The sequence below is a fragment of the Pseudomonas sp. MWU13-3659 genome, from assembly GCF_023757525.1.
GTDB lineage: Bacteria > Pseudomonadota > Gammaproteobacteria > Pseudomonadales > Pseudomonadaceae > Aquipseudomonas > Aquipseudomonas entomophila_E.
In genome coordinates this window covers 1-54,137 of the sequence record NZ_JAMSHW010000031.1, presented here as the reverse complement: position 1 = coordinate 54,137, position 54,137 = coordinate 1, and the positions used below count along the sequence as shown (strand labels likewise).

Annotated in this window: 42 protein-coding genes and 1 pseudogene; 19 read left to right on the top strand and 24 right to left on the bottom strand. The window is 64.2% G+C overall.

Annotated elements, in window-relative coordinates; all coding sequences use genetic code 11:
- Window positions 1-586 (top strand): annotated as a pseudogene (locus tag NGM28_RS24625) (IS5 family transposase); the annotation flags it as partial.
- A gap of 132 nt (window positions 587-718) precedes the next feature.
- Here the strand turns inward: NGM28_RS24625 and NGM28_RS29075 are convergent.
- A complete protein-coding gene (locus tag NGM28_RS29075) occupies window positions 719-970 on the bottom strand; it encodes a DUF8617 domain-containing protein (RefSeq protein ID WP_502943896.1) in 252 nt (83 codons plus the stop codon).
- Between the two features lie 340 nt (window positions 971-1,310).
- On the opposite strand from NGM28_RS29075, the gene NGM28_RS24620 reads away from it, so the two are divergent.
- Window positions 1,311-1,712 (top strand): helix-turn-helix domain-containing protein, encoded by a 402-nt coding sequence (locus NGM28_RS24620; RefSeq protein WP_353620539.1) that lies wholly within the window; start codon window positions 1,311-1,313, stop codon window positions 1,710-1,712.
- 17 nt (window positions 1,713-1,729) lie between these two features.
- Here NGM28_RS24620 and NGM28_RS24615 read toward each other — a convergent pair whose 3' ends face one another.
- On the bottom strand, window positions 1,730-2,077 hold the full coding sequence (locus NGM28_RS24615) for an immunity 8 family protein (RefSeq protein ID WP_252091904.1): 348 nt from the start codon (window positions 2,075-2,077) through the stop codon (window positions 1,730-1,732).
- A gap of 234 nt (window positions 2,078-2,311) precedes the next feature.
- A complete protein-coding gene (locus NGM28_RS24610) occupies window positions 2,312-2,482 on the bottom strand; it encodes a hypothetical protein (protein ID WP_252091902.1) in 171 nt (56 codons plus the stop codon).
- Between NGM28_RS24610 and NGM28_RS28850 the strand changes: the two genes are divergently transcribed.
- The gene (locus NGM28_RS28850; protein WP_353620538.1) at window positions 2,402-2,794 is read left to right on the top strand and encodes a helix-turn-helix transcriptional regulator; all 393 of its coding nucleotides are present in this window, start codon (window positions 2,402-2,404) and stop codon (window positions 2,792-2,794) included. The two genes, NGM28_RS24610 and NGM28_RS28850, sit on opposite strands and share 81 nt — an antisense overlap.
- Before the next feature lie 13 nt (window positions 2,795-2,807).
- Here the strand turns inward: NGM28_RS28850 and NGM28_RS24605 are convergent, their stop codons facing one another.
- From NGM28_RS24605 to NGM28_RS24595, 3 genes are read right to left on the bottom strand one after another with little or no spacing between them, the layout of a single operon-like run.
- The gene (locus NGM28_RS24605; RefSeq protein ID WP_252091900.1) at window positions 2,808-3,269 is read right to left on the bottom strand and encodes an SMI1/KNR4 family protein; all 462 of its coding nucleotides are present in this window, start codon (window positions 3,267-3,269) and stop codon (window positions 2,808-2,810) included.
- Between the two features lie 2 nt (window positions 3,270-3,271).
- Window positions 3,272-15,478, bottom strand: coding sequence for a two-partner secretion domain-containing protein (locus NGM28_RS24600; protein WP_252091898.1), 12,207 nt, complete (start codon window positions 15,476-15,478; stop codon window positions 3,272-3,274).
- 23 nt (window positions 15,479-15,501) lie between these two features.
- A complete protein-coding gene (locus NGM28_RS24595; RefSeq protein WP_286089083.1) occupies window positions 15,502-17,211 on the bottom strand; it encodes a ShlB/FhaC/HecB family hemolysin secretion/activation protein in 1,710 nt (569 codons plus the stop codon).
- A gap of 189 nt (window positions 17,212-17,400) precedes the next feature.
- Between NGM28_RS24595 and NGM28_RS24590 the strand changes: the two genes are divergently transcribed.
- Window positions 17,401-17,670 (top strand): hypothetical protein, encoded by a 270-nt coding sequence (locus tag NGM28_RS24590; RefSeq protein ID WP_252091896.1) that lies wholly within the window; start codon window positions 17,401-17,403, stop codon window positions 17,668-17,670.
- Between the two features lie 2 nt (window positions 17,671-17,672).
- Here NGM28_RS24590 and NGM28_RS24585 read toward each other — a convergent pair whose 3' ends face one another.
- The 3 genes from NGM28_RS24585 to NGM28_RS24575 all read right to left on the bottom strand — a co-directional run bounded on the left by NGM28_RS24585 (window position 17,673) and on the right by NGM28_RS24575 (window position 19,671).
- A complete protein-coding gene (locus NGM28_RS24585; RefSeq protein WP_213657822.1) occupies window positions 17,673-17,903 on the bottom strand; it encodes a BrnA antitoxin family protein in 231 nt (76 codons plus the stop codon).
- Window positions 17,878-18,159, bottom strand: coding sequence for a BrnT family toxin (locus tag NGM28_RS24580; protein WP_252091894.1), 282 nt, complete (start codon window positions 18,157-18,159; stop codon window positions 17,878-17,880). The genes NGM28_RS24585 and NGM28_RS24580 overlap by 26 nt, the downstream gene beginning before the upstream one ends.
- A gap of 186 nt (window positions 18,160-18,345) precedes the next feature.
- Entirely contained in the window at window positions 18,346-19,671 is a 1,326-nt protein-coding gene (locus NGM28_RS24575) for a DEAD/DEAH box helicase (RefSeq protein ID WP_430624186.1), read from the bottom strand.
- A 142-nt stretch (window positions 19,672-19,813) separates the two neighbouring features.
- On the opposite strand from NGM28_RS24575, the gene NGM28_RS24570 reads away from it, so the two are divergent.
- From NGM28_RS24570 to aepX, 5 genes are all read left to right on the top strand, one after another.
- Window positions 19,814-21,106 (top strand): mechanosensitive ion channel family protein, encoded by a 1,293-nt coding sequence (locus tag NGM28_RS24570; RefSeq protein WP_252091892.1) that lies wholly within the window; start codon window positions 19,814-19,816, stop codon window positions 21,104-21,106.
- 342 nt (window positions 21,107-21,448) lie between these two features.
- The gene (locus tag NGM28_RS24565) at window positions 21,449-22,666 is read left to right on the top strand and encodes an MFS transporter (protein WP_252091891.1); all 1,218 of its coding nucleotides are present in this window, start codon (window positions 21,449-21,451) and stop codon (window positions 22,664-22,666) included.
- Window positions 22,667-22,705: 39 nt separating this feature from the next.
- Window positions 22,706-23,908: a pyridoxal phosphate-dependent aminotransferase gene (locus tag NGM28_RS24560; RefSeq protein ID WP_252091889.1), complete on the top strand. Its 1,203-nt coding sequence runs from the start codon at window positions 22,706-22,708 to the stop codon at window positions 23,906-23,908.
- Window positions 23,909-23,960: 52 nt separating this feature from the next.
- Window positions 23,961-24,770: a hypothetical protein gene (locus tag NGM28_RS24555; protein ID WP_252091887.1), complete on the top strand. Its 810-nt coding sequence runs from the start codon at window positions 23,961-23,963 to the stop codon at window positions 24,768-24,770.
- Window positions 24,771-24,797: 27 nt separating this feature from the next.
- Window positions 24,798-25,688 (top strand): phosphoenolpyruvate mutase, encoded by an 891-nt coding sequence (gene aepX / locus NGM28_RS24550; protein WP_240063630.1) that lies wholly within the window; start codon window positions 24,798-24,800, stop codon window positions 25,686-25,688.
- A gap of 49 nt (window positions 25,689-25,737) precedes the next feature.
- Here aepX and NGM28_RS24545 read toward each other — a convergent pair whose 3' ends face one another.
- From NGM28_RS24545 to NGM28_RS24530, 4 genes are all read right to left on the bottom strand, one after another.
- Window positions 25,738-26,622: a LysR family transcriptional regulator gene (locus NGM28_RS24545; protein WP_240063631.1), complete on the bottom strand. Its 885-nt coding sequence runs from the start codon at window positions 26,620-26,622 to the stop codon at window positions 25,738-25,740.
- A 158-nt stretch (window positions 26,623-26,780) separates the two neighbouring features.
- Window positions 26,781-27,662 (bottom strand): carboxylate/amino acid/amine transporter, encoded by an 882-nt coding sequence (locus NGM28_RS24540; protein WP_252091886.1) that lies wholly within the window; start codon window positions 27,660-27,662, stop codon window positions 26,781-26,783.
- Between the two features lie 336 nt (window positions 27,663-27,998).
- Window positions 27,999-28,598 carry an FMN-dependent NADH-azoreductase gene (locus NGM28_RS24535; RefSeq protein WP_252091885.1) on the bottom strand — a complete coding sequence of 200 codons (600 nt, stop codon included), beginning with the start codon at window positions 28,596-28,598 and terminating at the stop codon, window positions 27,999-28,001.
- 111 nt (window positions 28,599-28,709) lie between these two features.
- Complete coding sequence (locus NGM28_RS24530) at window positions 28,710-29,024, bottom strand: 3-phosphoglycerate kinase (protein WP_011535039.1); 315 nt, start codon at window positions 29,022-29,024, stop codon at window positions 28,710-28,712.
- Between the two features lie 50 nt (window positions 29,025-29,074).
- Here NGM28_RS24530 and NGM28_RS24525 point away from each other — a divergent pair, with 50 nt between their 5' ends.
- Genes NGM28_RS24525 through NGM28_RS24510 form a run of 4 tightly spaced genes read left to right on the top strand, consistent with a single transcriptional unit; the run spans window position 29,075 to window position 33,259 of the window.
- Window positions 29,075-29,998, top strand: a complete 924-nt coding sequence (locus NGM28_RS24525; RefSeq protein ID WP_213657833.1) for a LysR family transcriptional regulator — start codon at window positions 29,075-29,077, stop codon at window positions 29,996-29,998.
- Between the two features lie 13 nt (window positions 29,999-30,011).
- A complete protein-coding gene (locus NGM28_RS24520; RefSeq protein WP_252091883.1) occupies window positions 30,012-30,824 on the top strand; it encodes an alpha/beta fold hydrolase in 813 nt (270 codons plus the stop codon).
- Window positions 30,818-31,375, top strand: coding sequence for a peptidylprolyl isomerase (locus NGM28_RS24515; protein WP_240063635.1), 558 nt, complete (start codon window positions 30,818-30,820; stop codon window positions 31,373-31,375). Before NGM28_RS24520 ends, NGM28_RS24515 begins: the two co-directional genes overlap by 7 nt.
- Before the next feature lie 51 nt (window positions 31,376-31,426).
- The gene (locus tag NGM28_RS24510; RefSeq protein WP_252091882.1) at window positions 31,427-33,259 is read left to right on the top strand and encodes an ABC transporter ATP-binding protein; all 1,833 of its coding nucleotides are present in this window, start codon (window positions 31,427-31,429) and stop codon (window positions 33,257-33,259) included.
- Between the two features lie 66 nt (window positions 33,260-33,325).
- On the opposite strand, the gene NGM28_RS24505 is transcribed toward NGM28_RS24510, so the two are convergent.
- Window positions 33,326-34,453: a GNAT family N-acetyltransferase gene (locus NGM28_RS24505; RefSeq protein WP_252091880.1), complete on the bottom strand. Its 1,128-nt coding sequence runs from the start codon at window positions 34,451-34,453 to the stop codon at window positions 33,326-33,328.
- 239 nt (window positions 34,454-34,692) lie between these two features.
- Here NGM28_RS24505 and NGM28_RS24500 point away from each other — a divergent pair, with 239 nt between their 5' ends.
- A complete protein-coding gene (locus NGM28_RS24500) occupies window positions 34,693-35,937 on the top strand; it encodes a putative porin (protein WP_213657838.1) in 1,245 nt (414 codons plus the stop codon).
- Window positions 35,938-36,134: 197 nt separating this feature from the next.
- Here the strand turns inward: NGM28_RS24500 and NGM28_RS24495 are convergent, their stop codons facing one another.
- Together NGM28_RS24495 and hrpA are read right to left on the bottom strand one after the other, a co-directional pair.
- Window positions 36,135-37,256, bottom strand: a complete 1,122-nt coding sequence (locus tag NGM28_RS24495; RefSeq protein ID WP_252091879.1) for a beta-ketoacyl-ACP synthase III — start codon at window positions 37,254-37,256, stop codon at window positions 36,135-36,137.
- 257 nt (window positions 37,257-37,513) lie between these two features.
- Window positions 37,514-41,419 (bottom strand): ATP-dependent RNA helicase HrpA, encoded by a 3,906-nt coding sequence (hrpA, locus tag NGM28_RS24490; RefSeq protein ID WP_252091878.1) that lies wholly within the window; start codon window positions 41,417-41,419, stop codon window positions 37,514-37,516.
- Between the two features lie 235 nt (window positions 41,420-41,654).
- Between hrpA and NGM28_RS24485 the strand changes: the two genes are divergently transcribed.
- The 3 genes from NGM28_RS24485 (at window position 41,655) to NGM28_RS24475 (ending at window position 44,620) form a co-directional block, all read left to right on the top strand.
- Window positions 41,655-41,834: a hypothetical protein gene (locus NGM28_RS24485; RefSeq protein ID WP_240063866.1), complete on the top strand. Its 180-nt coding sequence runs from the start codon at window positions 41,655-41,657 to the stop codon at window positions 41,832-41,834.
- Window positions 41,835-41,918: 84 nt separating this feature from the next.
- Window positions 41,919-43,283 (top strand): glutamine synthetase family protein, encoded by a 1,365-nt coding sequence (locus tag NGM28_RS24480; RefSeq protein ID WP_252091906.1) that lies wholly within the window; start codon window positions 41,919-41,921, stop codon window positions 43,281-43,283.
- Window positions 43,284-43,312: 29 nt separating this feature from the next.
- Entirely contained in the window at window positions 43,313-44,620 is a 1,308-nt protein-coding gene (locus NGM28_RS24475) for an NAD(P)/FAD-dependent oxidoreductase (protein WP_240063641.1), read from the top strand.
- A 150-nt stretch (window positions 44,621-44,770) separates the two neighbouring features.
- Here the strand turns inward: NGM28_RS24475 and fadD1 are convergent, their stop codons facing one another.
- The gene (gene fadD1, locus NGM28_RS24470) at window positions 44,771-46,468 is read right to left on the bottom strand and encodes a long-chain-fatty-acid--CoA ligase FadD1 (protein WP_248921020.1); all 1,698 of its coding nucleotides are present in this window, start codon (window positions 46,466-46,468) and stop codon (window positions 44,771-44,773) included.
- 414 nt (window positions 46,469-46,882) lie between these two features.
- Complete coding sequence (fadD2, locus tag NGM28_RS24465; RefSeq protein WP_252091876.1) at window positions 46,883-48,571, bottom strand: long-chain-fatty-acid--CoA ligase FadD2; 1,689 nt, start codon at window positions 48,569-48,571, stop codon at window positions 46,883-46,885.
- Window positions 48,572-48,774: 203 nt separating this feature from the next.
- Here fadD2 and NGM28_RS24460 point away from each other — a divergent pair, with 203 nt between their 5' ends.
- Both NGM28_RS24460 and NGM28_RS24455 read left to right on the top strand, forming a co-directional pair.
- Entirely contained in the window at window positions 48,775-49,719 is a 945-nt protein-coding gene (locus NGM28_RS24460) for an alpha/beta hydrolase (RefSeq protein WP_252091874.1), read from the top strand.
- A gap of 34 nt (window positions 49,720-49,753) precedes the next feature.
- Complete coding sequence (locus tag NGM28_RS24455) at window positions 49,754-50,224, top strand: MaoC family dehydratase (RefSeq protein WP_213657844.1); 471 nt, start codon at window positions 49,754-49,756, stop codon at window positions 50,222-50,224.
- A 104-nt stretch (window positions 50,225-50,328) separates the two neighbouring features.
- Here the strand turns inward: NGM28_RS24455 and NGM28_RS24450 are convergent, their stop codons facing one another.
- The 6 genes from NGM28_RS24450 to NGM28_RS24425 all read right to left on the bottom strand — a co-directional run bounded on the left by NGM28_RS24450 (window position 50,329) and on the right by NGM28_RS24425 (window position 53,914).
- Window positions 50,329-51,567: an RNA polymerase sigma factor gene (locus NGM28_RS24450; protein WP_240063645.1), complete on the bottom strand. Its 1,239-nt coding sequence runs from the start codon at window positions 51,565-51,567 to the stop codon at window positions 50,329-50,331.
- Window positions 51,567-52,052, bottom strand: coding sequence for an SRPBCC family protein (locus tag NGM28_RS24445; protein ID WP_240063646.1), 486 nt, complete (start codon window positions 52,050-52,052; stop codon window positions 51,567-51,569). Before NGM28_RS24445 ends, NGM28_RS24450 begins: the two co-directional genes overlap by 1 nt.
- A 21-nt stretch (window positions 52,053-52,073) precedes the next feature.
- Window positions 52,074-52,418 (bottom strand): YciI family protein, encoded by a 345-nt coding sequence (locus tag NGM28_RS24440; RefSeq protein WP_252091872.1) that lies wholly within the window; start codon window positions 52,416-52,418, stop codon window positions 52,074-52,076.
- A gap of 42 nt (window positions 52,419-52,460) precedes the next feature.
- The gene (locus NGM28_RS24435; protein WP_252091870.1) at window positions 52,461-52,886 is read right to left on the bottom strand and encodes a YybH family protein; all 426 of its coding nucleotides are present in this window, start codon (window positions 52,884-52,886) and stop codon (window positions 52,461-52,463) included.
- Between the two features lie 105 nt (window positions 52,887-52,991).
- Window positions 52,992-53,444 carry an aminoglycoside 6'-N-acetyltransferase gene (gene aac(6'), locus NGM28_RS24430; RefSeq protein ID WP_252091868.1) on the bottom strand — a complete coding sequence of 151 codons (453 nt, stop codon included), beginning with the start codon at window positions 53,442-53,444 and terminating at the stop codon, window positions 52,992-52,994.
- Window positions 53,441-53,914 carry a GyrI-like domain-containing protein gene (locus NGM28_RS24425; protein WP_252091866.1) on the bottom strand — a complete coding sequence of 158 codons (474 nt, stop codon included), beginning with the start codon at window positions 53,912-53,914 and terminating at the stop codon, window positions 53,441-53,443. The genes aac(6') and NGM28_RS24425 overlap by 4 nt, the downstream gene beginning before the upstream one ends.
- Between the last annotated feature and the right edge of the window lie 223 nt (window positions 53,915-54,137).

Below are 54,137 nucleotides of genomic sequence, written 5' to 3'. Positions count from 1 at the left end.
CGATCGATCTGCAAACCTGGATGATCGACTCAACCGCAGTACGCGCAACCCGAGCCTCATCTGGCGCCGGGAAAAAAGGGGGCCTGACGAGCCTGCCGATCATGCTCTAGGTCGCAGTCGCGGCGGCCTGACTACCAAAATCCACATGCTTTGCGACGCCAACGGAACACCGCTGCGCTTTCTCCTCTCTGGCGGTCAAGCCTGTGACATCAGCTACGCACAACCATTGTTGGACGAGGTCAGCATTCCATCGACCCAACGTGGCCGCCCGCGCAAGCGCTGCAAATGGCTGCTCGCCGACAAGGGTTACGACGCCGAAGCACTACGCCGCTACTGCGATCAATATCGAATGCAACCCGTCATCCCGTTGCGCTCGATGAAGCGCAAGCCCAAGCCTGGCTTACCAAGACTGTTTGACCGGCCCAAATACCGACAGCGCAACATCATCGAGCGCATGTTTGGCTGGCTGAAAGAGAACCGCCGGATAGTGACCCGCTTCGACAAGCTCGCGAAAAGTTATGCCGCGATGGTCTCACTGGCTTGCTCCATGCGGTGTTTGCGACATCTCTTTTCGTACAGAGCCTAGACTCTGATTTCGATGCCTCCGGTTCAGCGCTCTACATTCTCTCTAATAGGGGCCTGATTTCGCTGCCATCCTGACCAGGCACCAGCAGAAATCAGATTAAAAAAATATCGTACAACCTCTTCGATATTTTCATTACTCAACTACATAAACTGTAAATTGATTTTCACCTTCTTCCAGATGGAGTCGCTTGCACTGGGGACAACGATAAACCGTAACAGCCCTAGAATCAATTGCCTCATAAAACTTATCCGAGGACATTGACTCGACATCCAAACGTTCTCCAACCGCCTCGATAACAGACTCAGGAATCAGTGTCATCTCGTGGTCTGACCACCCATGTGACAAATTCATTACATACCCACACCTGCACAAATATTTCGGCATTTTCATTTCTCGCTGACTGGCCTATCGAAGCGCGTGATTGTACCATCACTACACTGGAACAACAGTGTCTTGATTTCTTTCCCTTCCGACTTACTCCACATGCGTACGGCCAGGAAAAATGGGAGGAAAAATGGGCACAGATTTACTTCATCTACTCTAATTTTCGACCCACCCGGCTTCCTCCGCTCAATACGTCTGCCGTTGACCCTCGAAAATTCGTATACGACCCAGCACAATCACTCGCTTTTTTTAGCTACAAGAGCAAAAATTAGAGTAGGAAAATAAATTCGTCCCCTTTACCCCCTACGTCTCCTTTACCCCTCAAGAACGTGATTTTTTCATTGCCCTGGGCGAACGCATTGCCCGCCTGCGCAAAGAACACAGCATCACCCAAACTCAACTGGCCGAACGCTTGGGCGTGTCCCAGCAGACCATCCAAGCCTATGAGTCCGGTAGGCGGCGGATTCAGGTAGCGGCGTTGCCAGAGCTGGCCCGGCTGCTTTCGACCACACTTGAAGAGCTGTTTGGTCAGCAGCAGGAAACCACTGTGCGTAAGCGTGGCCCGGCTCCGAAATGGCAGCAACAATTGGAAGCCATCGACCAACTGCCCAAGAGCCAGCAGAAATTTGTTGCGCAGATGCTCGATGCCCTAATCGCTCAGGCCACGACCAAAGCGAGCAGCGAAGGAAGGGAGATTTTGCAGCAAGCAGATAAAACAACACCGGCACGAGGCCGGCGTTAGATAAATAATCCTATTGATTAGGATTGGTAATCATCAAACTCCCAGGAAAACACCTTCCCCAGCTTTATCACGATAGCTTCCCAGCTATCCCCCTCGCAGCGATTAACATACTCATGAATCAATCCATTAATAGTCGAAAAATCATATTCCCGAACAATTAATAGGCCTCCCCCCCAACGAGGCTCCCACATTGTCTCTTCCAACCACTTTGGATTGCAGATGAAAAGCTCAAAATCATCTGCCCCTTGCGTACAATCAAGCCCAATTCGAATACGAAGACTTAAAGAAAAGCTGTCTAGATTCTTGGGAACGTAGGTCTCGACATCAAAAATATCATTAGAAATACCTTTTACAACAGCACGCATCATTCCTCCTAGCCAGCCACATTCAGATAGCCGTTACTTACTTTTACGCGCCGGCCTGTTGCCGGATTGATTTTGTATGTTTCAAAACTCGAAAAACGGGGACAGATTTATTTATATACTCTAATTTCGACCCGCCCCGCTTCCTCCGCTCAATACGTCTGCCGTTGACCCACAAAAAACTCGTATACGACCCAGCACAATCACTCATTCTTCCCTAAGCCACAAGAGCAAAAATTAGAGTAGTAAAATAAATCCGCCCCCTTTACCCCCTACGTCTCCTTTACCCCTCAAGAACGTGATTTTTTCATTGCCCTGGGCGAACGCATTGCCCGCCTGCGCAAAGAACACAGCATCACCCAAACTCAACTGGCCGAACGGCTGGGCGTGTCCCAGCAGACCATCCAAGCCTATGAGTCCGGTAGGTGGCGGATTCAGGTAGCGGCGTTGCCAGAGCTGGCCCGGCTGCTTTCGACCACACTTGAAGAGCTGTTTGGTCAGCAGCAGGAAACCACTGTGCGTAAACGGGGCCCGGCTCCGAAATGGCAGCAACAATTGAAAGCCATCGACCAACTGCCCAAGAGCCCAAGAGCCAGCAGAAATTTGTTGCGCAGATGCTCGATGCCCCGCTCGCTCAGGCCACGACTAAAGCGAACCGTGAAGGAAGGGGGATTTTGCAGCAAGCAGATAAAACAACACCGGCACGAAGCCGGTGCTTAATGAGGGTATCATATCAAATATGAGCTAAAATTCGCTTATATAAAAACTCATAAAAATCTGAAGCGTAATTAACCCTCTCACCAGACGGAAGACGAAGACTCACTGGGCACTCGCCATCTTTAAATCTTGAGTAATCAAAGAAAAAGACCTCCCCCACATCAGTCTCACTAATCACAAGACTTTTGCAATCCACCAAATTATCTTTCATGCCCACGATATGTTGATAGACAATATCTCCTCCATTGACACCCTCAAAGTCCACACCATAGATACTGTAAACTTCCTCAGTACCAATCTCTCCACCCGCATACGTCTTTAAAAACCACTTATACGACCTTGGCAGCTCAAGCCCTAGCCTCTGCTCCGCCTTCTTAATCCAGTCGTCACCCACCTGATCGGCCTCATTACCGAAGCATACGACACCAGGATGCGATGACACTAAATCTCTAACTTTTTGCGCCGTAACTTTGCTCATACTCAATTCCTGAAGTCCGTGGATCGTTGCCGCCAGTACTGCACCTTCCACTTATCAAAAGCAGCCCGATCAATACCAGATGGAATTGTATTAGGGTTAATGTGAATAGTTGCACTATTGGACTGGTGAAAGGTCTGGGTCATTTCTGCAATAGGTCCTGACTGTGTTTGTGTCATGTGGTGTAGGTTCACTGACTTTCCATCCACACCGATGGGTGCTCGACCAGAGGCCATACGTTCAGCGTTAGTACCTGTTATGACCTTGCCACCCTCACGCCAGCGAGTTTTCAAGTTTGGATCAAATAAGTCATTCCGCTGATAGACCTTATTCCCACTAAACTGAATGGGATCTTTTGACCAAAAATCACGCTGCTGAGTAAAAACGGAATCCGCTTCCGTAGCACTGCCTGCGCCTTTTGCACCATTGGCACTATTCCCTGTGATATCACATGGCCCACCAGTATTGTGCACCCACGTGCGCAATTCACCCACATAGAATGTATGCCCCACATCCACCGTCAGGTTATACGTCTTCCCAACCGATTTGTAGAGCCGTGCCGAAACCACGCGGATCGACGTGCCTTCACCCTCGCCATCCGCCAGCGACTGCAGCAGGTCCCCAGGCCTGAGCTCCCCCATCGGCACGAAGTCATGCTTGGCCGGTACATAGAAGGGGTGGCTCGGCGTCACCAGTAGAGTCTCGGACCTGACTTCGCCGTCGGAATGGATGTTTTCCAGGGTCAGACGGTAGATCGGCTGGTCATCGCGCACGTGGGTCGCTGTGATCGCCGCGGCAAAAGGCTTGCCGCCATGCTCTGGCTTGCTCCACACCACGTCGCCAACCTTGAGCGTTTCGATCGCACGGTCGCCATCAGGGGTCGCCACCTGCGTACCGGCTGCGAAACAGCGCGGACATGGCGGCACCTTCGCCCCCTCGCCCGGGCCGACCTTGCCACCTCCAGCCTTGCCATTGCCGGCCCCGCTCGCGGCAACCCCACCACGGCCACCGGCCATGATGGCCAGTGCCCCGGTCGTGCCAAGTTCGGTGATCAACGTGGCCTTTTCCTGGATCGTCAACTGCCGGCCGACCGCACGATCAAGCCAGGAGGTCTCCGTGGACCACTGCCCAAGCTTCGACTGCTCAGCCGGTGTCAGCCAGCCCTCCTTGACGAACTTGGCAAAGAGCAGCTGCTTGTCAGACACGAACAGCCCACCGGTGCCAGCCGGGTTCATCGACGGCACCATGTGTTGCCCTGGGTTGCCGTTGAGCAAACCGACCGTGTCGTAGCCCGTATTCTTGAAGAAGGCGATCAGTTCCTTGGCGACCGGGCTGTCGATCGCGACCGCACTGTCGGCCACGGCCTGAGAGCACTCGCGAGTGCCGCAAGCGTTCATCGCCTTCGCTCGGGCAATGGAGAGGCCTTCGTAGCGATCCAGGATGTCCTGGATCTTGGCGCCGGTGCACTGGTGGGTGGCGCGGCATTCCTTCAATTCACCCAGCATGCGCTCAGCGGTGGGGTGATCGAGGTTGTTGTACTGGGTAGCGTTCTGCGCCACCCAACCTGCCACCTGCTGACCTTTCTCATCTGCCCCCAGGCCTGCCGCTACCGTCAAGCCCAGCAACTGTGAGGTCATGCTCAGCAACTGCGCATGCGTATCCCCAGGGAAAATTCGCTCTCCAACCGTGGCGACAAAGGCTTCGTTCGCCCCCGCCGCGATGGCGCCTGAGCGGAAATCACCGCCTGCGGCCTCGGCTAGCAACCCGCCGACAAGGGCATGCGCCGCGGTCTTGGTTGGCAGGCCTGCGAAGTTCAGCTGATCGCCCAGTTGCTTGTAGATCGCGGCCGCCAGCGCATTGCCGACAAAGTTCTTGCCTGCATCGCTGAGGTTGCGCCCCAGGTGGCCACCCTCCAGCGCGGACTTGGCCACTGCACCTACCACTGCCTGGGAGCCTGTATAACCGGCAAATTTGCCGAGGCCGGAGAGCGTGCCCAGGTTAAAGCCAAAGGTGGGTTTACTCAGGTTCTCGGCTGAAATGCCGAATGCGTCATTGAGGTAGCCTGAGGTGATTCCCGCAGTAATCGCGCCGACGGCATACCCTTTGAGGTTGTCGGACGAAGTGACCTCCTTCAACACCGCGCCCAAGTCGCCACGGTTGTTGATGGCGCTGACTGCACTGGTACTGGCCATGGAGGTCAGGCCCGCCGTCACCATCGCATTGCCCCAGCCAGCAGCAACAAAGGTTCCGGTTGACGCGCCAACGGTGGAGATGCCGCCTGCCGCCATGACCGTGCCACTGCCTGCGGAGCCCGCGCCAGCGAAGGCGGTACCGACTGCGCTACTTGCCGCACCGGCGGTAAGCACCGTGACGATGATGATGATCGCCAGCATGGCCCCCTGGCCAAGCCCAGAGTGGCTGTACTTGTAGCTGTCGTGAACCTCCTGGACGCGGCGCCAATCCACATCGCCGCGCTTCTCGGCTTCCTTGAGCCATGCCAGCTGAGGGTCAGCCTGGACCATCGCGTCGATGGTCTGAGCCACGGACTGTTGATCGATATGCTTGAGGTCGACCTTCACGCCATCAGCGGCCTTGAGCACCATCTCGCCATTGGCCAGTAATTGGCTCTGGCGTAGTGTCTCATCGGTACTGCCCTTGCCTTTTGCACTGTTCCAGGCCAGGCTGCTGCTGCTCTTGGCGTGGCTCTCCTGATGCAGGTCCTTCACCCCTTCGAAGGCGATCTCCCCGCCACTCTCCAAGGTCAGGTCCTTGCCACTCTCCAGCTTGGCCGCCTGGTAGCGCTGGTCACCGCCGCTCTCCAGCGTCAGGTCGCCTCCCGTAGTGATCTCGCTGCCGACGTGGCGCACGTCGGTCACTTCGTCGCGCTGGGTCTTCTTCTTGCCCCAGCTACCCTTGCTCTTCTTGTCGTACAGCGAATAGTCGCTGTCGGTCTCGGCCAGCAATTCGATATCGCCGCCGGCATAGAGATAGGCTGCATCACCGGCAGTGACGCTGCTGGACACCAGCTTCATGTCCTCACCGGTCCTCAGCGACACATCGCCACCCGCGATCAGTTGGGTGCCCACCTGGCGGACATGATCCTCCTGGATCGTCAGTTTCTTGCTCTTGGAGTAGAAGTGGTCCTCGTCGGCGGCGGAAGCCAGGGTCATGTCGCCCGCCGCGTCGATGGCGATATCGCGCTTGGCCTCGATTTCACCGGCAATCGCGGCGAAGTCCCGGCCAGCCTTCAGGGTGACGTCACGGCCCGCGCCCAGTTGCGAAACGGACTGGCGCACGGTGCCATTGAGCTGCCGGCCATTCTTCTCCAGGTGGTCGGCGCGCTCGGTCGCGCTGATCACGATATCGCGGCCGGCACTGACATTAACGTCGCGCCCGGCCTGCAGGACCGACCCGCCGTTGAGCAGGTCGCGGCCGACATTCACCAGCAGGTCGTTACCGGCCTCGATACGCGCGGCGCTGTCGAGGTAGTCGCTCTGCTGCTGATAGACACCGTAGTCGTGCGTGATGCGCGTACGGTCGCGCTGGTTGATGAGATCGCCACTGAGGGTCGTCACGCTGACGTCGCGCCCGGTGATGATGCCACCCGCGTGGTTGACCATATTGTTGCCTGCCAGCAGGTCGAGACGACCGCCCGACTCGATCAGGCCGGCGTTTTCCAGGTCGTTGCCCACCACGGCGGACAGGCCCCGCGTGGCGTGCAGGGTGCCGACGTTGTCGAGGTTGCGGCCGGCGAGCAGTTGCATGTCCTGGCCGGCGATCAGCGCGCCGTCCGGGCCCAGGCGGTTGTTGGCGTGGGCCAGGTACAGCACCGGCGCCAGGACTTTCTCGCCGCCGAACTCGCGCTCTTCGAGCCAGACGATGTCATGGGTCAGCGCCGCGACCTGGGCCGAGGTCAGGCCGACACCCAGGCTCAGGTTGAGCTCGGTCTTGCTGCGCACGGCATTGTCCATCAGCTGCTTGTACAGCTGCTCGCCCGAGGTCTGGCCATCGATAAACTGCTGGCCGGTGCGCGCCACCACCGCCTGCTGGATCAGGCGCTGCTCGTAGAAGCCGTCACCGAGGCGCTTCCAGCTCTTGTCCGGGTCGTACCCCAGGTTGCCGAGCAGGTAGTCGGAGCTCATGAACTGCTTGAGTTCGGTCAGCACCGGGTTGGTCTCGATCAGGTACTTGTGCGGCTGGCTGGTGTACTGGGTGTCCGGCATGCGCGTGATGCCAGGGACCTGCGGCGGCGTGCCGACCAGCGGCTCGCTGCCACGCCCCTGCGTGGCGTCCACGGCTGTGCCGACGGGGGCATAGACGCCAATGGCGCTGGCCTTGCCCACAGGCGCCGAGCCTAGGTGGGCAACGCGGTCGATCTGCTGCTCGCTCAGCGTGGAAGTGGTGGCGTCCAGCGCCTGCAGCGAGCCCGTATGGCTGCCGGCCAGCGCCTGGCGCTGGGTAACAGCCAGGCTGGCGTTGCCCAGCGTCCATTGCGGCGCCAGGCCATTAGCCGTGTTGTTGCCTTGCCCACTCAGGCGAAACAGGCCGTTCTGGCCGACCGGCAGGCTGAAGCCCGGCAGCGCGGTCGGATCGACCTGCTTGTGCGCCAGGTCGGGTGGTAACTGGGCATTGAGCCGGACCACCGTCGGCGGCGTGGCACTGGAAACCTGGGTATTGAACGCTTTGTTGCTGAGGCTCGAGGATGCGTGCTGCACCACTACGTTGTTGATGTCATAGGTGGCGTTGAGCTTCGCCATCCCGCCCGCCTGGATGATCGCGGGGGCGATGAACTGGCCATCGTTCTGGAGGGTGGACTCCTTGTCCCGGTCGTAGAAATACGCCACGTCGAACTTTGCGAGCAACGCCTTGAAGGCCGCCTCGTCGAAGGGGCCGGATTGCGGGTGGGCCTGATTGTAGGCATCCACCTCGGCAATCAGTTGATTGAAGTATCTGCTCGGGATCTTCGAACCGGCGCCGATCTCTCTCTTGGACGTGCCCGAACTGGATCGAGTCCCTTCGTTGGTGATGGTGCCGGCCGTCAGGGTGAGATCGTTACCCGCAGAAACGACACTGCGCGAGTTGCTGAAGGTGCCACCGTTGAAGTCCAGGTCATGGCCAGCCACCAGCGTGGCCATGGGCGAGTTTTCGTGGATAACGGTCGACTCCGTCTTGTAGACGAATACCGGCCCTCTCACCCATCCCGAGCTGCCACAGTGCTGGACGCACCAGATGGTCATGTAGCCGCCGGTGATGGACTCGGTCGCACGGAACTTGTTGCGCTCGTTGACGAAACTGGACGCTTGCAGGTCGATGTCGACACCCGCCTCGATGGTACCCGAGCTGTTCAGCACCTTGGCCGCGGCGCTACCTGGGGCGACGCCGGCCACCAGCAGGTTGCCCAGGCTGTAGACATCCGCGTAGCGGTTGGTGAAATCACCGGCACGGATGGCCATGTCGCGGCCACTGAACAGGAAGCCGCGGCTGCCATCGGCGGCCTGCTCGTTGAGCACCGTGTCGGCCGTCAACGCCAGGTCACGGGACGCCGCGATGGCACCATGGTTGGTGATGCCTGCCGCGCGCAGCGTCAGGTCGGAGGCCGCCGACAGACGCCCCTCATTGAGCAGTTGGTCGGCGATATCGATCCCGACATTGCCGCCGCCAGCGATGCTGCCGGCACTGCCCAGGTTCATCTGTGCCGCGGACAGGGTCATGCCGGCCAGGCTGGCCAGGCGGCCGTCGCCAGCGTAGCGCCCACTCAGCGTCAGGTTGAAGCTGCCATCGCTGGCAATCAGCCCATCGTTGTGCCAGTTGCCGCCAGTGCCGATCAGCGCATTCGTCGCCAGCAGTTGCCCACTGGCGGTCTGGTTGAAAGTGCCGACATTGAGCTTGAGCGTGCCGGCCTGCAGCACACTGCTGTTGGTCCAGCTGTCGGCGTTGAGGGTCAACGTGCCGCGGGTCGACAGCCTGCCACCCGCCGCCATCACCTGCTGGCTGCTGATGCCAAAGTCGCCGAGGCCTACATGCAGGATCGTGCCATTGGCGTTGAGCAGGTCACCGGCTGCCAACGCAAGATTGCGGTTGGCGGTTTCCAGCTTGCCGTCACGGTTGTCCAGCACCCCGCCGATCTGGAAACGGCTGGTGTCGGCACCGCCCAGGGCACGTAGCTGGCCCTGCCGGTTGTCCAGGCTCGCCGCAGTGATGTCGAGGGTGCTGGCGCTTTCGATGATGCCGCCGCGGTTGTCCAGGGCGCCGCTCAGCACCATCTCGATGCGTTGGCCGAGCATCTCGCCACGCGCGTCCCCACCGTTTCGCAGGCTGGCGCCATCAAGCTTGAGCAGGCCGCCGGCAGAGAGAGCACCGTCGCGGTTGTCCAGCTCCCCGGTGCGGATCAGCGCATCACCGCTGGTCGCGGCCATCCGCCCACCGTGGTTGTCCAGCATGGCGCTCTGCAGGTCGAGGCTCAAGGCCTGGAGGGTGCCGCGCTGGCCATTGGCATCACTGCCGTTGCGCAACACGCCAGTGGTGCGCACGCCGAGCGACTGCTTGAGGCTGGCCAGGATGCCGCCACGGTTGTCGATGCTGGCGGCCGCCACATCGAGCGCACCGTCCTGGGCGATCAGCTTGCCGCCCTGGTTATCGACGTCGGCCGAGGCCTGGACGTTGATCGCGCCCTTGGCCTGGACGGTACCCTTGCTGTTGCCAAGGCTCGCCGCTTGCAGGCTCACGTCGCCCTGCTGGCTGTAGATCAGGCCGTCGCCCGCATTGCTCAACACCCCTGTGCTGTTGACCACAAGCTGGCCATTGGCGGCCAGGGTGCCGCGCAGGCTGTTGTCGACGCGGGTGGCGATCAGCTTGAGCAGGCCCTGGCTGGCGACCTGGCCACCCTGGTTGTCGACCAGGCTGGCGCGCTGGACCAGCAGCGCCTTGCCGCTGTACAGCTTGCCCCGCCGATTGAGCAGGTCGCCCAGCAGGTCGAGGGTGAGGGCATCCTCGGTGGCCAGGCTGCCGTCGCTGTTGTCCAGGCTCGCACCGGTCAGGCTCAGCGCCTGGCGGGACGCCACGCGCCCACCGCGGTTGTCGAGGGCCTGGGTGTCGATGTCGAGGCGCTCGCCCGCGTCGATCAAGCCACCGTCGCGGTTGTCCAGAGTACCGCCGACCGTCAAATGCTGAGCCCCCGCACTGGACAACACGCCCTTGGCGCTGTTGTCCAGGCTGGCCGCAGTCACGTCCAGGCGTTGCTGGGCGACCAGGGCACCGCCAGCACTGTTGCGCAAGGCGCCGGTGACGTCAGCCTGCACGGCGCCGAAACGGCTCGACAGGGTGCCCTGCTGGCGGTTGTCGAGGCTCTGGCCGATCACCTTCAGCCCCTGCCAGCCGGATATCAAGCCACCTTGGTTATCGATGACGCCACTGTTCAGGATCAGCTTCTGTTCACTGATCAGCTTGCCGCCACGGTTGTCCACCCCAGTCGCGTCGAACCGCAACCCCTGGGCGGTGGAGAGTTCGCCCGCCTGGTTGTCGAGCATCCCCAGGTGGTCGAGGGTCAACTGGCCGGCGGTACTGATCAAGCCCTTGCCGTTATCGAGGCCAGCGCCCCCCAGGTCCAGGGCGATGGCACTGCCGAGCAGCTTGCCGCCCTGGTTGTCGAGGCCCAGGCTGGCCAGGGTCAACGCGTCCCTGGCCTCGACCAGGCCACGGTTGCGCAGCAGGCCATCGACGGTCAGGGTCATGCCGCTCTGGCTGTTCAGGGTACCGCCGCTGTTGTCCAGCACGCCGGCGTGGACCTCCAGCGAATGGGCGCCGATCAGGCCCTTGAGGTTGTCCAGGCGCTGGCTCACGCGCAGCAGCAGGCCCTGGTTGCCGAGCAGGCGGCCATCATTGTTGTCCAATTGCTCGGCAGTCAGGGTGAAGGCCTGGTCGCTGGAGATCTCACCCGCCTGGTTGGCCACCGTCTTGAGGTTGTCCAGCACCAGCAACGGGGCATTGATCAAGCCGCCGCGGTTGTCCAGGTGGCCGTGGCCCAGGTCAAGGTGGACCGATCGGTCGCTGAACAGCTTGCCGCCTTGCTGGTCGAGGCCGGTGACCGTGGCCGTGAATGCCTCATGGCTGCCTACACGGCCGCCGTCGCGGTTATCCAGCTGCCCGGCCTGGAGCACCAGCGTGCTGTCGCCACCGATGCTGCCCTGGCGACTGTTGTCCAGGTGCCCGGTGGTCAGGCGCAGCGCGCCCTTGCCGGACAGTACGCCCTTGTCGGTGTTGTCGAAGCTGGCACTGGTGAGGGTGATGCCGCTGTCGCTCAGCAGCTTGCCGCCTTTGTTGCTCAGGTCATCCTCGGTAGTCAGCCGCAAGCTCCCGGCGCTGGACAGATTGCCCGTGTCGTTGTCCAACCGCAGTGCCTTCAACGTCAGCTGGCCCTCGGCGCTGATCAGGCCCAGGCGGTTGAGTGCCGCGCCGGTCAGGGTCAGTGCCAGGTCCTGCTGGCTGGCCAGGTGGCCACCGTCGTTGTCCAGCGTCTGGCCGGTCAGGGTCAGGCCGGTCTGGGCCTCGATACGCCCATCGCGGCGATTGAGCAGTTGCTGCAGGGCCAGGGTCAGCCCGGTGCCGGCAACCAGTTGCCCGCCGTCGCTGTTTTCCAGCTGCGTGCCGGTCACGCTGACGGCAGCCTTGCCAGAAATTTCGCCACCACGGTTATCGACCTGGTCGACGTCCAGGGTCATCGCCCCGTTGCTACCGAGCAGGCCCGCCTCGCGATTGTCCAGCTGGGTGCCCTTGATCCGTAGTTGCTCCAGGCCGACCAGCGAGCCTGCGGCATTCACCAGGGTGTCCGCCTCGATCTGCAAAAAACCCTTGCCGGAAATCTTGCCCTTGGCATTGTCCAGGGTCTTGGCGCTCAGGTGGCCCGAAGTATCGCCAACCAGTGTGCCCTGGCGGTTGTCCAGGCGCTGGTCGATGGTCAGAACCAGGCTGGCACGGCTGCTGGCGATACCCTCGTGGTTGTCCAGGCTGGCGGCCTGCAGGTCGAGGCCCTTGGCCGAAATCAGGCCCTTGGTGTTGGCCACTGCCTGGGCGATACGCACGATCAGTGCTTGTTCGCTGAGCAGCCGGCCTTGTTGGTTGTCCAACGACGTGGCCGCCAGCGTGAAGCCTTGCGGGCTGGTTATTTCACCGTGCTGGTTATCCACCTTGCCGAGGTTGTTCAGCACCAGGGTCGGCGCCTTGACCAGGCCATGATTGGTCAACGTGCCCTGGCCGAGGTCAAGGGTGATCGAGGTCTTGCTCAGCAGGCGCCCTGCCTGCTGGTCGAGGCCGCTGGCGGTGAGAACCATTGCGCCATCGCTGTCGATACGGCTGTCGCGGCCGGCATTGCTGACCTGGCCGGCCTTGATGGTCAGGCGGTCGTTGCCAACGACATGCCCGTTGTCACGGTTGTCCAGTGCGCCGGTGACGATGTCGATCACGCCCTGGCTGCCGATCTCGCCAGCGCGGTTGTCCAGGCTCGCGCTGCGCAGGTCGAGGGTGCCATCAGCGGTGACCGAACCTCGCAGGTTACCGACCTCGCCCGTGGTGGCCAGGGTCAGCGTCCCGGCGCTGGTCAGCTCGCCGTCGGTGTTGTCGAGACTGGCGGCGCCAATATCCAGGTCACCCTCGCTGGTCAGCAGGCCCTTGCCGTTGCTCAGCGCCTGGCCCAGGCGCAGGCGAGCCCCCTGCTCGCCGGAAAGACGCCCGTCACGGTTATCCAGGGTCTGGCCGTCGAGGGTCAGTTGCCCTTTGCCACGCAGCAGGCCCTGGGCCCGGTTGATGACCTCAGCCACCGTGAGCGTCAGCGCCGTGTCGGCCAGTACCTGCCCAGCGCTGTTGTCCAGATGCTCACCGGTGAGGCTGAGCGCCTTGGCCGTGGACAGTTCCCCACCGCGGTTGTCGACGTTGCCCACGGTCAGGCGCATGCCCTGCCCGGCGCCCACCACGGCCCCCTGGCGGTTGACCAGCGAGCTGCCGCGCAGGGTCAGCTCGCCGTCGGCGGATAGCTTGCCGCCAAGCTGCTCCACGCGCGCGACCCGGCCATCGAGATCACCACCACTGGTCAGGCTGCCACCGCTGTTGTTCAGGTGTGCGGCCACAAGCGTCAGGTTGCCCCGCGCGCCGAATATACCGAGCTGGTTGAGCAGTTCGTTGCCGTTGTAGCGCACCCAGGCCTGGCCACTGACCAGGCCCTGATCGCGGTTGTCGAGGTTGTCGACCGTCAGTGTCAGCGCACCGGTCGCCTCGATCTTGCCGCCGCGGTTGTCCCAGTGCTGGCCCTCAAGGGTCAGCAGGTCCTTGCCCACCAGCCGGCCACCACGATTGTCCACCCGCCCCGCCTCGATGCGGGTGGCGCCCTGGCCGCTTGCCAGGCCCTGGCCCTGGTTATCCAGCAGCCCGGTGATCCCGGTGGTCAACGTGCCATCGCTGAGCAGCTTTCCTTGTTCGCGGTTGTCAAGGCTGGCGGCCTTGAGCGTCAGCACCTTGCCCGCAGCCAGGGTACCCTGGCGATTGTCCACGGCCTGCGTGATGGCCAGATCCAGCGTCTGGCCACGGGCAAGGCCACCCTGGCTGTTGTCCAGCGCCTGGGCGGTCAGCTCGAGCGTGCCCTGGCTGTCGATCCGGCCGGCCCGGTTGTCGACCAGCCCCTGGCTGGTGACAGTGATGCCCCGGTTGGCCAGGACCCGCCCATTGCGGTTGTCCAGGCTGCCCAGGTTGAGCGCCAGGGCATCGAAGCCGGACAACTCGCCCGACTGGTTGTCAAGCAGCGCCCAGGTGGCGCTCAGCGCCCCTTGGCTGGTGACCTTGCCACCGTCGCCGTTGAACAGCTGGCCACCGCCAAGGGTCATTCGCCCATCCGCGATAACCTTGCCTTGTTGGCGGTTATCCAGCGTTACGGCCTTGATATTGACGTCGCGCCCGGCGCTGAGGCTGCCACCCTGGTTGTTCAGCCGGTCAGCGCTGGTCAGGGTCAGGTCGCGGCTGGCGATCAGGCGCTGGTTGTGATTGTCCACCGCGCCCGCGTCGATCTTCAGGTCGGCGTCAGCCGCACGGCTACCGTCAGCCCTGATACCCGCCTGGACCCCTCCCAGGTTGCTCAACTGGCCGCTGGCGTCAAGTCGCACCTGGCCCACGGCGGTCAAACCCGCCCGGTTGACCAGGTCGGCACGGCTATCCATTTGCAACGTTTGCCCGGCATGCACCGGCCCCTGCGCATCGATACCAGCCGCCTGTACCCGAACATCGCCAGCGGCGCTGGCCTGGGCCATGCTCAGCTGGCCATTGGCGTCCAATTGGATATCGCCACCACTGGCGATCATCCGCCCGTCGAGCCGCACGCCGACGCCGGCCTCGGTGCCCACCAACCTGACCGCACCGGCATACATGCCGCCCAATGCGCTGGAGTCGATTGCCAGGGTCGGTTTCACGCTGCCGTCATCCTGACGTGCCGTGGCCGTCAATGTGCGCGCATCGACATCGTTGCGCCCGGCGACGATGGCCAGGTTGCGGGCCTGGATCTCGGCGTTGATCTTCGTGCTGCGGGCAATCAGCTCGAAGCTGTCGACGTTGCTGGCGTTGACCCCCGCCCCTTCAATGGCGATATGGCCCTGATCGACCTGGTAGCGACTCAACTGGCCGTTCTCGATCACCGGTTTGCCGGTGGTCAGGGTAGCCTGTGGCGTGTTGATGAAACCGCAACCATCGCAGGCGATGCCGTGGGCGTTGGCGACGATGACCTTGGCCGATTGCCCGGCCACTTCGGTGTAGCCGCGCAGCTGGCTGGCATTGGCGCCATTGACTTCGTTGATGATGGTGCTGGCCGCCTGGCCCTGCAGGTTCGGGTTGCCAAGGATGATGCCACCCAGTTGCGTGGCTTGCGTGCGCGCGGTGGCGTTGTTGAGGATCAGCCCCTGCTGGCCGACGTTGTAGTCGCTGAACTGGTTGTGCGACAGCCCGCTGCCGTTGGGCGTGGCGATGTTTACGATCGGCACGCCGTTGCCCGCCTGCCCCAGGCTGGTGCCCGCCCCGCTGACCGCGATGCCCTCGGCGGCCTGCGCCCACAACGGCTGCCAGAACATGACGTTGGCCAGCAGGAACGCCAGGCCGCGCTTGGGCAACCCGCAGAAATGCGCGCGGGGCTGAATTTCAGCCGAGCGTTGGCGGGCCAGGAAGGCGAACAGGCGAACGTCCATGTCAGGTCTCGTGGGTCAGGCGGTCAAATGAAGAGGTCGATGCGGAAATACACCGGGCGTTCCTTTTCAGGCAGCGCATCGGGGCGTTCCAGGCTGTGGGCGAAGGTCACGCTGGCGGCCAGGTGCTGGCCACGGGCGAACAGCTCCAGCGAATGGCTGCTGGCGCGGCCGTGGTACTCGCCGTTGTAGCGGTCGTTGCTGATCACGCCCAGGTCGTAGCCCAGGCCCAGGCCGTACTCGGCCAGCATCGGCTGCAACACCGGCCAGTTCACCGGGCGGGTCCAGCGCAGGTCGCTGCGCCAGTAGCCGCCGCTGTCCCCGGACAACGACTGGTCCTTCAGCCCGCGCACCGACGACAGCCCGCCGAGGCTGATGCGTTGCGGGCTGAACAGCACGTCCTCGCTGCGCTGGCCGGTGGCCAGGCTGCTGAAACTCAGGCGCTCGCCCAGCACCTCGAAACCCTGCACATAGCTGAGCGTGGCGCTGTACTTGCGGTAGCGCGCCACCGGCTGGCCCGGGCGCGGGTGACCGTTGTCCTGGGCGTCGAAGGCGCCGATGCCTTCCTGCGTGCCCAGGTCGAGGTTGACGAAGGCATTGCCCAGGCGCCGGCCATGGTTGATGCCGAACTGTGCTTCGCTCAGGCGATTGCTGCTGGCCGCCAGGCGGCTGTCCTCGATGTAGTTGTTGGTGCGCAGGTGGGCGATGCCGGCATTGAGCGAGGTCTTGCTGGTGGCGTCGCGGTGCACCACGCGCTCGGCGCGCAGCTGGTGGTTCTGGCTGTCGCCGGTCTGTTTGAAGGCGAAGAGGTTGGCCTGGGCCAGGGAGCGGTACTCGCTTTCGCTGTAGCTGTAGGTGAAGTTCCACCAGCCCCAGGGCAGGTTGTAGTACAGCACGCTGTTCTTCGAGCCCTGGGTGTGGTCACTGACCACGTCGTGGCCGCCGCGCAGCACCAGCTGGTCGGCCAGGCCCAATGGGCTGTCCCATTCCAGGCCGAGGTTGAGCATCTGCTCGCCGGTGCTGCGCTGGCCTTCGTTGTTGCGCGAGAGCGAGGCGCGCCATGGCTTCTGCGGGGTATTGCGCACCAGCACCTCGCTGCCGCCGACAGCCTTGCCCGGGGTCAGCTCCATTTGCGCCTTGTTCGACGGCAGGCGGTTGAGCTGGTCGACCATCTGCTCGATCTCGCGCAGGTTCAAGCGCTCGCCGGTGCCGCCGGGGAACGTCATGGCCAGTTCATGATCGCCCAGGCCACTGCCGGCATCGGGGCGCAGCCCTTCCAGGCGCCCTTCAACCACGAGTACCTGCAAGTGGCCGCCGGACAGGTCCTGCTGCGGCAGGTAGGCGCGGCTGGTCACCAGGCCGCGGTCGAGGTAGTGGTCGGTGATGGCCTTGAGCAAGGCGTTGAGCTGGGTGACACCCAGGCACTGATCGATGAAGGGCTTGAGCAGCGCGTCACGCTCCGCGGCGGACAGACTGCTGGCGCCCTTCAGCTCGATGGTGTGGATGGTGAAGCAACGGGTGTCGGGCGCCGGTTGCGCTTCGCTGGCTTCGGCGGCCTTGCCGGGCAATGTGCGCAACTCGTCGAGGCGCCGTTGCTGCTCCTGCAGCAGGCGGTCCTGGCGGTCGCGGATCAGGTCCTGGTCGCCGGGAGACGCCGCCCAAGCCGGATTCACACTCAGCATTGCCAGCAAGGCAAGGTAGGCCGTTCGGTGCAAGAAATGGAGACGTGCAGACATGACTGGGCATCGAGCAAAATGGTGCGCGATGTTATTTTGCCATCACTTTAGTGTCAAATTAATATCGCCAAATTATTGGACACTGAAAACGACAGGACCGCCCGCCACTCGGGCCGTCGGTCGACCAAGCCGAACGCTCTCCCCACCCCGCACCTCCACAGCACATACCCGTTGCCGGAGATCGGAAGAATGAAAGCACTGCTATCCACTGCCTGTGCAGCGTGCCTGCTAGGTGCCCTGCCCGTCTGGGCCTGCACCCCGGAAGAGGCCACGCAGAAAAGGGAGGAACTCGCCGGGCTGGTGAGCCGACTGACCGAACAAAACCCGCAGAAGGCCAAGGAAATCAATGACGAGCTCCAGGGTATGAAGCTCGATACGGCCAGCAAGGACCTGCCGGACAAGTGTCAGCTGATCGACAAGCGGATTCAGGAACTCAAGACCGCGAAAAGCAGGACCTGAAATCAGCGCCGCTGTTGCGCCAGCATGTACTGGCGCAGCAGCTGGTTGATGCGGGTCTGGTAGCCGGCGCCCTGCTCCTTGAACCAGGCCAGCACATCGGCATCCAGGCGCATTGTCACGGTCTGCTTGGCGGGCACCCGCAGCTCGGCGCGGCGGAAGAAGTCATCGTCGAGCTCGGGAATGTCCGAGGTGTCGACAGGTGTGTGGTCAATACTTGCGGATGGTTTCGACATAGCGCGTTACCTCGCGTCGGGTGGCTCTTCGGGCGGAGATGATGCGGATCACATCCCCTTGCCTTTCGGTGTAGGCGACCACGCTGACCCACGCGTTGATCCAGCCTATGCTGATCCAGCGCGCCTCTTCGTAGTCGAACCGTTCATCGCGCAGCGCCAGCATCGGGTGCCGGAACATCTCGGGCACATCGTTGAAGTCGATACCGTGCTTGCGGATGTTGAGCAGATTTTTCTCCTCGTCCCAGTCAAACGCCATGGGACACCTTGTATTTACAGCTGTACATACGCTACGCCCTCCTGGCTGAACATGCCAGAGGAGTATCGGGGTCAGCCGGTTAATTGCATGGGCTCGGGAGCAGTTTGGGAAATGGGCTACAAACACCTGGGGAAGGTGTGAATCAACCCGCCATCGTTGCGATGGCGGGCTTGCTGCCAGCGTGGCTTACTCGGCCGCAGGCTTGCGCTTTTTCAGCGGCGCCAGGCCATCGGCGCTGGCCAGCGGGGCCTTGGCCTTCGGCTTGGCGGCCGGCTTGCGCTTGGCGGCGGCTTTCTTGTCGGCGCCAGTCTTCTTCTCGACCTTTTTCTTCTTGCTGCCAGCGGCCTTGCCGGAGGCCTTGACCTTTTTCGGCCCGCTGTAGGTGCCCTTGACCTCTTTGATGACGCGGCGCTCGAACTGCTGCTTGAGGTAGCGCTCGATGCTCGACATCAGGTTCCAGTCATTGTGGGTGATCAGCGAGATCGCCAGGCCTTCGCCACCGGCGCGGCCGGTACGGCCGATGCGGTGCACGTATTCGTCGCCACTGCGCGGCATGTCGAAGTTGATCACCAGGTCCAGGCCATCGATGTCCAGGCCACGGGCGGCGACGTCAGTGGCTACCAGCACCTTGGAGCCGCCGTCCTTGAAGCGGTCGATGGCCAGCTTGCGGTCTTTCTGGTCCTTCTCGCCGTGCAGGACGAAGGCTTTGACTTCTTTCGCCACCAGGTGGCCGTAGATGCGATCGGCCAACGCCCGGGTGTTGGTGAAGATGATCGCTTTCTGGTAAGTCTCGTTGGCCAGCAGCCACTGCACGATCTGCTCTTTGTGCTGGTCGTGGTCGGCAGTGATGATCTGCTGGCGAGTGCCTTCAGCGAGCTGCGAGACGCTGTTGAGCATCAGGTGCTCAGGGTCCTTCAGCACCTTGCCGATGATGTCGCGCAAGGCGGCGCCGCCGGTGGTGGCGGAGAACAGCAGGGTTTGTTCGCGGTTCTCGCACTCCTTGCACAGGCGCTCCATGTCTTCGGCGAAGCCCATGTCGAGCATGCGGTCGGCTTCGTCGAGGATCAGCACCTTCACGTGGGAAAGGTCGAGGTTGCCGGCATTGAGCTGTTCGAGCAGGCGGCCCGGGGTACCGATCAGCACGTCCGGCACCTTGCGCAGCATCGCGGCCTGTTCCTTGAAGTCTTCACCGCCCGTCACCAGCCCGGACTTGATGTAGGTGAACTGGGAGAACAGTTGCACCTGCTTGAGGGTCTGCTGGGCCAGCTCGCGGGTCGGTAGCAGGATCAGCGCGCGGATTTCCACACGCGGGCCGCTCAGGTCGACCAGGCGGTTGAGCAATGGCAGGACAAAGGCCGCCGTCTTGCCGCTGCCGGTCTGCGCCGTCACCCGCAGGTCACGCCCTTGCAACGCCAGGGGAATGGCCGCTGCCTGCACCGGCGTCGGCTCGACAAATTTCAGCTCGGCCACGGCTTTGAGCAGGCGTTCGTGCAGGGCGAATTGGGAAAACACGGCGTAACCTCGGGCAAGTGCGAAAAATTCAAGTTGCATAGGGTAACGTTTTCCTTCGTCGGAGCCGAATTTCTTTTGGTAACTTTGCCCCGATCCGTACTCTAACCCCCTTCGTACCGCAATACAGACCGCTTTCGCACTCATGGATATCCAACGCATCTGGCACGACACCCTCGACCTCTGGGGCACCCTCGACCAACATCCACTGCTGCATGCCGCGCTCGGGCTGGGCGTGCTGCTGCTCGTCTCGCTGCTGGTCGGCCGCCTGGCCCGCTTCCTGGTCCTGCACGCCAGCCGCCTGCTGGCCCGTCAGCCCGCGCTTCGGTGGCTCGACGATCTGCGCCAGAACAAAGTGTTCCACCGCCTGGCCCAGACCACCCCTTCGCTGGTGATCCAGTTCGGCCTGAAGCTGGTGCCGGAGCTCTCCGACACCGCCCAGCACTTCCTCGGCAACTTCGCCCTGGCCTTCACCCTGCTGTTCATGACCATGGCCCTGTCGTGCCTGCTCGACGCATTGCTGGACATCTATGCCCGCACCGAGCATGCCCGCACCCGCTCGATCAAGGGCTACGTGCAACTGGCCAAGATGATGCTGTGGATCTTCGCCGCCATCGTGATCGTCGCCACGCTCATCGACCGCTCGCCGCTGTTGCTGCTGTCGGGCCTGGGCGCCATGTCGGCGGTACTGCTGCTGGTGTACAAGGACACGCTGCTGTCATTCGTCGCCAGCGTACAGCTCACCAGCAACGACATGCTGCACGTGGGCGACTGGATCGAGATGCCCCAGGTCGGCGCCGACGGCGATGTGGTGGACATCACCCTGCACACGGTCAAGGTGCAGAACTTCGACAAGACCATCGTCTCCATCCCCACCTGGCGCCTGATGAGCGAGTCGTTCCGCAACTACCGGGGCATGCAGCAGTCGGGCGGGCGGCGCATCAAGCGCAGCCTGTTCATCGACGCCGCCGGGGTGCGCTTCCTCACCCCTGAAGAGGAACAGCGCCTGGGTCAGGTCCGCCTACTCGGCGACTACCTGGCGCAAAAGCGCCAGGAGCTGCACAGCTGGAACGAAGCCCTGGGCCCGGTGGCGGAGCTGGCCGCCAACCGGCGCAAGCTGACCAACATCGGCACCTTCCGTGCCTTTGCCCTGGCCTACCTGAAGAACCACCCCAATGTGCACGCCGGCATGACCTGCATGGTCCGGCAGATGCAGACCACCGCCGAAGGCGTGCCGCTGGAAATCTACTGCTTCACCACCACCACGGCCTGGGCCGAGTACGAGCGCATCCAGGGCGATATCTTCGATTACCTGCTGGCGGTGCTGCCGGAATTCGGGTTGAGCCTGTATCAGCAACCGAGCGGCAGCGACATGCGTGCCGGGTTGGCTGGCAGGTATCAAATCGAGCAGGAACCCCGCGCATTTAGTAACGCCTGAGCAACGGCCACCCAAGCGGTGGGAACAACAGCGTTGTATTGACCGCACTGGCCCTTTCGCCGGCAAAGCCGGCTCCTACAGGTACCGCGTTGATTTCGAGTTTGACAACCGCGTCGTAGGAGCCGGCTTGCCGGCGAACATCGACTCGGAAATTTTTTTGCCAGGCTCACTGTAAAGCACCATCAGAAACAAATAGTTACAACTGTTTCAGAATTATTAAACGCCAGCCTTCGGCAAATACGAATACCCACCCCGCCCCGCTTCTCCTACCCTGCAGCCAGCACACCGAACCGCGCCACGCGGCGTTCGGCCAGGATTCGACACAAGGACTGCGAGCAAGCGATGCGTCAGGACATCTCCCTGGAAAAACTCGACGAACCGGATGGCACCGACCAGGCTACCCGCCGCAAGGCACTGGCCGCAGGCAGCCTCGCCCACGGCGTGCACGACGGCCTCACCGATGTGATCTACGTGCTACTGCCTATCTGGCAGGCGGCCTTCGGCCTCAGCTATGCCCAGGTCGGCCTGCTACGCGGCGCCTATGCCGGGATGATGGCCGGCTTCCAGTTGCTGGCCAGCCGGGGCGCACGTAAATGGGGCCGGCAGGCCCTGCTGGTCAGGGGCACCGCCCTGGCCGGCTTCGCCTACCTGTTAGCCGCGCAGGCCACCGACATCACCCTGTTGCTGCTGGCCTTGATGATCGGCGGCCTGGGGGCCAGCACCCAGCACCCCCTGGCCTCGGCCCTGGTCTCGGATGCCTATGACGGCAGTGGCCGGGTCAAGCAGGCCCTGGCCCAGTACAACTTCGCCGGCGATATCGGCAAGGCCATCATCCCTGGGCTCACCGGTTTGGCGCTGGTGTATATCTCCTGGCAGACCAACGCCACCCTGCTCGGTGTGCTCGGCATCGCCGCCGCCCTCGCCCTGTGGTTGCTGATACCCAGGACCCAGGCCCACGACAAGGCCGGCAAGAAAGCCGGCAACACTGACCAGGCCGGCAGCACCTCGGGCCTGATGGCGCTGATCGCCACCGGCACCCTCGACAGCGGCGTGCGCATGGGTTTCCTGACCTTCCTGCCGTTCCTGCTGCAAAGCAAGGGCGCCAGCACCGAACACATCGGCCTGGCGCTGTCGCTGCTGTTCATCGGTGGCGCCTTCGGCAAGCTGTTCTGCGGCTACCTCGGCGCGCGCCTGGGGCCGGTGCGCACGGTGATCTGCACCGAACTGCTCACCGCCCTGCTGATCCTGCTGGCGCTGGTGCTGCCCTACGGCGCGCTGATGCTGGTGATGCCGCTGATCGGCGTGGCCTTGAACGGTACCTCGTCGGTACTCGGTGGCCTGGTGCCGGACTTCGCCCCACGGGACCGCCGCGACCGGGTGTTCGCCTGGTTCTACACCGGCACCGTCGGCGGCGGCGCGCTGGCCCCGGTACTGATCGGCGCGATCTCCGACCAGGCTGGGGTGAACGAGGGGCTGGTGGTGCTGGCCTGCGTGCTGCTGCTGACCCTGCCCCTGTGCCTGGTCACCTACAACGGCATGAAGGGCCTGGCCCGACGCTGAGCAGGACGCCTGCGGATCGCCAACAACAAGGATGTGAACATGACCTACGAACTCTCGGAGCGCGCCGGCCGCATTGGCGCGCCCGGCACCTCGAGCATGCGCAGCAAAGCCAATGCCCTGCGTGACGCCGGTATCAAGGTGATCAACTTCGCGGCCGGCGAGCTGGCCACGGACGCCGCGCCGGACATGCGCAGCGGCGCCATCGCCGCAGTGCACGAACAGTGGAACCGCTACACCCCGCCGCTGGGCAACCCGCGCCTGCGCCAGGCGCTGGCCAACAGTGTCAGCCAGCGCCTGGGGGTCACCTACGGCGCCGACGAGATCGCCGTGTCCAGCGGCGCCAAGCAAGCGCTGTACAACAGCGCGATGGTACTGCTCAATCCTGGCGACGAAGTCCTCATCCCACGCCCCTACTGGGAGACCTTCCCCACCCAGGTCGAACTGGCAGGCGCAAGCCCGGTGTTCATCGACACCCTGGCCGACCAGTACACGTTGCGCGGCGCGGCGGTGAAAGCCGCCCTGTCGCCACGCAGCAAGGCGATCATCATCAACACCCCGAACAACCCCACCGGGGTGGTCTATTCGCCCCAGGACCTGCTCGCCATCGGTGAACTGGCCCTGGAGCGCAAGCTCTGGGTCATCTTCGACGAGTGCTATCGCGGCCTGCTGCGCGGCGGCCAGCAACACCACAACATCGTCAGCCTGCTGCCCGAGCTCAAGGGGTCGACCATCGTCATCGACTCGTTCTCCAAGAGCCAGGCCGTGACCGGCTGGCGGCTGGGCTATGCCTGCGCACCCAAGGCGGTGGTCACGGCGATGCACAACTTGCAGGCGCACACCACCTCCAATCCCAGCAGCCTGGCCCAGTACGCCGCGCTGACTGCCCTGGATGGCGAGGGCGGGCAGCGCTTCGCCGCCGACATCAACGCCCAACTCGACCGCCAGCTGGCCACGGCCACCGCCCTGCTCGGCGAGCTCGAAGGGATCCGTTTCGCCCCGCCCCAGGGAGCTTTCTACCTGTACCTGGACATCGGCGACCTGCTGGGCAAGCGCTACCAGGACCAACCCCTGCGCGACGCCAGCCACCTGTGCGAGCTGCTGCTGACCGAGGCGCGCATCGCCCTGGTACCTGGCTGCAGCAATGGCGACCCTCGCGCCGTGCGGCTCTCCTACTCGGTGAGCGAAGACGAACTGGTCGAGGGCCTGGGCCGCTTCGCCACCTTCATCGCATCGCTTGCCTGAACCCGGCCTTTCCACCCAACCGCGAGATCATGACATGAAGAAAACGGATTTCATGCTGTCATTCGTTGACCAGGCACTGACCGATGTCCAGGACAAACGGCTGGCCAGCGCCCTGAGAAAGGGCTTCGACGTTCACGACGACCTGCTCGGCGACTACCTGGACACCTACCAGCGCATCACCTCGCAGCCGTGGTCACGCGACAGCCTGTGCACCTTCTTCTGCGGCTGGCGCAGCCCGGATGGCGCCGCACATGCGGTATCCAGCATCATCGTGCGATTGCTCCAGGAATCCGAGGCGCTGGACGATGACCAGGGCCGCCTGCGCCTGCTGGACGCCGCGCGCCACTGCGGCGAGATCATCGTCGAGGACATCGGCCTGGGCGAGATGCACGGCCACCCGCACCACTCCAAGCTGTATGCGCGCATGGCCACGGCGATCTGCGGCTCGGACGACTGGCGCCTGCAAGACCGCTACCTGAACCCGGTGACCAAGGAGTTCTCCAGCTGGGTCGGCAGCAAGCGCCCGCTCGCCCCGCAACTGGTGGAAGCCATCGAGATGATGGCGATGACCGAGCTGTTCAACACCGGTGAATACAACGTGATGACGCCGTTGTGGAAAGACTGGCTGAAGCAGGTGCAAGGCAAGCCCGCAGGCGAGGCGCACCGTATCGCCACCTTCCTCAGCGTGCATTGTGGCGCGGTGGAGGCCCAGCATTTCTTCCATGCCACCAGCGCCCTGGAACTCTATTGCCAGGCCACGGCGCAGGCGCTCGACTACACGCGGATCGAGGCGTTGTCGTGCGAATACGTGCAACGCGCCTGCGAACACCTGCACAAGATGGAGTCGGTCCTGGCCGTCTGACACACCTCTGATCAAGGAAGTGGCCCCATGAACATCGTGAATCCCGATTCGCGCATCGACCTGCGCCAGCTGTTCCATGACAAACCCTGCCTGCGCGTGCTGGAAGCGCACAGCCCGATCTCGGCCATGCTGGCCAAGAGCGTACGCCTGGAGGCACGCGGCGCCAGCCTGGGCTACGACGCCATCTGGTCCAGTTCGCTGACCGATTCCACCCAGCGCTGCCTGCCGGACATCGAGATCCTCTCGCCCAGTGACCGCCTCGAGCGGCTCAACGAGATCCTCGGGGTGTGCGACCTGCCGCTGATCTACGACGCCGACACCGGCGGCAAGGTCGAGCACTTCGCCATCCATGTGCAATGGCTGGCGCGCGCCGGTGTCTCGGCGATCGTCATCGAAGACAAGTGCGGCTTGAAGAAGAACTCGCTGCTGGGCCTTTCGGTGCATCAGGAGCAGGAGACCGTGGAACACTTCTGCGAAAAGATCAGGGCCGGCACGCAACACCGGCCCGGCGACCGGATGATGATCTTCGCCCGCTGCGAGAGCCTGATCCTGGAAAAGGGCCTGGACGATGCCCTGGCCCGCTGCAGCGCCTACACCGAGGCCGGCGCGGACGGCATCATGATCCACAGCCGCAAGCGCAGTGGCGAGGAAATCCTCGACTTCGCCCGGCGCTTCAAGCACCGGCACCCCACCACGCCGCTGATCTGCGTGCCCACCAGCTACCCGCAACTGACGTTCTCGTGCCTGGCCGACGCGGGCTTCAACGCGGTGATCTACGCCAACCACATGCTGCGCGGCGCCTACTCGGCCATGCGCCAGGTCGCCACCAGCATCCTGGAGAACGACCGCGCCTACGAGATCGAGCCGGCCTGCATGCCCATCGACGAAATCCTCAGCCTGGTGCCGGGTACCCGCTGAGCCACCTGCCGTCGCCAGGCGCGTCCGCCTGGCGACGGAGGCCTCTACCTCAGGCGGCGCTCAGATAGGAGAGCAGCTCGGTGACATGGCGAGGCATGCTGTCGAAATGCCTGACCAGCATCATGTGATCCTGCCGCGCCCAGGTTTCCTGCAGGGGCCGGACCACCAGCGCACTACAGCGCAGATAGCGCTGCACCGCCGCGTCCGACACAACACCGATACCCACGCCCTCGGCGATCATCCGGCAGAATGCTTCGCCCGTGGATACCTTGATCCTGAACTGCGCCTCGCTGCCATCGTCCCGCGCCTGCCCCTCGATCAATCGACCCAGGGCGGCATCGCTGCACAACCCCACCTGCGGGTGTTTCAGCACCTCCCGCAAGCGCAGCGCAGTGGCGCCGGCCAACGGGTGACGGCGGGGCAGCACGACCACATAGTTGAGCGCGGGCATGGCAATCGAGGCACAACCTTCCACCGGCGCGCTGCCGGCGACCATCCCCATGTCGACGGCGCCTTCGCGAATGCCGCGGACGATCTCCCCCGGGTTGCGCGCCTGCAGGTCGATGGCGATGTTCGCGTGCTCCGCCAGGTAGCGCACCAGGCGCTGCTGGGTGGACTCGAAGGCGGTGAAGCCGTCGACGTACATGCGCATGCAGGGCACGGCCTGCTCTTCATGCCGCTCGAACTCGGCCTTGAGCACCTCCAGTTGGCCAAGGATCTTGCGGGCATGGACCAGCAAGCGCTTGCCCGCCGCCGTCAGTACCAGGCCCTTGCTCTGGCGATGGAACAACCCCTCGCCCAGCTCGCCCTCCATCGACTTGATGCGCATGCTCGCCGCACCGGGTGACAGGCAGGCACGCCGGGCACCCTGGGTCAGGCTGGGTGACTCGGCAATCTTTATGAACAGCTTCAGGTCAGTCAGGTCAAGGTTCACGGTCTCTTCCTTGTATTGTTGTTCACGTCCATTTCATGACTAGCGATCTTGGTGTCACCTGCGTCTATCTTGCCCCTCTCCTTCGGCCTGGGCCAACCCTGGCCCCGATAAAGACAAAGGCGCCCACTGGGGGCGCCTTCGATGTAATGCGCTATCGATCAGCGCGATGAGGTCGCGCCGGGCTGTAGCACACGCTGGCCACCCAGACGGCTGAGCCACACCGACGCCAGGATGATCGAACCGCCGATGGCCAGGCGCCCCAGCGGTTCGTCCTGGTTCCAGATCAGCAGGTTCAGCAACAGCCCCACCGGCACATGCAGGTTGTTCATCACCGCCAAGGTGCCGCCGGACACCAGGCAGGCCCCCTTGTTCCACCAGTACAGCCCCAGCGCGGTCGGGCACAGGCCGAGGAACAGCAGCACCAGCCATTGGGTGTCGGTGCTCGGCAGGTGCTGGGCGTTACCGAACAGCAGGAAGGCCGGCAGCACCACGATCAGCGCCCCCAGGTAGAAGTAGCCGAAGCGCCGGTAATGCGGCAGGTTGCTGGGGTGACGGGCAACCAGGTGGCGGTACAGCACCTGCCCGGCGGCGTAGGTGAAATTGGCCAGTTGCAGCAGCAGGAAGCCCATGAAGAACTCCCCCGAGATGGTGTCGAAGCGGATCACCGCCGCGCCGGCCACCGCCACCAGCGCGGCGAGCAGCGCCCAGGGGTTGAAACGCCGGTTCAGGGCGTCCTCGATCAGCGTGACGTGCAAGGGGGTGAGGATGGTGAACAGCAGCACCTCGGGCACGGTGAGCACTCGGAAGCTCAGGTACAGGCAGACGTAGGTGATGCCGTACTGCAGCGCGCCGATCAGCAGCATCGAACGCAGGAAGCGCGGCTCGACCTGGCGCCAGCGGGTCAGCGGCAGGAATACCAGGCCAGCCAGCACCACCCGGGCGAGCACGGCGAAGTAGCTGTCGACATGGCCGGCCAGGTATTCGCCGATCAGGTTGAAGGAGAACGCCTGGATCAGCGCGACGATTATCAGGTAGCCCATGGTTGGCCCTCGTGGATCAAGGCGGGGACCTTAGCGGGTTGTCCTGGGGCACTTCAACCATGGGGATTGTGGGGCTGCTCGTGGGCGTCTCCCCTTTCTCTGCGCGTGCTTACCCGTGTAGGAGCGGCCTTGTGCCGCGAAAGGGCTGCGTAGCGGCCCCAGGATTTCAGTATCGAGCAGAAATCGCCGGGGCCGCTTGGCGGCCCTTTCGCGGCTCAAGGCCGCTCCTACAGAGGGCGTGCCGTCCCCACAGGCATAAAAAAGCCCGGCCATCGATTGGCCGGGCAGGCACACCCAAAGGAGCAACAAGGTGTCAGGTTGGGAATTCGTCGCCTGTCAGGCCACCGCAGCCAGCTTGGCCTTGGCCTGGTTCAGGCCCTTCTCGTGGAACTCGCCGCTCATGTTCAGGCCTTCGGCGTGGATGAAGTCCACGTCATGGATGCCGATGAAGGCCATCACCTGGCGCAGGTAGGGTTCCTGGTGGTCGCTGCTGGCGCCAGCGTGGATGCCGCCACGGGCGGTCAGGACGATGGCGCGCTTGCCGGCCAGCAGGCCTTGCGGGCCGGTCGGGGTGTACTTGAAGGTGATGCCGGCGCGCAGCACGTGGTCCAGCCAGGCCTTGAGGGTGCTGGGGATGGTGAAGTTGTACATCGGCGCGGCCATCACCAGCACGTCGGCGGCCAGCAGCTCGTCGGTCAGGGCATTGGAACGGGCCAGGGCGTCCAGTTCGGCGGCGCTGCGCTGATCTTCTGGCTTCATCCAGCCGCCCAGCAGGTCGGCGTCCAGGTGCGGCACCGGGTTCACCGCCAGGTCACGCACGGTGATGTCGTCAGCCGGGTGCGCCGCTTGCCACTGCTGGATGAAGTCGCGGGTCAGTTGACGGGAAACGGAATCCTGCTGGCGGGCGCTGCTTTCGATGATCAGTACGCGGGACATGGGGTGCCTCCATCGGCGGTAAGGGGTGGCGATTCGATGGAGGTGAGATTAAGGGTTGACCTATCGATAAAAAAGCGTAAAAAGTGGGAGCAATCTATCGATTAATCCGTTTTATTCCGCTTTGCAGTCCAGCAGGATGCGCAGCTTGATGATCTGCCGGTTGAACTTGGCGGTCACATCCACGCTCTTGCCGGCCGGCACGTTGACCCTGCGCACCCGTGGCGCCTCGGGGCCGTTGCGGAACATGACCTTGCAGGCCGCCGGCACCTGCCCGTAGTTGTTCAGGGTGATGGCACCGATGTCGTAGGCCGTGTCATAGGCGGTGTAGTCGACCTTGACCCCGGTCAGCTCCTTCTCCACGTCGATGGGGTAAGCCATGGCGGTGAAAGGCAGGCACAACAGCAAAGCCGCACAACATTTCTTCATACGGGCGCTCTCCTTGAGAAGAGCGCAGCTTAGGACAACAGGAGCCCTAGATGAAAGCGCCGCGCGTAACCCTGGATCAGTGGCGGACCCTGCAGGCGGTGGTCGACCATGGCGGGTTCGCCCAGGCCGCCGAGGCCCTGCACCGCTCGCAGTCGTCGGTAAGCTACACCGTGGCGCGGATGCAGGAGCAACTGGGCGTGCCGCTGCTGCGCATCGATGGGCGCAAGGCGGTGCTGACCGAGGCCGGCAATGTGCTGCTGCGCCGCTCGCGGCAGCTGGTCAAGCAGGCCAGCCAGCTGGAAGACCTGGCCCATCACATGGAACAGGGCTGGGAAGCCGAGGTGCGCCTGGTGGTCGACGCCGCCTACCCCAGCGCCCGCCTGGTGCGCGCCCTGGCCGCCTTCATGCCGCAGAGCCGTGGTTGCCGGGTGCGGCTGCGTGAAGAAGTGTTGTCCGGGGTCGAAGAGGTGCTGCACGAAGGCATCGCCGACCTGGCCATCAGCAGCTTCAACATCGGCGGCTACCTGGGCACCGAGCTGAGCCCGGTGGAGTTCATCGCCGTCGCGCACCCCGAACACGCCCTGCACCGCACCGGCCGCGAGATCACTTTCCAGGACCTGGAAAGCCAGCTGCAGGTGGTGATCCGCGACTCCGGCCGCGCGCAACCCCGTGACGTCGGCTGGCTGGGCGCCGAGCAGCGCTGGACGGTGGGCAGCCTGGGCACCGCCGCCACCTTCGTCAGCAGCGGCCTGGGCTTTGCCTGGCTACCCCGGCACATGATCGAGCGCGAACTGCGCGAAGGCGTGCTCAAGCCCTTGCCGCTGGACCAGGGTGGCAGCCGCCATCCGCTGTTCTACCTTTATTCGAGCAAGGAAAAGACCCTGGGCCCGGCCACGCAGATCCTCATTGAGTTGCTGCGCAACTTCGATACCGCGCCCCTGGACGTGCCCTTCGCAGCCCCCCCGCAAGCCTGAGAGGACCGCGCCCATGGCCTGTTTCGAACATGACGGTTGCCTGCTGCACTACGAGGAACATGGCCAGGGCGAGCCCCTGGTGCTGCTGCACGGCCTGGGTTCGAGCAGCCAGGACTGGGAGCTGCAGGTGCCCGAGTTCAGCCGTCACTACCGGGTGATCCTCATGGATATCCGCGGCCATGGCCAATCCGCCAAGCCGCGACGCGGCTACCGGATCAAGACCTTCAGCGAAGACCTGCTGGCCCTGCTCCAGCACCTGGGCACCGGCCCGGTGCATTTCGTCGGGCTGTCGATGGGGGGCATGGTCGGCTTCCAGTTCGCCGTCGACCACCCCGACTGGCTGCGCAGCCTGTGCATCGTCAACAGCGCCCCGCAGGTCAAGCGCCGCACCCGCAGCGACTGGATCTGGTGGCTCAAGCGCTGGGGCCTGGCGCGCCTGCTCAGTGTCGAGACGGTGGGCAAGGGCCTGGCCCAGCGGCTGTTCCCCAAGCCCGGGCAAAGCGAACTGCGGCGCAAGATGGCCGAACGCTGGGCGCGCAACGACAAGCGCGCGTATCTCAAGAGTTTCGACGCCATCGTCGACTGGGGCGTGCAGGAACGCATCGGCCAGATCCGTTGTCCGACGCTGGTGATCGCCGCCGACCACGATTACACCCCGGTACAACTCAAGGCGCGCTATGTCGCCCTGATGCCCAACGCCAGGCTGGCGGTCATCGACGATTCGCGGCACGCTACCCCCCTCGATCAACCCGAGGTTTTCAACCTCACCGTGCTGCAATTCATTGCAGCCGCCTCCACCTCTCAAGGATCTTTGAGCCCATGCTGAAAAAACTTCTGCTCACCGCCTGCTCGGTCGCCTTCGCCACCAGCGTCATGGCCTCCGACAAGACCCCGCATGTACTGCTGGATACCAGCTTCGGCCAGGTCGAAATCGAGCTGAACGCTGAAAAAGCACCGATCAGCACGAAGAACTTCCTCGAGTACGTCGACAGCGGCTTCTACAACAACACCATCTTCCACCGCGTGATCCCGGGCTTCATGGTCCAGGGTGGCGGCTTCACCGACCAGATGGTGCAGAAGAACACCAAGGACCCGATCCGCAACGAAGCCAGCAACGGCTTGCAGAACACCCGCGGCACCCTGTCCATGGCCCGCACTTCCGACCCGAACTCGGCCACCAGCCAGTTCTTCATCAACGTCGCCGACAACGATTTCCTCAACCCGGGCCGCGACCGTGGCTACGCGGTGTTCGGCAAAGTCACCAAGGGCATGGACGTGGTCGACCAGATCGTCAACTCGCCGACCACCGTCAAGAAAGGCATGCGCGATGTCCCGGCGGACCCGGTGTACATCAAGTCGGCCAAACGCATCGACTGACCACACGCCGCACAGGGACGTGGGTCGGGTCACACAGGAGTCTTGTCACCCATGCTGTACCGTCGTTTCGAGCAACTGATCGACATCTTCCGCGAGGCGCCCACCGAGGCGCCTCCCGGCCAGGTCTGGCCGTTCTACCTGTACTACCTGCGCCAGGTGTGGCCGAGCTTTCTCGCCCTGCTGATCGTCGGCCTGGTCGCCTCGCTGATCGAGGTGGCCATGTTCAGCTACCTGAGCCGGATCATCGACCTGGCCCAGGGCACTCCCAACGTCAACTTCTTCAGCGAGCACAGCGGCGAGCTGCTCTGGATGCTGGTGGTCATCCTGCTGCTGCGGCCGTTGTTCTTTGGTTTGCACGACCTGCTGGTGCACCAGACCATCAGCCCGGGCATGACCAGCCTGATCCGCTGGCAAAACCACAACTACGTGCTCAAGCAGAGCCTGAACTTCTTCCAGAGCGACTTCGCCGGGCGTATCGCCCAGCGCATCATGCAAACCGGCAACTCGCTGCGCGACTCGGCGGTGCAGGCGGTGGACGCGCTCTGGCACGTGCTGATCTACGCCATCAGCTCGCTGGTGCTGTTCGCCGAGGCCGACTGGCGGCTGATGCTGCCGCTGCTGGTATGGATCGCCTGCTATATCGCCTCGCTCTATTACTTCGTGCCGCGGGTCAAGGAGCGTTCGGTGATCTCCTCCGACGCCCGCTCCAAGCTGATGGGGCGCATCGTCGACGGCTACACCAACATCGCCACGCTGAAACTGTTCGCCCACACCGACCACGAGCGCCAGTACGCCCGCGAGGCGATCAGCGAGCAGACCGAAAAAACCCAACTGGCCTCACGGGTGGTCACCAGCATGGACGTGGTCATCACCTCGCTCAACGGCCTGCTGGTGGTCAGCACCACGGGCCTGGCGCTGTGGCTGTGGAGCCAGTCGCTGATCAGCGTCGGCGCCATCGCCCTGGCCACCGGCCTGGTGATCCGCATCGTCAACATGTCGGGCTGGATCATGTGGGTGGTCAACGGCATCTTCGAGAACATCGGCATGGTCCAGGACGGCCTGCAGACCATCGCCCAGCCGGTCACGGTCAGCGACAAGCCCGACGCGCCGGCGCTGAAGGTCAGCCGTGGCGGGGTACGTTTCGACCATGTCGACTTCCACTACGGCAAGGGCGGCAAGGTGATCGACGCGCTGAACCTGGATATCCGCCCCGGCGAGAAGATCGGCCTGATCGGCCCGTCCGGCGCCGGCAAGTCGACCCTGGTCAACCTGCTGCTGCGCCTGTACGACATCGACAGCGGGCGCATACTGATCGACGGCCAGGACATCGCCGAGGTCAACCAGGCCAGCCTGCGCGCGCAGATCGGCATGATCACCCAGGACACCTCGCTGCTGCACCGCTCGATCCGCGACAACCTGCTGTACGGCCGCCCCGGCGCCAGCGACGCGGAAGTCTGGGAGGCAGTGCGCCGGGCGCGGGCGGACGAGTTCATCCCGCAGTTGTCCGACGCCCAGGGCCGCACCGGTTTCGACGCCCATGTCGGCGAGCGCGGCGTGAAACTCTCCGGTGGCCAGCGCCAGCGCATCGCCATTGCCCGGGTGCTGCTCAAGAATGCACCGATCCTGGTGATGGACGAGGCCACCTCAGCGCTGGACTCGGAGGTCGAGGCCGCCATCCAGGAGAGCCTGGAGACGCTGATGCAGGGCAAGACCGTGATCGCCATCGCCCACCGCCTGTCGACCATCGCCCGCATGGACCGGCTGATCGTGCTGGACAAGGGGCATATCGTCGAGAGCGGCAGCCACAGCGAGCTGCTGGCCCAGCAGGGGCTGTACGCGCGGTTGTGGCATCACCAGACCGGTGGGTTCGTCGGGGTGGATTGAGCCATGTCCGGTTCGCCGGCAAGCCGGCTCCTACCGTAGGAGCCGGCTTGCCGGCGAACCGGACTATCAATCCCTGCGATACGGCAACATCCCCCGCGCCTCCTCGGCATAGGCCCGCACCCCCACCCGCTCCTGCCCGAGAAAATCCTCCACCGCCCGCCGCAAACCCGGATGCCGCAGGTAATGCCACGACCGCGTGATCACCGGCTCGAACCCGCGAATCAGCTTGTGCTCACCCTGCGCGCCCGCATCGAAACGCTGCAGCCCTTCGGCGATGGCGAAATCCATCCCCTGGTAGAAGCAGGTTTCGAAATGCAGCCGGTCGAACGCGTCCAGGCAGCCCCAGTAGCGCCCGTACAGGCTGTCGCCGCCCAGCAGGCTCAAGGCCATGGCCACGTCCCGCCCGTTCTGCCGGGCGATCACCACGCGGATCGCCTCGGGCATGCGTTCGGCGACCAGGCTGAAGAACGCCCGCGTCAGGTAAGGCGCGCGACGGCGCACGGCATAGGTGTTGGCATAGCAGAGGTAGACGAAATCCCACTGCGCCTCGCTCAGCTCATCGCCCTTGTACCAGGCGAATTCGATCCCCTGCCCCGCGACTTGCTCGCGCTCCTTGCGCATCTGCTTGCGTTTGCGCGAGCTGAGCGTATCGAGGAAGTCCTGGAAATCCCGGTAGCCACGGTTGCGCCAGTGGAACTGGCAGCCCAGGCGCTCCATCCAGCCCGGCAGGCTGGCGATGCTGTCGTCCAGGGCCGCGTCCGTGAAATTGATGTGCGCGCCGGACAACCCGCCCTTCTCGAGGTATTCCGGGATCGCCTGCAACAGCAGCAGGCCATCGGCCGGGTCGCCAGCCAGCAGCCGCGGCCCGCTCACCGGGCTGAACGGCACGGCGCCCAGCAGCTTGGGGTAGTAGGCGATGCCCGCGCGCTCACAGGCATCGGCCCAGCCCTGGTCGAACACGTACTCACCGAAGGAGTGCCACTTGCGGTAGGCCGGCAGCAGCGCACGCACCTCGCCATCACGCTCCAGCACCAGGTGCTCGGCGGCCCAACCGGTGTCGGGCACCACGCTGGCGCTGTCCTCCATGGCCGTGAGGAAGGCATGGCGCAGGAACGGCTGGCCGTCCGGCACCAGCGCGTCCCAGGTGGTCGCCGGCAGGTCGCGCAGGTGGGCAAGGCTGTGGAGGCTGGTCACATCGGCAACTCGCAGGACAAAGAACGCCAGTATTGCCAAACCGACCGTGACACTCAAATGACGGCCCGTTTACTTCACAACAGTGCCACTGTTTAGACATTATTCTGTCATTCCCCCCCGCAATACTTGCGCCTGTTTTCCGGAACCCCAGAACCTGTCTATTCAGGCCCTTTCCGAAGACATGCCAACTTGGGGGCGGGCGCTTGAGCCTCCCCACTTTTTCCAACAGGGAGAACCTTATGCGTCTTGTTTCTACACTTACCGGAGTGAGCCTCACCGGCATGATGCTGGCTCTGAGTACTCCGGCCAGTGCTGCTGTCGACGCCAAGCTGCTCGAAATGCTCCGCGCCAATGGCTCGATCAACCAGGCGCAGTACAACGAACTGCAGGGCGACCTGGCAAAGGAAACCAAGGAAAAGGCCGACCAGAAAGCCCAGTCCGAGCGCCTGAGCTCCTTCGAACAGAAAGTGGCATGGGCCGCCAAGACCCAGATCAAGGGTGATGTGCGCCTGCGCTACGAAGACGTCAACGTCGACAACCCCATCGCCCGCAGCGGCAACCAGGACCGTGAGCGCGTCCGCGCCCGTGTCGGTTTCTACAGCGAGATCAACCCTCAGGTCGACGCCGGCGTGCGCGTGGCCACCGGCAGCAGCGCCGACGCCCGCTCCACCAACCAGAGCCTGGACAACTACTTCGAGAAGAAATCGCTGTGGGTCGACCTGGCCTACCTCGACTGGCACCCGACTGCCATCCCCAACCTGCACCTGATCGGCGGCAAGATGAACCAGCCCTGGGTGAGCATGGGCGACATCATCTGGGACAGCGACATCAACCCCGAAGGCGTGGCGGTCACCTACAAGACCAACCTGGGCGGCGCCGAGCTGTTCGGTAGCGCCGGCCACTACAACCTGAAGGACAACGTCGACGGCGACGGCGTGCAGTTCAAGCACGACGCACAGCTGTACCACGGCCAGTTGGGCGCCAAGTTCAACGCGGCCGACACCGTCAAGCTCACCGTGGGCGGCAGCATCTACGGCTACGACAACGACAAGGAGTCCGCGGCGCTGCGCTCGCTGGGCAACACCACCAACGAGTTCAACCTGGTGGAAGGCTTCGGTCAGCTGGACTTCACCGGCTTCGCCATCCCGCTGTCGGCCTACGGCCAGTTCGTCAAGAACACCGAGAGCACCGACGGCAAGGACAAGGCCTGGCTGGCCGGCCTAAAGACCAAGCTGGGCGCCTGGAGCCTGGACTACAACTACCGCGACGTGCAGCGTAACGCCGTGGTCAGCCTGTTCACCGACTCCGACTTCGGCAACGGCTTCACCGGCTCGCGTGGCCACAAGTTCAAAGTTGGCTACGAGATCGACAAGAACTTCACCGTCGGTGGCGCCTACCTGATGGCCAAGACCGACTACTCCAACCTGCCGAACAGCGATGCCGACGTCGACACGCTGCAGGTGGACCTGGAAGCCAAGTTCTAAGCAGCCGCTCCCCTGCGTTGCTCAGGCGGGAAATGCCGACCCCATCCGGCATTGCCCGCCTTTTTTTCTGCAGAATCGTACGGGGCTGCTTTGCAGCCCTTTCGCGGCACAAGGCCGCTCCTACAGGGGAACGCGAACCTCTGTAGGAGCGGCCTTGTGCCGCGAAAGGGCCGCAGAGCGGCCCCTGCATTCTCCGATCAGCGCTTGCGCAGCACCACGCTACCGATCGAATACCCCGCGCCAAACGAGCTCAGCACACCCAGCGAGCCCTTGGCCAGGTCATCCTGGTACAGGTGGAAGGCAATCACCGACCCCGCCGAGCTGGTGTTGGCATAACGGTCGAGAATCACCGGCGCATCTTCCTCCGCCACTTCACGCCCCAGCAGCTTCTTGACGATCAGGTGGTTCATGCTCAGGTTCGCCTGGTGCAGCCAGAAGCGCTTGACGTCCGAAGGCTGCAAGTCGTTCTCGGCCAGGTGCTGGCCGATCAGCTCGGCGACCATCGGGCAGACTTCCTTGAACACCTTGCGGCCTTCCTGCACGAACAGTTTGTCCTGCGCGCCAATGCCCTCTTCCGCCGCGCGGTTGAGGAAGCCGAAGTTGTTGCGGATGTTGTTGGAGAACGCAGTCAGCAGCTTAGTGCTGACGATGTCGAACTGGTGCTTCGAAGTGGCCTGGTCGGCACGCTCGACCAGCACGGCGGTGGCGGCGTCGCCGAAGATGAAGTGGCTGTCGCGGTCACGGAAGTTCAGGTGGCCGGTGCAGATTTCCGGGTTGACCACCAGTACCGCACGGGCCTGGCCCAACTGCACGCTGTTGGCGGCGGTCTGGATGCCGAAGGTGGCCGAGGAGCAGGCCACGTTCATGTCGAAGGCGAAGCCCTGGATGCCCAGCGCCTGCTGCACTTCGATGGCGATGGCCGGGTACGGGCGCTGCAGGTTGGAGCAGGCGACGATCACCCCGTCGACATCGGCGGCGCTACGCCCGGCACGCTCCAGCGCCTGGCGGGCGGCGGCCACGCCCATTTCACAGAGGATCGACTGCTCGTCGTTGCTGCGCTCCGGCAGGCGCGGCTTCATGCGCTGCGGGTCGAGGATGCCGGCCTTGTCCATGACGAAGCGGCTCTTGATGCCCGAGGCTTTCTCGATGAAAGCAGCGTCGGACAGTGGTGCGGCTTCGACCTCGCCACGCTCGATGGCGGTGGCGTTTTCAGTATTGAACTGCTGCGCCCAGGTATTGAAGGAGGCCACCAGTTCTTCGTTGGAAATGCTCTGGGCCGGGGTGTACAGGCCGGTGCCGCTGATCACGACGTTGTGCACGGTCGTTCCTCTGGTCTGGGGCCGGCGCCGGACGGGCGCGGGCCAAAAATTGGGGTTCGATACTGGCACCTTGGTACCAGTTTGCAATCGTAATAATCCGTATTGGCGAGGGCTTTGCCCTCGATCGCGGGTAAACCCGCTCCTACAGGCACACCACCGACTTCAGAACCGGCGATAAACCTGTAGGGGCTGGCTTGCCAGCGAATGGGCCGCTAGGCGGCCGCAAATTCCTGCAAGTGTGCCACAAATCAAGGAGGTTAGGCTTCCACCAGACTCCACTGCTTGCTCAGGCGCTTGTCGGAAACCGGCACCTTGGTGCCCAACTGCTGGCCGAACAACGACACCCGGTATTCCTCCAGCAACCAACGGTACAGGGTCAGTTGCTCGTCACGCTTGCCCTCCTGGGCATGCTTGTCGGCCCGGGCCTTGTACTGCGCCCAGCAATTGGCCAGCTCGCCGCTCCATACCCGGTCCTTCTGCACCTGCGAGCCCAGCTTCTCCAGGCGCAGTTCCACCGCCTTGAGGTAGCGCGGCAACTCCTTGGACCAGGCGCCCGGCGTCTCGCGCACGAAGCCCGGATACACCAGGTTGGCCAGTTGTTGCTTGATATCGTTGAGGGCCACCGCCTGGGTCAGGTCGATCTTGCCCTTGAAGCGCTTCTGCAAACCATGCCACAGCTTCAGCACCTCCAGCGTCTGGCGCGCCAGGCGCTCGGCATGCTCGGCCCAGCTGCCGCGCTTGCGCTCGGCCAGCGAAGCCAGGCCTGCGCCGTCACGTGGCAGTGGGTCTTCGCCTTCGAGCACACAGCTGTCCAGGCTGGCCAGGAGGATGTCCTCCACCAGCGCCTCGACCCGGCCCAGCTCGCGGTACAGCAAGCCCAGCTCGGTCAGCCCCGGCAGCTTGCCGCGCAGGAACTTGGCCGGCTCCGCAAGCTGCTGCAGCAACAGCCGCTGCAAGGCGCGACGGTGCTGGAATTCAGCTTCGGCCTGGGTCGAGAAGCGCCCTTCGCGCACCGTGCCGTTGTCCTCGACCAGCGCCGGGTACACAGTCATCGACAGCCCGGCGATCTTCTGCTGGGCAGTCTGCGCCACTTGCGAGAAGGCCTTGGCCTGCACCGGTTGCTCGGCCTTCTCGTTGCGCGGCAGGGCCAGGGCGGCCTGGCTGGCGGCGGCGAAGCGCGCGGTCAGCTCGGCGAGGTCGCGGCCTTCGCCGAGGAACTTGCCCTGGGCGTCGACCACCTCGATGTTCATGCGCAGGTGCCCCTCGACCAGGCTGGCGGCTTCGGCCCAGGCCTCGTCGGACACCCGCGCGCCGGTCATGCGCAACAGCTCGTGGCCCAGTGCCTGGGGCAGCGCGCCCTGCCCGAAGGCCAGGCGCGACAAGGCGGCCTTGACGAAGTCCGGCACCGGCACGAAATTCTTGCGCAGGGCCTTGGGCAGGTTGCGCACCAGGGCGATGCACTTGGCTTCCAGCAAGCCGGGCACCAGCCACTCCAGGCGTTCGCCCGGCAGGTTCGGCAGCAGCGGCGCCGGCACCCGCACGGTGACGCCGTCACGCGGGTGGTTCGGTTCGAAGTGGTAGCTCAGCGACAGGCGCAGCTCACCCACCTGCAGGTGGTCCGGGTACTGCGCGGCGGTGACTTCGCTGGCCTCGCGGGCCAGCACGTCTTCCTCGCGCATGATCAGCAGGTTCGGGTCCTTCTGGCTGGTCATCCGGTACCAGGCGTCGAAGGTCGCGGTCTGGTGGATTTCTTCCGGCAGGCGCGCCTCGTAGTAGGCGTACAGCGTCTCTTCGTCGGCGAGGATGTCCCGTCGGCGGGCCTTGGCCTCCAGTTCATCCAACTGCTCGAGCAAGCGCTTGTTGGCCGCCAGGCACTTGGCCCGCGACTGGATCTCGCCGCCGACCAGGCCCTCGCGGATGAACAGCTCGCGGGAAGTCGCCGGGTCGATCGGGCCGAAGTGCACGGGCCTGCGGCCGACAATGATCAAGCCGTACAGGGTGATCTGCTCGTAGGCCACCACCTGGCCACGCTTCTTCTCCCAGTGCGGTTCGAAGTGATTCTTCTTGATCAGGTGGGTGGCCAGCGGCTCGATCCAGTCCGGCTCGATCTTGGCCACCATGCGTGCGTAAAGCTTGGTGGTTTCCACCAGTTCAGCAGTCATCACCCACTGCGGGCGCTTGCGGCCGATGCCAGACGACGGGTGAATCCAGAAGCGGCGCTGACGCGCGCCCTGGTAGTCGCCCTCTTCGGCCTTGTGGCCGATCTGACTGAGCAGGCCGCTGAGGATGGCCTTGTGCATGCGTTGGTAGTCGCACGGTTCCTTGTTCACCGCCAACTGCAGGTCGCGGCAGATCAGCGACAACTGGCGATGGGCATCGCGCCATTCGCGCAGGCGCAGGTAGTTCAGGAAGTTCTTCCGGCACCAGTTGCGCAGTGGGCTGGCGGTCAGCGCCTGGCGCTGCTCTTCGAAACCGCGCCACAGGTTGACCAGCGCGGCGAAGTCGGAATCGACGTCCTTCCACTGCGCATGGGCCTGGTCGGCGGCCTGCTGGCGCTCAGGCGGACGCTCGCGCGGGTCCTGCACCGACAAGGCGCTGGCAACGATCAGTACTTCCTGCAGGCTGCCCTGGCGGGCACCTTCGAGCAGCATACGGCCCATCCGTGGGTCGATCGGCAGGCGCGCCAGCTGGCGCCCCAGCGGCGTGAGCTGGTTCTCGCGGTTGACCGCCGACAGCTCCTGCAGCAGGTTGAAACCGTCGCTGATGGCCTTGCCATCCGGCGGTTCGATGAACGGGAAGGCATCGATGGCGCCCAGGCGCAGGTGCAGCATCTGCAGGATCACCGCGGCCAGGTTGGTGCGCAGGATCTCCGGGTCGGTGAACGCCGGCCGGCCGTTGAAATCTTCTTCGCTGTACAAGCGGATGCAGATACCCGGCTCGACCCGGCCGCAACGACCTTTACGCTGGTTGGCGCTGGCCTGGGATACCGCCTCGATCGGCAGGCGCTGGACCTTGGCGCGGTAGCTGTAGCGGCTGATGCGCGCAGTGCCGCTGTCGATCACGTAGCGGATGCCCGGCACGGTCAGCGAAGTCTCGGCGACGTTGGTCGCCAGCACCACGCGCCGGCCACTGTGGGATTGGAAGATCTTCTGCTGCTCGGCCGGGGTCAGGCGCGCATACAACGGCAGGATCTCGGTGTGGCGCAACTGGGCCTTGCGCAGGATCTCGGCGGCGTCGCGGATCTCGCGTTCACCCGGCAGGAACACCAGCACGTCGCCCGGGCCCTTGCCCTGGCTGCGCTCGTGATGGGCGATTTCGTCGAGGGTGGCAAGGATCGCCTGGTCGACGGTGAGGTCGTCCTCAACCTGGTTGCCCTCCTCGTCCTGCTCGCTGGTCAGCGGGCGGTACCAGGTGTCTACCGGGTAGGTACGCCCCGACACTTCGATGATCGGCGCGCCGTCGAAGTGCTGGGAGAAACGCTCCAGGTCGATGGTCGCCGAAGTAATGATCAGCTTCAGGTCCGGCCGGCGGTGCAGCAGGGTCTTGAGGTAACCGAGCAGGAAATCGATGTTCAGGCTGCGCTCGTGGGCTTCGTCGACGATGATCGTGTCGTAGCGCTCGAGGAAGCGGTCGTGCTGGGTCTCGGCCAGCAGGATGCCATCGGTCATCAGCTTGACCAGGGTGTTCGAATCGCTCTGGTCCTCGAAGCGCACCTGGTAGCCGACCAATGCCCCCAGCGGTGTGCCCAGTTCCTCTGCAACCCGCGCCGCCACGCTGCGCGCGGCGATGCGTCGGGGTTGGGTGTGGGCGATCAGGCCATGGCTGCCACGGCCCAGCTCCAGGCAGATCTTCGGCAGCTGGGTGGTCTTGCCCGAGCCGGTCTCGCCGGCGATCACCAGCACCTGGTGCTCGGCCAGGGCCTTCTTGATCTCGTCGCGCTTGGCGGCGATGGGCAGGCTGTCGTCGTAGCGGATGGTCGGCACGCTCTGCTGGCGCGCGGTGACCTGGGCGCAGGAGGCCTGGACCTTTTCCACCCACTGCGCGAGCTTGCCCTCGTCGGGGCGCTTGCGCAGCTCGTGCAGTTGCCGCCGCAGGCGATGGCGGTCGGCGATCATGGCGTGGTCGAGGTTTTGCAGCAGCTGGTCGATGGCGTGGTCTGTCATGGGGCTTTTTAGTGATGCAGGTGAGGCCTGCTTTTTCATGATCGGCATTCGTAAGGGGTGGGATTGTCGCAGATTTGCCGGCCTGATGCTGCCTGTACTGGCCCTTTCGCCGGCAAGCCGGCTCCTACATCTACCCCCCTGTAGGAGCCGGCTTGCCGGCGAACCCCTTCAGAATGTTTACCCAACCCTGGAGTGAACGTCGCCATTCACTGCTTTAATCAACGTTACGCACCGTGTGAGTATCCAGAGCATGCTCCCCGACCCGATCATCGCCCACCCGCTGTCCCGCCCTTCGCAAGCGAAGGCCAGGGCTCGTGCCGGCGAGAATCCGCTGGTGCACATCATTCTCGCCTTCTGGGCCCTGTGGCATTGCCGCCACGCGCGCCCACCGGATACTTCGTTCAAGCACCCCTGACCCAACCCGGCCATCAATGGCCGATTGACTCAGCCTGACCGCTCGCCTGCGCGGCGGTCGTGCGTGCCCATGAGCGAACCCACCATGCACTTTGCACCTGTAGAGCAAGCCCGACGATTCCTGGCCGACAACCCCGATATCGACCTGATCGAACTGTTCATCCTCGACGCCAACGGCGTGCCCCGCGGCAAGCTGCTGCACCGCGACGAACTGCTGGCGGTGTTCGATACCGGCCGCCCGCTGCCCAGCACCATCCTCGGCCTGACCCTCAATGGCGACGATGTGGAAAACTCCGGCCTGGTCTGGGATGTCGGCGATATCGACTGCCGCGCCTACCCCTTGGACGGCAGCCTGGTGCGCCTGCCCTGGCGCCGCGTGCCGACCGCCGCCGTGCAGGTCAGCATGCACCCCAGCGAAGGCCTGCCGGCCAGCATCGCCGACCCGCGCCATGTGTTGATCCACACCCTCGAAGCCCTCAAGGCCGACGGTTATCACCCGGTCATGGCCTGCGAGCTGGAGTTCTACCTGCTCGACCAGCAACGCGACGCCAAGGGCCACCCGCAGCCGGCGCTGGACAACGACGGCGGCCGCCCACGCACCACCCAGGTGTATGGCCTGCGCGAGCTGGAGCAGATCGAACCGTTCCTCGCCGACCTCTACGCGGCCTGCAAGGCGCAGGGCATTCCCGCGCGTACCGCCATCTCGGAGTACGCGCCCGGCCAGGTGGAAATCACCCTGGAGCACGGCGACGCGCTCCAGGCCATTGACCAGGCCGTGCGCTACAAGCGCCTGGTCAAGGGCATCGCCAACGCCCACGGCATGCAGGCCTGCTTCATGGCCAAGCCGTTCGCCCAGCTGGCCGGCACCGGCATGCACATGCACCTGAGCCTGGCCGATGCAGCGGGCAACAACCTGTTCGCCAGCGAAGACAAGGCCGGCACGCCGCTGCTGCGCCAGGCGGTGGCCGGCATGCTGCGCCACCTGCGCGAGTCGTTGCTGCTGTTCTGCCCCAACGCCAACTCGTTCCGCCGTTTCCAGGCCAACAGCTATGCGCCGCTGGCGCCGACCTGGGGCGTGGACAACCGCACGGTCAGCCTGCGCGTGCCCGGTGGCCCGGCCAACAGCCGGCATATCGAGCACCGCATCTGCGGCGCCGACGCCAACCCCTACCTGGCCGCCGCCGCGATCCTCGCCGCCACCCACCAGGGCATCCGCGAGCAGCTCGACCCCGGCGCGCCGGTCGAGGGCAACGGTTATGCCCAGGCCACCGAGCACCTGCCCACCGACTGGCTCACCGCCCTCGACGCCCTGGAGCGTTCGAGCTGGGCCCGCGAAGCGCTGGGCGAGGCATTCCTCGGCGTGTACCTGAAGGTCAAGGGCGCCGAATACCGCCAGTTCATGGCCGAAGTCAGCGAACAGGACTGGCGCTGGTACCTGCACCAGGCCTGATGCCCACGAGATTACAAGAAGGAACCACCATGAACGCAGCAGTGAACAACGGCCCGGCCCAGCGCGCGCCGTCCTATTACAGCGCCACCCTCAACGACACGACCGAGTACCCCACGCTCAAGGGCACGGTGCAGGTGGACGTGGCGATCATCGGCGGCGGCTTCACCGGCGTGGCCACCGCCGTGGAACTGGCCGAGCGCGGCCTGAAGGTGGCCATCGTCGAGACCCACCGCATCGGCTGGGGCGCCAGCGGGCGCAATGGCGGCCAGGTCACCGGCAGCCTGTCGGGTGACGAAGCCATGCGCACGCAGATGCGCGATCGCCTCGGCAGCGAAGTGGACGACTTCATCTGGCACCTGCGCTGGCGCGGCCACCAGATCATCGAGCAGCGCGTCGAACGCTACGGCATCGCCTGCGACCTCAAGCGCGGCCACCTGCACGCAGCGATGAAACCGTCGCACCTGAACGAACTGCGCGCCTTCGAGGCCGAGGCCCAGCGCCGCGGCATGGGCGACCAGGTGCAACTGCTCGACCGCAGCGCCATGCAGCGCCACCTGCAGAGCCCGCTGTACCTCGGCGCGCTGAAGAACCGCCGCAACCTGCACCTGCACCCGCTCAACCTGTGCCTGGGCGAGGCCCGCGCCGCCCATGGCCTGGGGGCGCTGATATTCGAGAACTCCGAAGTGCTGGAGATCGTCCATGGCCCACGCCCGGCCGTGGTCACCGCCCAGGGCCGGATCGAGGCACGCCAGGTGATGCTGGCCGGCGACGTGTACCACAAGCTGGAAAAGCGCCAGCTCAAGGGCAAGATCTTCCCGGCCATGGGCGGCATCGTCACCACCGCGCCGCTGGGCGAACTGGCCGAGCAGATCAACCCCCAGGACCTGGCGGTGTACGACTGCCGCTTCGTCCTCGACTACTACCGCCTGACCGCCGACAAGCGCCTGCTGTTCGGTGGCGGCGCCAACTATTCCGGGCGTGATTCGCGGGATATCGAAGCCGAGCTGCGCCCGTGCATCGAGCGCACCTTTCCGGCGCTCAAAGGCGTGCCGATCGAGTTCCAATGGAGCTGCGCCATGGGCATCGTGGTCAACCGCATCCCGCAGCTGGGCAAGCTGTCGGACAACGTCTGGTACTGCCAGGGCTATTCCGGGCACGGCATCGCCACCAGCCACATCATGGGCGAGATTATGGCCGAGGCGTTGACCGGGACGTTGGAGAAGTTCGACACCTTCGCGGCGTGCAAGCACATCAAGGTGCCGATGGGGGACTTGCTGGGGAATCCGCTGCTGGCGGCGGGGATGTGGTACTACCAGATGCTGGAAAAGCTGCGCTGAGCCGCAACCTCTCTGTAGGAGCGGCCTTGTGCCGCGAAAGGGCTGCAAAGCAGCCCCGGGATTTCAGCGGCAACGCATCAATCGATGGGGGTGCTTCGCACCCCTTTCGCGGCACAAGGCCGCTCCTACATCGATCGTGCAAGCTGGAGGTCAGGCGATCTTCTTCAGGCCCTGCTTCTTCAGCTCTTCATCACGCAGCTCGCGGCGCAGGATCTTGCCGACGTTGGTGGTCGGCAGCGCGTCGCGGAACTCGATGTAGCGTGGCACCTTGTAGCCGGTGACGTTGGCGCGCATGTGCTCCATCACCTGCTCCTTGGTCAGGGTCATGCCCGGCTTGACCACGATGAACACCTTGATCACCTCGCCGGACTTCTCGTCCGGCACGCCGATCGCCGCGCTCTGCAGCACGCCCGGCAAGGCGGCGAGCACGTCTTCGAGCTCGTTGGGGTACACGTTGAAGCCCGAGACCAGGATCATGTCCTTCTTGCGGTCGACGATGCGCATGTAGCCATCCGGCTGGATCAGGGCGATATCGCCGGTCTTCAGCCAGCCATCGCTGTCCAGGATCTCGGCGGTGGCCTCTTCGCGCTGCCAGTAGCCCTTCATGACCTGCGGGCCCTTCACGCACAGCTCGCCCACTTCGCCCAGGGGCAGTTCCTGGCCGTTGTCGTCGATGACCTTGCACAGGGTGGACGGTACCGGGATACCGATGGTGCCGACCTGGTTGGCATCGGACGGGTTGACCGCCGCCACTGGGCTGGTCTCGGTCATGCCGTAGCCTTCGCAGATGGCGCAGCCGGTCACGGCTTTCCAGCGCTCGGCCACGCTCAGCTGCAGGGCCATGCCGCCGGACAGGGTGATCTTCAGCGCCGAGAAGTCCAGGTTGCGGAACGCCTCGTTGTTGCACAGGGCGACGAACAGCGTGTTCAGGCCGACGAAGCCGCTGAACTTCCACTTGCCCAGTTCCTTGACCATGGCCGGCAGGTCGCGCGGGTTGCTGATCAGGATGTTGTGGTTACCAATCAGCATCATCGCCATGCAATGGAAGGTGAAGGCGTAGATGTGGTACAGCGGCAGCGGCGTGATGAGGATCTCGCAGCCTTCGTGCAGGTTCGAGCCCATCAGCGCACGGCACTGCAGCATGTTGGCGACCAGGTTGCGGTGGCTGAGCATCGCGCCCTTGGCCACGCCGGTGGTGCCGCCGGTGTACTGCAGCACGGCCACGTCGTTGGGCTGCGGGTTGGCCTCGGTGACCGCCCCGCCCTTGCCCAGCGCCAGGGCGTCGTTGAAGCGCACGGCGCCCGGCAGGTTATAGGCCGGCACCATTTTCTTCACGTACTTGATGACGCTGTTGATCAGCAGGCGCTTCAGAGGTGGCAACAGGTCGGCCACTTCGGTGACAATGACGTGTTTGACCTGGGTCTTGGGCACCACCTTTTCCGCCAGGTGCGCCATGTTCGCCAGGCACACCAAGGCTTTGGCGCCGGAGTCGTTGAACTGGTGCTCCAGCTCCCGCGCGGTGTACAGCGGGTTGGTGTTGACCACGATCAGGCCGGCGCGCATGGCACCGAACACGGCGACCGGGTATTGCAGGACGTTCGGCAGTTGCACGGCGATACGATCGCCGGGCTTGAGGTCGGTGTGCTGCTGCAGCCAGGCGGCGAAGGCACCGGACAGCGCGTACAGCTCGCCGTAGGTCAGGGTCTTGCCCAGGTTGCTAAAGGCAGGTTTGTCGGCAAAGCGTTGGCAGGATTGCTTGAGTACCGCCTGGATATTGGGGAATTCGTCAGGATTGATTTCCGCCGTGACCCCGGCTGGGTATTTATCCTTCCAAAAATGTTCGATCATGGAAGCCCGCTCCTTCAGCAACAGCGAATTCGGTATGCGTCGATGCGCTTATTATTGATATGGGATGACGGTTCATTGCAAACCGGATCATCTGAAAGCGCGCCGAGAGTAACAGCTTTGCCAGGGGTCGCCTAGAGGCCTGGACGGGCCGAATGGTCACAAAAATGACTCAATGAACAATGCAGGTCATTTTTAGAGTAATTATCCAAAATGTCGCAATATCGGCTGAAAACGCCGAGATAGAGCAGCCAGAGCCGCTACAGGAATCTGGGTGAGCGGGTTCACCCGCGAATACGGTAGTGAACCTACCCACCCATTCGCAGGTACACCCGCACCTACAGGAAGCGCACCGGCCCGTTCGCCGGCAAGCCGGCTCCTACATTGAATCGCGCCGGGCGCCACAGCTGTTTAACCTCAGGCGATATCACGCAACTCACGCCGCAGGATCTTGCCCACCGGCGTCATCGGCAGCGACTCCCGCACGACAATCTGCTTGGGCACCTTGTACCCCGTGAAGTTGGCCTTGCAATAGGCCTTGAGTTCGTCGACGTCGAGCCCCCCCTCGCGCGCCACCACGAACAACTTCACCGCCTCCCCCGAACGCTCGTCCGGCACGCCGATGGCCGCGCAGTTGGCCACTTGCGGGTGGTTCATCACCACATCCTCGATCTCGTTGGGGTACACGTTGAAGCCGGAGACGATGATCATGTCCTTCTTGCGGTCGACGATGCGGGTGAAGCCGTCCGGGTCGATGATCGCGATATCGCCGGTCTTGAACCAGCCCTCAGCGTCCAGCGCCTGGGCGGTGGCTTCCGGCTGCTGCCAGTAGCCCTTCATCACCTGCGGCCCCTTGATGCACAGCTCGCCCCGCTCGCCCAACGCCTGCTCGATGCCGGCATCGTCGATCACCTTGAACGCGGTGTTCGGCACCGGCATGCCCACGGTGCCCAGGCGCGCCAGCTGGCCGTAGGGGTTGGTACTGGCCACCGGCGAGGTTTCGGTGAGGCCGTAGCCCTCGACGATACGGCAGCCGGTCAGTGCCTCCCAACGTTCGGCGGTGGCCTTGACCAAGGCGGTGCCGCCCGAGTTGGTGACCTTCAAGGCGGAGAAGTCGAGCGACTTGAAGCCAGGGTTGTCCATCAGCGCGACGAACAGCGTGTTCAGCCCCAGCAACGCCGAGAAGCGCCACTTGCCCAGCTCCTTGATGAAACCCGGGATATCCCGCGGGTTGGTGATCAGCACGTTGTGGTTGCCGGTGACCATCATGCACATGCAGTTCGCGGTGAAGGCATAGATGTGGTACAGCGGCAGCGGCGCGATCATCACCTCCTGCCCTTCCTTGATCAGCGGCTGGCCGTCGGCGCCGCGCTGGCAGAAGCAGGCCAGGACCTGGAGCATGTTGGCGACCAGATTGCCGTGGGTGAGCATCGCGCCCTTGGCCAGGCCCGTGGTGCCGCCGGTGTACTGCAGCACGGCGACGTCGTCGAGCGCCTGCGATACCGGCTTGTGGCCGAGCCCGCGCCCCTGGCGCAGCACCTGCTTGAACGACACGGCCTGGGGCAGGTGATAAGCCGGCACCATCTTCTTTACCTTGTCGACCACGGTGTTGATCAGCCAGCCCTTGAGCGCGGGCAGCATGTCGCCCATCTTCGCCTCGATCAGGTATTCGATGCCGGTGTCGTGCAGCACTTCCTGCACGCGCTTGCCGAACATGTTCAGGTAGACCAGGGCGCGGGCGCCGGAGTCCTTGAACTGGTGGCGCATCTCGCGCTCGGTGTACAGCGGGTTGGTGTTGACCACGATCAGCCCGGCGCGCATGGCACCGAACACGGCGATGGGGTATTGCAGGACGTTGGGCATCTGCACCGCGATGCGGTCGCCCGGCACCAGCTCGGTGTGTTGCTGCAACCAGGCGGCAAAGGCCGCGGAGTAACGGTCGAGCTCGGCGTAGCTGAGGGTCACCCCCAGGTTGCTGAACGCCGGGCGGTCGGCGAAACGCTTGCAGGAGCGCTCGAAGACATCGACGACAGACTTGTAAGCATTCATGTCAATGGTGGAAGGCACGCCCGCCGGGCGCTTGTCGTTCCAGAAATCGGCTTGCATTTATTGTTGTTCCTCTGCCGGGACCGTCCCTGACCTGATCGCCGGGTGGCAAAAAGGCGTTCTGCCGACGTTAGCAGCAATGACGAAGGTGGCAAATACGCCAAGTGCCGCCATTAACATTGTGAATCTTATTTCTGCCCTTCCTGCAATCCGGCCCTTTGCGCATACACTGTGTGGTCAACCTCAGCGCGCAAGGACCCGCCATGCCCCACGACGCCTTCTGGCTCCCCGCCAGCGAGCATTGCAGCCTGTATGTGCACCAGTGGCTGCCGAGCAAACCGGTCAAGGCCGTGGTGTTGCTGGCCCACGGCATGGCCGAGCACGCGGCGCGCTACCAGCGCCTGGGCCACGCCCTGAACGACGCGGGCTACGCCCTGTTCGCCCACGACCAGCGCGGCCATGGGCGCACCGCCGAGCTGGGCAGCCTGGGCCTGTTCGCCAGCCATAATGGCTGGAATGCCGTGGTCAACGACCTGGGCCTGCTGGCCCAGCACATCGGCCAGCAGTTCCCCGGCACGCCGCTGTTCCTGTTCGGCCACAGCATGGGCAGCTACATCGCCCAGGCCTACCTGCTGCACCACAGCGCCAGCCTGCAAGGGGCGATACTCAGCGGCTCCAACTTCCAGCCCGTGGCGCTGTACCGCGCGGCGCGCCTGATCGCCCGGCTCGAGGCCTGGCGCCAGGGCCCGCTGGGCAAGAGCGCGCTGATCGACTGGCTGTCATTCGGCTCGTTCAACAAAGCGTTCAAGCCCAACCGTACCGCCTTCGACTGGCTCAGCCGCGACACGGCGGAGGTGGACAAGTACGTCGCCGACCCGCTGTGCGGCTATCGCTGCAGCAACCAGCTGTGGCTCGACCTGCTGCAAGGCCTGGCGCAGATCAGCCAGAAGAAGAACCTCGCGCAGATCGACCCGAACCTGCCGATCTTCGTGTTGGGCGGCGAATGTGATCCGGTGAGTGCCGGCAAGCGTCTCACCCTTTTGGCCGATGCCCTGCGCGCGACCGGCAACCGCCATGTGCAGTTGCGCGTCTACCCGGGCGCCCGCCACGAAGTGCTCAATGAAACCCATCGCGACGAGGTCACCGCCGATATCATCGGCTGGCTGGAGCAGGCGCTGGCCCTTGGCCGCCCTGCCCGCAGTGAATGATAGGCCCCCTCGTCCACCGCTCAAGGAAGCCCCGATGACCCAGGTCACCAACACGCCTTACGAAGCCCTCGAAGTCGGCCAGAAAGCCGAATACAAGAAGTCCGTCGAAGAGCGCGACATTCAGTTGTTCGCCGCGATGTCCGGTGACCACAACCCGGTGCACCTGGACGCCGAGTTCGCCGCCAAGAGCATGTTCCGCGAGCGCATCGCCCATGGCATGTTCAGCGGTGCGCTGATCAGCGCCGCGGTAGCCTGCACCCTGCCTGGCCCCGGCACCATCTACCTGGGGCAGCAGATGAGCTTCCAGAAGCCGGTGAAGATCGGCGACACCCTGACCGTGCGCCTGGAGATTCTCGAGAAGCTGCCCAAGTTCAAGGTGCGCATTGCCACCAACGTCTACAACCAGAACGACGAGCTGGTGGTCGAGGGCGAGGCCGAGATCCTGGCGCCACGCAAGCAGCAGACCGTCGAGCTGGTGAGCCCGCCGAATTTCGTGGCGAGCTGATTGCGTAGATGGGGCCTTTCAGGCCCCGTTCGCCGGCAAGCCGGCTCCTACAGAAGCCCCCCAGTTCGTAGGAGCCGGCTTGCCGGCGAACAGGCCCGCATTGACTAGCCCAGCTCCCGCAGGCGCCGCTCGATATGCCGCCGTTCCGGCCCCTGGCGGGCCAACGCCAGGGCCTGGCGCCAGGCGCCACGGGCCTGTTCGACATGGCCCAATTGCCGATGCAACTCCGCCCGCGCGGCATGGGCCAAGTGGTAGTCGCCCAGCTCGCCCCGCTCTAGAATCGCCTCCACCGCCCGCAACCCCACCGCCGCGCCATCGCGCCTGGCCAGCGCCGCCGCCCAGTTCAGCTCCACCACCGGCGACGGCCAGTGGCGCAGCAACAGCTCGTACAACCCGACGATCTCCGCCCAGTCCGTCGCCTCGGCGCTGGGGGCCTCGGCGTGCAGCGCGGCAATCGCCGCCTGCACGCTGTACGGGCCGACTTCACGGCCGCCCAGGGCCTGGCGCACCAGCTGGCAACCTTCCTCGATCTGCGCACGATCCCACAGGCCACGGTCCTGCTCGTCGAGCACCACCAGCTCACCCTCGTCATCGCTGCGCGCACGCTGGCGCGACGCCTGCAGCAGCATCAGCGCCAGCAGGCCGAGCACTTCCGCGTCCGGCAGCAACTGCGCCAGCAGGCGCCCCAGGCGGATCGCCTCGTCGGTCAGCTCGCGGGTAACCACATCCTCCCCCGACGACGCCGAATAGCCCTCGTTGAACACCAGGTAGATCACCCGCAACACGCTCTCCAGGCGCTCGGGCAGCTCGGCCAGCGCCGGCACCTGGTACGGGATCTTCGCGTCGCGGATCTTCGCCTTGGCCCGCACGATGCGCTGGGCGATGGTGGCCGGGCTCTGCAGGAAAGCGCGGGCGATCTGCTCGGTGGTCAGGTCGCAGACTTCGCGCAGCGTCAGCGGCACCTGGGCGTCGGCCGCCAGCGCCGGGTGGCAGCAGGTGAAGATCAAGCGCAGGCGGTCGTCGGCCAGCAGCTCCTCTTCGCCTGGGTCTTGGGCCTCGCCTTCGAGCAGCATGATCAGGTCGGCCTGGGAGCGGTCGAAGCGGGCGCGCCGGCGCAAGGCGTCGATGGCCTTGAAGCGCCCGGTGGAGACCAGCCAGGCGCGCGGGTTGTCGGGGATGCCGTCGCGCTGCCAACGCTCCACGGCGATGAAGAAGGCATCGTGCATGGCCTCCTCGGCCAGGTCGAAATCGCCCAGCAGGCGGATCAGCGTGGCCAGGATGCGCCGCGACTCCTGGCGGTAGACGGTCTCGACCTGCCGGCGAACCTGTTCGGTGTGGGTCATCAGTCCGGCATCCGCTGGGTCACCACCTCCACCAGGCGGTCCAGGCTTTCTCCCCAGCCCTGGTGGAAACCCATTTCCTCATGGGCGCGGCAGTCGGCGGCGTTCCAGTGCCAGGCGCGGGCGGTGTAGCGGGTCTTGCCCTGCTCGTCGTCGAAGCTGACCACCGCGGTCATGAACGCCTTGTCGGAGGGCACCCAGCCAGGGCGGAAGGCATCGGTGAACACCAGCCGGTGCGGCGCATGGATTTCCAGGAACACGCCCTGGTGGGGGTACTCGGTGCCGTCGGGGGCGCGCATCAGGGTGCGGAACAACCCACCCGGCCACAACTGCATCTCGCATTCCGGGGTGGTCATGCCATGGGGGCCCCACCACTGCATCAGCCATTGCGGCTCGGTCCAGGCGCGGAACACCTTGGCGGGCGGGGCGTCGATCAGGCGGCTGATGGCCAGCTCATGCTGGGGTTGTGCCGGTTGTACCAGAGTCATTGTTGTCGTTCTCCATCCGGTTCAGGGTTGCAGTTCGCGCACCGGCCGCACCTCGACGCTGCCGACCCGCGCCGCCGGGATGCCCTTGGCGATGTTCAGCGCCTCATTGAGGTCGCGGGCGTCGACCAGGTAGAAGCCGGCCAGCTGCTCTTTCGTCTCGGCGAAGGGGCCGTCGGTCAGGCTCATGCGGCCGCCACGCACGCGCACCGTGGTGGCGGTTTGCACGGGCTTGAGCGCCTCGGTGGCAAGCATCCGCCCGGAGCCCTGGATGGACTCGGCGTAGGCCATGCATTCGGCGTCTTCGGGGCTGTCGGGCAGGCTGTGCAGCAACCCCTCGTCACAATAGACCAGGCACAGGTATTTCATGATCGTCTCCAGGGTGAGGTGGCGATAGGCGGTCGACGGCGTTCAGGGTTTGAGATCGAACAGCGCTTTTTGCGTTTCCATGTCGAACGGCGCCGACCAGTGCTCATGGATCACCTGCCACTGCCCGGCGTTGCGCCGGTAGCCCACGGTGACGCGCATGAAGCCGCACTGGCTTTCGTCGTCCGACGGGCCGCAGCGGTTGAGCCAGTGGGCAAGGCCCAGGTCGCCGTCGGCGTGCACGGCCAGTTGCGCCACCTCGAACACCATGGGGCCGGTGCAGTAGCCCATGCACATTTCCCAGTGCGCGCGGTAGGCGGCCTTGCCCTTGAATTGCAGGGCCTGGATGGCGTCGAAGGCGAGGATGTCGTCGGCGTAGGGGGCGACGATGCGCGCCACGTCGCGCTCGCGCACGGCCTCGATCCAACCTGCGATCAACTGGCGAATTTCGTTTTCGGCTGCGGTGTTCATCGGTGTTTTCTCCGAAGCATCTTCAGCAAGTGGCGCCGGGGCATTCCGGCGCCTTCAACACTGGTCGAACGGGAAAACGGCAAATCGACAACCGACCGCAATTTTTCAGTCGAGGGGCGTGACCGGCTTGAGGAAGTACACCACCCGCTCGGTCTCGGCAAAGCCCAGGGCCGCGTGCATATGCTGGCTACCAAGGTTGTCCAGCGCGGCGTCCGAGGCCAGTTCGCGGCAGCCTTTGCCGGCCGCCCAGCGTTCGACGGCCGCGATCAGCTGGCGGGCGATGCCCTGGCCGCGCCGGGCCGGCTCGACGAAGATGCCTTCGAGGTACGCCACCGGCGACGTATTGCTGCCATTGACGTAGTCATGGCGCACCGACGCCTCGGCCAGCCCTAGCGCCCCGCCCTGCTCGTCGTACGCCAACAGGGCCACGAAGGTATCGGGGCGGAGGGCAATATCGGCCATTTCCGCCAGGTGCTCGGCCGCCGCGCTGTCGGGCCAGAGGGCACTGCGCAGGTGCAGCCAGGCCGGGGTGGTCGGGTCGGTGCAAGGGTGGATCATGATCGCTCCAGGGGAATCCAGATTTCCATCAGGGCTTGCGGGGCCGCCGGGTCGTAGCCGGCCGGGTAGCGCTCGAAGACGGCGGCGTCGGCCTGGCGCTTGCCCGAGGCTGGCAGCCATTGGGTAAAGATGGCATCGAAGGTCGTCTTGATGCACTCAAGGCTGCCGCGGTGTTCGAACACCGCGTAGTGCTGGGGTGCCAGGACGAGGGTGGTGAAACCTTCGGGGAGTGTGGCCGTACCGGTCACCTCGACACCCGCCAGGTAGTCGAACGCGCCTTGGCCGTCGGGGTTGTGGCACACGCCGTAGCTGTCGTGGCCATGCTGACCGGGGACATGCCCGAGCCATGGGGCGAAGCGCTGCCACAGCAGCTTGAGCTCGGCCAGGCGGGAGAAGTCGTAACGGTTGGACAAACCGGCCAGGTGCAGCGTGCGGCCGTCCTCGAAACGAGCGGGGGTTGGCTGGGGCATGGAGGCGGGTCTCGGTGGGCGCATTCCAGGGAAACTTTCGGGCGGGGCTGCGCGTTGCCTTGGGGATTGGAGGCACGGTAGTGGCAGCTTGCGTTTGCGTCAATCCGGGGGATTCGGGCTATAGGTTCAAGGAGCCTTCTGGCTAATTGCAGCCATGATTTAAGCTTGCTCGCGCTTTCTCAACAATTGACGGCGATAGCTTGCGTGAACCGCCTAACCTAGG

Bases quoted from the DNA above. Each gene is read 5' to 3' on its own strand.
- NGM28_RS24440 (WP_252091872.1), bottom strand. From the start codon at position 52,418: ATGAAATACCTGTGCCTGGTCTATTGTGACGAGGGGTTGCTGCACAGC.
- NGM28_RS24425 (WP_252091866.1), bottom strand. From the start codon at position 53,914: ATGCCCCAGCCAACCCCCGCTCGTTTCGAGGACGGCCGCACGCTGCAC.
- NGM28_RS24515 (WP_240063635.1), top strand. From the start codon at position 30,818: ATGCTGAAAAAACTTCTGCTCACCGCCTGCTCGGTCGCCTTCGCCACC.
- NGM28_RS24530 (WP_011535039.1), bottom strand. From the start codon at position 29,024: ATGAAGAAATGTTGTGCGGCTTTGCTGTTGTGCCTGCCTTTCACCGCC.
- NGM28_RS24590 (WP_252091896.1), top strand. From the start codon at position 17,401: ATGAAAGCACTGCTATCCACTGCCTGTGCAGCGTGCCTGCTAGGTGCC.
- NGM28_RS24525 (WP_213657833.1), top strand. From the start codon at position 29,075: ATGAAAGCGCCGCGCGTAACCCTGGATCAGTGGCGGACCCTGCAGGCG.
- NGM28_RS24480 (WP_252091906.1), top strand. From the start codon at position 41,919: ATGCACTTTGCACCTGTAGAGCAAGCCCGACGATTCCTGGCCGACAAC.
- NGM28_RS24560 (WP_252091889.1), top strand. From the start codon at position 22,706: ATGACCTACGAACTCTCGGAGCGCGCCGGCCGCATTGGCGCGCCCGGC.
- NGM28_RS24540 (WP_252091886.1), bottom strand. From the start codon at position 27,662: ATGGGCTACCTGATAATCGTCGCGCTGATCCAGGCGTTCTCCTTCAAC.
- NGM28_RS24570 (WP_252091892.1), top strand. From the start codon at position 19,814: ATGGATATCCAACGCATCTGGCACGACACCCTCGACCTCTGGGGCACC.
- NGM28_RS24600 (WP_252091898.1), bottom strand. From the start codon at position 15,478: ATGGACGTTCGCCTGTTCGCCTTCCTGGCCCGCCAACGCTCGGCTGAA.
- NGM28_RS24450 (WP_240063645.1), bottom strand. From the start codon at position 51,567: ATGACCCACACCGAACAGGTTCGCCGGCAGGTCGAGACCGTCTACCGC.
- NGM28_RS24500 (WP_213657838.1), top strand. From the start codon at position 34,693: ATGCGTCTTGTTTCTACACTTACCGGAGTGAGCCTCACCGGCATGATG.
- NGM28_RS24595 (WP_286089083.1), bottom strand. From the start codon at position 17,211: ATGTCTGCACGTCTCCATTTCTTGCACCGAACGGCCTACCTTGCCTTG.
- NGM28_RS24460 (WP_252091874.1), top strand. From the start codon at position 48,775: ATGCCCCACGACGCCTTCTGGCTCCCCGCCAGCGAGCATTGCAGCCTG.
- NGM28_RS24455 (WP_213657844.1), top strand. From the start codon at position 49,754: ATGACCCAGGTCACCAACACGCCTTACGAAGCCCTCGAAGTCGGCCAG.
- NGM28_RS24585 (WP_213657822.1), bottom strand. From the start codon at position 17,903: ATGTCGAAACCATCCGCAAGTATTGACCACACACCTGTCGACACCTCG.
- NGM28_RS24510 (WP_252091882.1), top strand. From the start codon at position 31,427: ATGCTGTACCGTCGTTTCGAGCAACTGATCGACATCTTCCGCGAGGCG.
- hrpA (WP_252091878.1), bottom strand. From the start codon at position 41,419: ATGACAGACCACGCCATCGACCAGCTGCTGCAAAACCTCGACCACGCC.
- NGM28_RS24445 (WP_240063646.1), bottom strand. From the start codon at position 52,052: ATGACTCTGGTACAACCGGCACAACCCCAGCATGAGCTGGCCATCAGC.
- aepX (WP_240063630.1), top strand. From the start codon at position 24,798: ATGAACATCGTGAATCCCGATTCGCGCATCGACCTGCGCCAGCTGTTC.
- NGM28_RS24565 (WP_252091891.1), top strand. From the start codon at position 21,449: ATGCGTCAGGACATCTCCCTGGAAAAACTCGACGAACCGGATGGCACC.
- NGM28_RS24615 (WP_252091904.1), bottom strand. From the start codon at position 2,077: ATGCGTGCTGTTGTAAAAGGTATTTCTAATGATATTTTTGATGTCGAG.
- NGM28_RS24520 (WP_252091883.1), top strand. From the start codon at position 30,012: ATGGCCTGTTTCGAACATGACGGTTGCCTGCTGCACTACGAGGAACAT.
- fadD1 (WP_248921020.1), bottom strand. From the start codon at position 46,468: ATGATCGAACATTTTTGGAAGGATAAATACCCAGCCGGGGTCACGGCG.
- NGM28_RS29075 (WP_502943896.1), bottom strand. From the start codon at position 970: ATGCCGAAATATTTGTGCAGGTGTGGGTATGTAATGAATTTGTCACAT.
- NGM28_RS24555 (WP_252091887.1), top strand. From the start codon at position 23,961: ATGCTGTCATTCGTTGACCAGGCACTGACCGATGTCCAGGACAAACGG.
- NGM28_RS24535 (WP_252091885.1), bottom strand. From the start codon at position 28,598: ATGTCCCGCGTACTGATCATCGAAAGCAGCGCCCGCCAGCAGGATTCC.
- fadD2 (WP_252091876.1), bottom strand. From the start codon at position 48,571: ATGCAAGCCGATTTCTGGAACGACAAGCGCCCGGCGGGCGTGCCTTCC.
- NGM28_RS24580 (WP_252091894.1), bottom strand. From the start codon at position 18,159: ATGGCGTTTGACTGGGACGAGGAGAAAAATCTGCTCAACATCCGCAAG.
- NGM28_RS24475 (WP_240063641.1), top strand. From the start codon at position 43,313: ATGAACGCAGCAGTGAACAACGGCCCGGCCCAGCGCGCGCCGTCCTAT.
- NGM28_RS24435 (WP_252091870.1), bottom strand. From the start codon at position 52,886: ATGAACACCGCAGCCGAAAACGAAATTCGCCAGTTGATCGCAGGTTGG.
- NGM28_RS24605 (WP_252091900.1), bottom strand. From the start codon at position 3,269: ATGAGCAAAGTTACGGCGCAAAAAGTTAGAGATTTAGTGTCATCGCAT.